The 57,538-nt window shown below is 55.9% G+C and carries 48 protein-coding genes, 1 tRNA gene, 1 pseudogene and 1 riboswitch; of the genes and pseudogenes, 35 read left to right on the forward strand and 15 right to left on the reverse strand.

Annotation, left to right across the window (positions count from 1 at the left end):
* A pseudogene (locus tag ABIE61_RS12285) lies at positions 1–128 on the reverse strand (IS256 family transposase); the annotation flags it as partial.
* A 143-nt stretch (positions 129–271) separates the two neighbouring features.
* On the opposite strand from ABIE61_RS12285, the gene sfsA reads away from it, so the two are divergent.
* Both sfsA and ABIE61_RS12295 read left to right on the forward strand, forming a co-directional pair.
* Positions 272–994: a DNA/RNA nuclease SfsA gene (gene sfsA, locus ABIE61_RS12290; RefSeq protein ID WP_354409858.1), complete on the forward strand. Its 723-nt coding sequence runs from the start codon at positions 272–274 to the stop codon at positions 992–994.
* Between the two features lie 48 nt (positions 995–1,042).
* On the forward strand, positions 1,043–1,999 hold the full coding sequence (locus ABIE61_RS12295; protein WP_354409861.1) for a sensor domain-containing diguanylate cyclase: 957 nt from the start codon (positions 1,043–1,045) through the stop codon (positions 1,997–1,999).
* Between the two features lie 3 nt (positions 2,000–2,002).
* Here the strand turns inward: ABIE61_RS12295 and ABIE61_RS12300 are convergent, their stop codons facing one another.
* Positions 2,003–3,121 carry a GNAT family N-acetyltransferase/peptidase C39 family protein gene (locus ABIE61_RS12300; RefSeq protein WP_354409864.1) on the reverse strand — a complete coding sequence of 373 codons (1,119 nt, stop codon included), beginning with the start codon at positions 3,119–3,121 and terminating at the stop codon, positions 2,003–2,005.
* Between the two features lie 146 nt (positions 3,122–3,267).
* Here ABIE61_RS12300 and ABIE61_RS12305 point away from each other — a divergent pair, with 146 nt between their 5' ends.
* The 9 genes from ABIE61_RS12305 (at position 3,268) to ABIE61_RS12345 (ending at position 11,250) form a co-directional block, all read left to right on the forward strand.
* The gene (locus tag ABIE61_RS12305; protein ID WP_354409865.1) at positions 3,268–4,767 is read left to right on the forward strand and encodes a RimK family ATP-grasp domain-containing protein; all 1,500 of its coding nucleotides are present in this window, start codon (positions 3,268–3,270) and stop codon (positions 4,765–4,767) included.
* A gap of 15 nt (positions 4,768–4,782) precedes the next feature.
* Positions 4,783–5,196 carry a hemerythrin domain-containing protein gene (locus ABIE61_RS12310; RefSeq protein ID WP_206834997.1) on the forward strand — a complete coding sequence of 138 codons (414 nt, stop codon included), beginning with the start codon at positions 4,783–4,785 and terminating at the stop codon, positions 5,194–5,196.
* A gap of 58 nt (positions 5,197–5,254) precedes the next feature.
* Complete coding sequence (locus ABIE61_RS12315) at positions 5,255–5,887, forward strand: DUF2238 domain-containing protein (RefSeq protein ID WP_354409867.1); 633 nt, start codon at positions 5,255–5,257, stop codon at positions 5,885–5,887.
* Between the two features lie 93 nt (positions 5,888–5,980).
* Positions 5,981–6,997: an amino acid ABC transporter substrate-binding protein gene (locus tag ABIE61_RS12320; RefSeq protein WP_354409870.1), complete on the forward strand. Its 1,017-nt coding sequence runs from the start codon at positions 5,981–5,983 to the stop codon at positions 6,995–6,997.
* 86 nt (positions 6,998–7,083) lie between these two features.
* Complete coding sequence (locus tag ABIE61_RS12325) at positions 7,084–8,673, forward strand: GGDEF domain-containing protein (RefSeq protein WP_354409872.1); 1,590 nt, start codon at positions 7,084–7,086, stop codon at positions 8,671–8,673.
* Between the two features lie 114 nt (positions 8,674–8,787).
* Positions 8,788–9,375, forward strand: a complete 588-nt coding sequence (locus ABIE61_RS12330) for a Crp/Fnr family transcriptional regulator (RefSeq protein WP_354409875.1) — start codon at positions 8,788–8,790, stop codon at positions 9,373–9,375.
* A gap of 98 nt (positions 9,376–9,473) precedes the next feature.
* Positions 9,474–10,103 carry an NAD(P)H-dependent oxidoreductase gene (locus ABIE61_RS12335; RefSeq protein ID WP_354409876.1) on the forward strand — a complete coding sequence of 210 codons (630 nt, stop codon included), beginning with the start codon at positions 9,474–9,476 and terminating at the stop codon, positions 10,101–10,103.
* Complete coding sequence (locus ABIE61_RS12340; protein ID WP_354409879.1) at positions 10,100–10,549, forward strand: DMT family transporter; 450 nt, start codon at positions 10,100–10,102, stop codon at positions 10,547–10,549. The genes ABIE61_RS12335 and ABIE61_RS12340 overlap by 4 nt, the downstream gene beginning before the upstream one ends.
* A complete protein-coding gene (locus ABIE61_RS12345; RefSeq protein ID WP_354409881.1) occupies positions 10,549–11,250 on the forward strand; it encodes a GNAT family N-acetyltransferase in 702 nt (233 codons plus the stop codon). Before ABIE61_RS12340 ends, ABIE61_RS12345 begins: the two co-directional genes overlap by 1 nt.
* Here the strand turns inward: ABIE61_RS12345 and ABIE61_RS12350 are convergent, their stop codons facing one another.
* Complete coding sequence (locus ABIE61_RS12350; RefSeq protein ID WP_354409884.1) at positions 11,251–12,741, reverse strand: aldehyde dehydrogenase family protein; 1,491 nt, start codon at positions 12,739–12,741, stop codon at positions 11,251–11,253.
* A gap of 424 nt (positions 12,742–13,165) precedes the next feature.
* On the opposite strand from ABIE61_RS12350, the gene peaA reads away from it, so the two are divergent.
* From peaA to ABIE61_RS12375, 5 genes are all read left to right on the forward strand, one after another.
* Positions 13,166–14,755: a quinohemoprotein amine dehydrogenase subunit alpha gene (gene peaA, locus ABIE61_RS12355; RefSeq protein WP_354409887.1), complete on the forward strand. Its 1,590-nt coding sequence runs from the start codon at positions 13,166–13,168 to the stop codon at positions 14,753–14,755.
* Between the two features lie 72 nt (positions 14,756–14,827).
* Positions 14,828–16,258: a quinohemoprotein amine dehydrogenase maturation protein gene (gene peaB, locus ABIE61_RS12360; protein WP_206834968.1), complete on the forward strand. Its 1,431-nt coding sequence runs from the start codon at positions 14,828–14,830 to the stop codon at positions 16,256–16,258.
* Between the two features lies 1 nt (position 16,259).
* Entirely contained in the window at positions 16,260–16,586 is a 327-nt protein-coding gene (gene qhpC, locus ABIE61_RS12365) for a quinohemoprotein amine dehydrogenase subunit gamma (RefSeq protein ID WP_206834966.1), read from the forward strand.
* 18 nt (positions 16,587–16,604) lie between these two features.
* On the forward strand, positions 16,605–17,729 hold the full coding sequence (peaD, locus tag ABIE61_RS12370) for a quinohemoprotein amine dehydrogenase subunit beta (protein ID WP_354409890.1): 1,125 nt from the start codon (positions 16,605–16,607) through the stop codon (positions 17,727–17,729).
* Between the two features lie 106 nt (positions 17,730–17,835).
* A complete protein-coding gene (locus tag ABIE61_RS12375) occupies positions 17,836–19,170 on the forward strand; it encodes an alginate export family protein (protein WP_354409892.1) in 1,335 nt (444 codons plus the stop codon).
* Between the two features lie 56 nt (positions 19,171–19,226).
* Here the strand turns inward: ABIE61_RS12375 and ABIE61_RS12380 are convergent, their stop codons facing one another.
* Complete coding sequence (locus tag ABIE61_RS12380) at positions 19,227–19,739, reverse strand: Slp family lipoprotein (RefSeq protein WP_354409894.1); 513 nt, start codon at positions 19,737–19,739, stop codon at positions 19,227–19,229.
* Between the two features lie 149 nt (positions 19,740–19,888).
* Here ABIE61_RS12380 and ABIE61_RS12385 point away from each other — a divergent pair, with 149 nt between their 5' ends.
* From ABIE61_RS12385 to ABIE61_RS12400, 4 genes are all read left to right on the forward strand, one after another.
* Positions 19,889–20,344 (forward strand): sigma-54-dependent transcriptional regulator family protein, encoded by a 456-nt coding sequence (locus ABIE61_RS12385; protein WP_354409896.1) that lies wholly within the window; start codon positions 19,889–19,891, stop codon positions 20,342–20,344.
* Complete coding sequence (locus ABIE61_RS12390) at positions 20,344–21,804, forward strand: sigma-54-dependent Fis family transcriptional regulator (RefSeq protein ID WP_354410007.1); 1,461 nt, start codon at positions 20,344–20,346, stop codon at positions 21,802–21,804. Before ABIE61_RS12385 ends, ABIE61_RS12390 begins: the two co-directional genes overlap by 1 nt.
* 157 nt (positions 21,805–21,961) lie before the next feature.
* Positions 21,962–23,275, forward strand: a complete 1,314-nt coding sequence (locus ABIE61_RS12395; RefSeq protein ID WP_354409898.1) for an alginate export family protein — start codon at positions 21,962–21,964, stop codon at positions 23,273–23,275.
* 74 nt (positions 23,276–23,349) lie between these two features.
* Complete coding sequence (locus ABIE61_RS12400; RefSeq protein ID WP_354409900.1) at positions 23,350–24,765, forward strand: aldehyde dehydrogenase family protein; 1,416 nt, start codon at positions 23,350–23,352, stop codon at positions 24,763–24,765.
* Between the two features lie 100 nt (positions 24,766–24,865).
* Here ABIE61_RS12400 and ABIE61_RS12405 read toward each other — a convergent pair whose 3' ends face one another.
* From ABIE61_RS12405 to ABIE61_RS12420, 4 genes are all read right to left on the reverse strand, one after another.
* Entirely contained in the window at positions 24,866–26,257 is a 1,392-nt protein-coding gene (locus tag ABIE61_RS12405; RefSeq protein ID WP_354409902.1) for an MFS transporter, read from the reverse strand.
* Positions 26,258–26,407: 150 nt separating this feature from the next.
* Entirely contained in the window at positions 26,408–27,793 is a 1,386-nt protein-coding gene (locus ABIE61_RS12410) for a sodium-dependent transporter (protein ID WP_206834948.1), read from the reverse strand.
* Between the two features lie 95 nt (positions 27,794–27,888).
* Positions 27,889–29,082 (reverse strand): amino acid aminotransferase, encoded by a 1,194-nt coding sequence (locus ABIE61_RS12415; protein WP_354409904.1) that lies wholly within the window; start codon positions 29,080–29,082, stop codon positions 27,889–27,891.
* The gene (locus ABIE61_RS12420) at positions 29,075–32,593 is read right to left on the reverse strand and encodes an indolepyruvate ferredoxin oxidoreductase family protein (RefSeq protein ID WP_354409906.1); all 3,519 of its coding nucleotides are present in this window, start codon (positions 32,591–32,593) and stop codon (positions 29,075–29,077) included. Before ABIE61_RS12420 ends, ABIE61_RS12415 begins: the two co-directional genes overlap by 8 nt.
* Positions 32,594–32,804: 211 nt before the next feature.
* Here ABIE61_RS12420 and ABIE61_RS12425 point away from each other — a divergent pair, with 211 nt between their 5' ends.
* Both ABIE61_RS12425 and ABIE61_RS12430 read left to right on the forward strand, forming a co-directional pair.
* A complete protein-coding gene (locus ABIE61_RS12425; protein WP_354409908.1) occupies positions 32,805–33,272 on the forward strand; it encodes an Lrp/AsnC family transcriptional regulator in 468 nt (155 codons plus the stop codon).
* A 129-nt stretch (positions 33,273–33,401) separates the two neighbouring features.
* Positions 33,402–36,257 (forward strand): bifunctional diguanylate cyclase/phosphodiesterase, encoded by a 2,856-nt coding sequence (locus tag ABIE61_RS12430; RefSeq protein ID WP_354409911.1) that lies wholly within the window; start codon positions 33,402–33,404, stop codon positions 36,255–36,257.
* Positions 36,258–36,281: 24 nt separating this feature from the next.
* On the opposite strand, the gene corA is transcribed toward ABIE61_RS12430, so the two are convergent.
* Together corA and ABIE61_RS12440 are read right to left on the reverse strand one after the other, a co-directional pair.
* Positions 36,282–37,226 (reverse strand): magnesium/cobalt transporter CorA, encoded by a 945-nt coding sequence (corA, locus tag ABIE61_RS12435; RefSeq protein WP_354409912.1) that lies wholly within the window; start codon positions 37,224–37,226, stop codon positions 36,282–36,284.
* A 13-nt stretch (positions 37,227–37,239) separates the two neighbouring features.
* Entirely contained in the window at positions 37,240–38,220 is a 981-nt protein-coding gene (locus ABIE61_RS12440; RefSeq protein ID WP_354409914.1) for a calcium/sodium antiporter, read from the reverse strand.
* 207 nt (positions 38,221–38,427) lie between these two features.
* Here ABIE61_RS12440 and ABIE61_RS12445 point away from each other — a divergent pair.
* Positions 38,428–38,515 (forward strand) — tRNA-Ser (locus tag ABIE61_RS12445).
* Between the two features lie 206 nt (positions 38,516–38,721).
* On the opposite strand, the gene bfr (ABIE61_RS12450) is transcribed toward ABIE61_RS12445, so the two are convergent.
* Positions 38,722–39,189, reverse strand: coding sequence for a bacterioferritin (gene bfr, locus ABIE61_RS12450; RefSeq protein WP_091826643.1), 468 nt, complete (start codon positions 39,187–39,189; stop codon positions 38,722–38,724).
* Positions 39,190–39,191: 2 nt separating this feature from the next.
* Positions 39,192–39,665, reverse strand: a complete 474-nt coding sequence (bfr, locus tag ABIE61_RS12455; RefSeq protein WP_354409917.1) for a bacterioferritin — start codon at positions 39,663–39,665, stop codon at positions 39,192–39,194.
* A gap of 213 nt (positions 39,666–39,878) precedes the next feature.
* Between bfr (ABIE61_RS12455) and ABIE61_RS12460 the strand changes: the two genes are divergently transcribed.
* Positions 39,879–40,052 carry a hypothetical protein gene (locus ABIE61_RS12460; protein WP_175527641.1) on the forward strand — a complete coding sequence of 58 codons (174 nt, stop codon included), beginning with the start codon at positions 39,879–39,881 and terminating at the stop codon, positions 40,050–40,052.
* Positions 40,053–40,342: 290 nt separating this feature from the next.
* Here the strand turns inward: ABIE61_RS12460 and ABIE61_RS12465 are convergent, their stop codons facing one another.
* Together ABIE61_RS12465 and ABIE61_RS12470 are read right to left on the reverse strand one after the other, a co-directional pair.
* Positions 40,343–40,957 carry a response regulator transcription factor gene (locus tag ABIE61_RS12465; RefSeq protein WP_354409919.1) on the reverse strand — a complete coding sequence of 205 codons (615 nt, stop codon included), beginning with the start codon at positions 40,955–40,957 and terminating at the stop codon, positions 40,343–40,345.
* 11 nt (positions 40,958–40,968) lie between these two features.
* Positions 40,969–43,890, reverse strand: coding sequence for an ATP-binding protein (locus tag ABIE61_RS12470; protein WP_354409921.1), 2,922 nt, complete (start codon positions 43,888–43,890; stop codon positions 40,969–40,971).
* A 270-nt stretch (positions 43,891–44,160) separates the two neighbouring features.
* Here ABIE61_RS12470 and ABIE61_RS12475 point away from each other — a divergent pair, with 270 nt between their 5' ends.
* From ABIE61_RS12475 to ABIE61_RS12520, 10 genes are all read left to right on the forward strand, one after another.
* Complete coding sequence (locus tag ABIE61_RS12475; protein ID WP_354409924.1) at positions 44,161–45,525, forward strand: OmpP1/FadL family transporter; 1,365 nt, start codon at positions 44,161–44,163, stop codon at positions 45,523–45,525.
* Between the two features lie 26 nt (positions 45,526–45,551).
* Positions 45,552–47,054 (forward strand): toluene-4-monooxygenase system hydroxylase subunit alpha TmoA, encoded by a 1,503-nt coding sequence (gene tmoA / locus ABIE61_RS12480; protein WP_354409926.1) that lies wholly within the window; start codon positions 45,552–45,554, stop codon positions 47,052–47,054.
* Positions 47,055–47,074: 20 nt separating this feature from the next.
* Entirely contained in the window at positions 47,075–47,329 is a 255-nt protein-coding gene (gene tmoB, locus ABIE61_RS12485; RefSeq protein ID WP_354409927.1) for a toluene-4-monooxygenase system hydroxylase subunit gamma TmoB, read from the forward strand.
* Between the two features lie 5 nt (positions 47,330–47,334).
* The gene (tmoC, locus tag ABIE61_RS12490; protein ID WP_354409929.1) at positions 47,335–47,673 is read left to right on the forward strand and encodes a toluene-4-monooxygenase system ferredoxin TmoC; all 339 of its coding nucleotides are present in this window, start codon (positions 47,335–47,337) and stop codon (positions 47,671–47,673) included.
* Positions 47,674–47,734: 61 nt separating this feature from the next.
* Entirely contained in the window at positions 47,735–48,046 is a 312-nt protein-coding gene (tmoD, locus tag ABIE61_RS12495) for a toluene-4-monooxygenase system effector TmoD (RefSeq protein ID WP_354410008.1), read from the forward strand.
* A 10-nt stretch (positions 48,047–48,056) separates the two neighbouring features.
* Positions 48,057–49,040: a toluene-4-monooxygenase system hydroxylase subunit beta TmoE gene (tmoE, locus tag ABIE61_RS12500; protein ID WP_354409931.1), complete on the forward strand. Its 984-nt coding sequence runs from the start codon at positions 48,057–48,059 to the stop codon at positions 49,038–49,040.
* Between the two features lie 75 nt (positions 49,041–49,115).
* Positions 49,116–50,096: a 2Fe-2S iron-sulfur cluster-binding protein gene (locus ABIE61_RS12505; protein WP_354409933.1), complete on the forward strand. Its 981-nt coding sequence runs from the start codon at positions 49,116–49,118 to the stop codon at positions 50,094–50,096.
* A gap of 304 nt (positions 50,097–50,400) precedes the next feature.
* Positions 50,401–50,826: a YccF domain-containing protein gene (locus ABIE61_RS12510; RefSeq protein WP_354409935.1), complete on the forward strand. Its 426-nt coding sequence runs from the start codon at positions 50,401–50,403 to the stop codon at positions 50,824–50,826.
* 96 nt (positions 50,827–50,922) lie between these two features.
* Positions 50,923–51,966: an efflux RND transporter periplasmic adaptor subunit gene (locus ABIE61_RS12515; protein WP_354409938.1), complete on the forward strand. Its 1,044-nt coding sequence runs from the start codon at positions 50,923–50,925 to the stop codon at positions 51,964–51,966.
* The gene (locus tag ABIE61_RS12520; protein WP_354409939.1) at positions 51,963–54,998 is read left to right on the forward strand and encodes an efflux RND transporter permease subunit; all 3,036 of its coding nucleotides are present in this window, start codon (positions 51,963–51,965) and stop codon (positions 54,996–54,998) included. The genes ABIE61_RS12515 and ABIE61_RS12520 overlap by 4 nt, the downstream gene beginning before the upstream one ends.
* 41 nt (positions 54,999–55,039) lie before the next feature.
* A riboswitch (guanidine-I (ykkC/yxkD leader) is annotated at positions 55,040–55,142 on the forward strand.
* Positions 55,143–55,174: 32 nt separating this feature from the next.
* On the opposite strand, the gene ABIE61_RS12525 is transcribed toward ABIE61_RS12520, so the two are convergent.
* A complete protein-coding gene (locus ABIE61_RS12525; RefSeq protein ID WP_354409942.1) occupies positions 55,175–56,050 on the reverse strand; it encodes an IPTL-CTERM sorting domain-containing protein in 876 nt (291 codons plus the stop codon).
* Between the two features lie 420 nt (positions 56,051–56,470).
* Here ABIE61_RS12525 and qhpR point away from each other — a divergent pair, with 420 nt between their 5' ends.
* Positions 56,471–57,508 carry an AraC-like transcriptional regulator QhpR gene (qhpR, locus tag ABIE61_RS12530; protein ID WP_354409944.1) on the forward strand — a complete coding sequence of 346 codons (1,038 nt, stop codon included), beginning with the start codon at positions 56,471–56,473 and terminating at the stop codon, positions 57,506–57,508.
* Positions 57,509–57,538: the final 30 nt, after the last annotated feature.

Consider the following 57,538-nt stretch of genomic DNA (forward strand, 5'->3'; position numbering starts at 1 on the left):
TCACCTTGCATGGCGGCTTCGGTGAGTTGCTTGATCAACGGGGTCAGGATACCGTCTTTGCCGGTGAGGTCTTTGCCCTCACGCAGGGCTTGAAGGGCGGCATCCATATCGAATGTAGGTTTAGTCATGAGTCATCCCTTTTCGGTTCAGTCTAAAGAAATGACACAGAATTCTGAACACTACCTATTGATCTGATTTCTCCTTCGTAGCTGGGAACTTCGGCCCGTTTTCGTGCCTGCATACATTGAATCTCTGCAAGGACAAAACATTGATGCGATTTGATCCCCCGCTTGAAGCCGTGACTCTGCTGCGCCGTTACAAGCGTTTTCTGGCGGATGTGCGCCGTGCCGATGGCAGTGAAATGACGGTGCATTGCCCCAATACCGGCTCAATGAAAAACTGCGTGTTGCCGGGTGTCGAGCAGCTTGCACTGATTTCCGACAGCGGCAACCTCAAGCGCAAGTATCGCCACACGCTGGAGGCGCTGCAGGTCGCGCACGGTCACTGGGCAGGTGTGAATACCAGCCGCACCAATGCATTGGTGGAAGAGGCGGTGCGTGCAGGTCGGATTCCCGAGTTGTCGCCGCTGACCGGTGTTGAGCGAGAAGTGACCTTCGGTGACAGCCGCTTCGATCTGGCGCTGGGAGAGCGCAAGCAACCACATACCTTTATTGAGGTGAAAAACGTGACGCTGGGGCCGGGGCCTGATGATCCCGATGATGGCATCATCGCTTTTCCCGACTCAGTCACCGAGCGTGGCCAGAAACACCTGCTAACGCTGATGCAAGTCGTGGCGCAGGGCCATAGAGCCGTGCTGTTTTTCTGCGTGCAGCACACAGGGGCTATAGCGGCCCGGCCGGCGGACGAGATCGATGGTCGCTATGGCGAACTGTTGCGCATGGCGATGTCGCGGGGGGTTGAAGTGCTGGCTTGGCGCGTCAGTCTGTCAGCCGAGTCCTTTATACTGGAACACTCCCTACCGTTGCAGGTATAAGGTAGAGTCGATTATCGTGATGAAACCTGAATTCTGTTGGAGATTGCCATGTCAGTAGCGGATGACTCAGCTGGCCAGGCGCTGGAAACGGACGCCAGTATCTACAAGACTCTACTGGAATCAACTCGGGCAATCCCCTGGAAAATCGACTGGAAAACCCTGCAGTTTGCCTATATCGGCCCTCAAATAGAGCCTCTGCTGGGCTGGAGTCAGGAAAGCTGGGTCAGCGTTGACGACTGGGCAACACGGATGCATCCGGATGATCGCGAATGGGTGGTCAACTTCTGTGTATCACAGTCACAAAGTGGTGTAGACCATGAGGCGGACTACCGGGCCCTGACAGCCTCGGGTGATTATGTCTGGATTCGTGATGTGGTGCATGTGGTGCGCGACGAAGCCGGAGAGGTCGAAGCCCTTGTCGGCTTCATGTTCGACATCAGTGAGCGCAAGCGCACGGAACAGGAGCTGCTGCGGCTGCAGAAGGAACTGGAAGAGCTCTCACTGCGCGACGGTCTGACTGGCGTGGCCAATCGTCGCCATCTGGATCAGATTCTGGAACAGGAATGGGAACGGGCTCAGCGCCACAACCAGCCGCTGTCATTGGCAATTTTCGATATCGATTACTTCAAGCAATACAATGACTGCTATGGTCATCTTCAGGGAGATGAATGCCTCAAGCAGGTGGCACAGCTGTTACAGGCTGCCATTCGCAGTGGTGATTTTCTGGCTCGTTTCGGAGGCGAGGAATTTGTCCTGGTTCTGCCGCAGACTGACCGTGTGGCAGCGCAGAGAGTGATACAGCGCTGTTATGAGCAGCTGGCCAAGGCAGGTATTGCGCACATCGACTCCCCGATTTCCGAGCAGCTGACCTTCAGTTGTGGTTTGGGCAGTTGCCTGCCCGGTGCGATTGAAACTCTTGAAGCCTTTGTTGAACGAGTCGATCGCTCCCTCTATGAGGCCAAGCACCGCAATCGTAACGCGCTGGTGATCGCCGATACGGACTGAGTCTCAACCCGAGGCCTGTTTTGAAATGATCACCGCTGTTCGCAGCCCTTCCTTGCCAAAGCGCGCCATGCGCCAGAAATGATTGCGGGGCACCGGCACGTTCTGGATATCCAGCCGCGTTTTGTCATCCTCTTCATCCACTTCCGGATCATGCAGATACACGTAGTGGTTGTCGATGCCGGTCAGCACCACCCAGTGCGGGCTCTTTTGCCGACTGAAACGCCAGCTGCTGATCAGCATCAGGACAAAACGACCGGCTGACAGTGCCTGCTCGATGGCCTCCAGGCTGACCTCTTCTGCATGCTCGATGATGCCAGCCGTTTCGGTTTGCTGTTTGAAGTCCTGATGCACCAGCTCAAGGACTTCCTTTTTCAGTTCGGTTCGGACCCCGTGAATGAACAGGGGACCTTCGCGGTTGATATACAGTTCCGCCCCGAAGCCACGTCGCCAGGCCGCCAGTGCCAGCCCTCGAGGGCCGCAGCCGCCGTGACCGGTTGTCATGAAAATGGACGTGGCTTCGCGCCAAATTTGAAGCTCCTGACGTCGGTCCATTACGATGGCCGGGTCGAGAGCCTTCATCGCCATCAACAACGAGGCCGGGCCGCAGGTAAAGGGCAGGGTCTGGCCATACCAGGGCACCATCCCCGGTGAGCGGGTAGTCAGGGCCAGCAGGCGCTTCTGGAGCCGGAGCGCAGGGGCGTGATCCTCGTAATAATCTTCATACAGTCCAAACTGGCGGTAGCCCAGCTTTTCATACAACTGGATGGCACTGGCATTGTCGGTACGCACCTCCAACCGCAAGGCAAGACAGTCATGCTCCAGTGCGGCCTGCTCCGCCGCCTGCATCAGCTGACGGGCGATACCCTGTCCACGCATGCGATCGTCTACAGCCAGCGAATAAATACGTCCGAGCGAGGTGCCGCGGTGAAACAGGACCAGCACATATCCCACAAGGCCAATCGTTTCAGTACTGGCGGTAATCAGAGCACAGTGACCGCGCTTGAGCATCCAGCGAAACTGACGTCGGCTGATGCGATCTTCGCTGAAGGTCTGGTTTTCCAGCGCAACCAGTGCCGGCAGATCCTGCAGGCTGGCTGGGCTTAACTGAACACTGTCTGACATGGCTCTTACCACTCAAGGGAATGCCTCTAGCCTACTGCCGGAGCTGCCTGTAGAGCCAGTGGCAAGCAGAAATATTATTTGTCCCTGATTGCGCAACCGGACAATGCATTCCATAGTGACACTCAGGTTCACGTGCAGGGAATACCATGACCAAACTGAAAATTGTTGTAGACAAAAAAGAGGACTGGCAGGCGTTCTATCCCGCCGAGCAGTTGATGAGTGCCCATGAGTACCTGGCGCAAGGCAGTCGAAAGGACCGCACACCGGTTCAGATCATCAACCTGTGCCGCAACTATCGCTATCTGAGTTACGGCTACTACACCTCGCTGCTGGCTGAAGCGCGCGGCCACAAAGTGATTCCATCGATTCAGACCATTAATGATCTGGGGCGCAAGTCTGTCTACGGCCTGAACATGAAGAATCTGAACGAGCTGCTGGGCAAGCTGGTCAGTAAGGATGCGGTGCTGCGTCAGCAACTGGAAGCTGATCGACAGCTGGAAGTGACCATCTGCTTCGGGCAGACCCTGTTTGCCCCCTTGCAGGATCTGGCGCGGCAGATTTTCGAGCATTTTCCTTGCCCCATCCTGCATCTGACCTTCCGCAAGGGGGAAAGCTGGCAGATCGAAACATTGAAGGCGGGTAGTCTGAAACAGCTTAACAGTGCTGAAGAGGATCTGTTTGCCACTGCCATCGATACGTTCAGTCGCAAGCTGTGGCGCAAGCCCACTGCACGTCGCAAATACCGGTATGATCTGGCGATTCTGGTGGATCGTGAAGAGATACTGCCACCTTCCGATCCCATGGCAATCAAACGTTTCATCCGTGCCGGGCGTCAGTTGGGCATCGATGTCAGCCTGATCGGCAAGAAAGATTTCAGCCATTTGGCTGAATATGATGGCCTGTTCATCCGTGAAACCACTTCAATCAGCAACCACACCTATCGCTTTGCCAAAAAGGCCGAACATGAAGGGCTGGTGGTATTTGATGACCCCACTTCGATTCTGCGCTGCTGCAACAAGGTGTATCTGTCAGACTTGCTGGCCACCAATGGCGTTGCGATGCCGGAGACCCACTTCCTGTTCAAGGACAGTAAAAAGGAGCTGCAGGAACTGGCTGAGTCTCTGACTTATCCGCGCGTGCTGAAGATCCCTGATGGGGCTTTTTCAAAGGGAGTGGTCAAGGTCAGTTCGCCGGAGGAGCTGCTGCGTCAGGCTGATGAGTATTTCAAGCAGTCGGCCATTGTGCTGGTGCAGGAGTACATGTACACGGAATACGATTGGCGTATCGGCATTCTCAACAACAGGCCACTCTATGCCTGCAAGTACCTGATGACCCGTGGTCACTGGCAGATCTATAACCACAGCAGCGGCCAGGCCGAATCGGGTGGCTTCGAGACCCTGCCGGTGCATGAGGCGCCGGCGAAGGTGGTCAGAGCTGCGCTGAAGGCAACCAAATTGATAGGTGATGGCCTGTATGGGGTGGACCTGAAACAGTCCGGTGATAAGGTGGTGGTGATCGAAGTGAACGATAATCCCAGTATCGATTCCGGGGTAGAGGACCTCTATCTCAAGGACAGCCTCTATCGCATGATCATGGAAGAATTTCTGCGCAGAATGGAACGGCGCCGTCTCGGAATCGGTCATTGATTTGACAGGTGCGTTATGAAACGAGCCGAAGAGCTGAAATCCCTTTCCCGCGATCATCACCACGGGCTGGTGTTGGCAAAACGGGCCATGCAGGCTGCGAAAGAGTACAAGCCTGCAAAAATGGTTTGGGCAGAAGTGACCATGCACTTCAGTGACGTGCTGGAACCGCACTTCAAAATCGAGGAAGAAACACTGGTTGAGCCACTAAGAGAAGCCGGTGAAACCTCTCTGGTAGACCGGCTGGAAAGAGAGCACGCGCAGCTGCGTGACTTCTTTCAGCCGGGACAGACGCGTGGCTATGAAGAGTTGAAGGCCTTTGGTGAATTGCTCCAGGCACATATTCACTTCGAGGAACGCGAGCTGTTTGAAGTCGCGCAGAAGACACTCAGCCAGGAGCAGTTGGCCCAGGTGGATGCGGCCTGCCATTGACGCCATCGGCGGCACTGACTGGATGAACAGGTTGTATCTGGCTGACAAGGAGAGTGGGATGTCGCATGTTCACCAATCATCAGGCAGGCGGGGGCCCGCGCTCTGGGCGCTGGTGTTCTTGCCGGTCTTGTTCTGGTCGGCGTGGGAGCCGGCTGATCGCATGACCTGGACGCTGGAGGTCCTGCCGGCCGTTGTTGGCGCCCTCATTTTGCTGTGTACGCGTCGTCGATTCCCCCTTACGCCGCTGTTGTACAGTCTGATTTTGTTCCACTGCATCATTTTGATGGTCGGTGGGCACTACACCTATGCCAAGGTGCCGCTCTTCGACCTGCTCAGAGAAATGTTCGACTGGCAACGGAATAACTATGACAAGGTGGGCCATCTGGTACAGGGCCTAGTGCCGGCAATGATTGCACGTGAGCTGTTGATCCGGCTGAAGGTGATCCCGTCAGCGGCATGGCGCAACTTTTTTATCGTGTGCTTTTGTCTGGCGTTCAGTGCGTTCTACGAGTTGATCGAGTGGTGGGTAGCCCTGATCTCGGAGGAGGGTGCCGAGGCGTTTCTCGGTACTCAGGGCTATGTCTGGGATACCCAGTCCGATATGGCTTGGGCGTTGGCTGGCGCAATACTGGCGTTGGTGCTGATGAACCGACTGCATGACAGGCAGTTGCGGTCACTGGAGCCCCTGTAGACGAACGGCGGTGACACTTTTGCTGGTGCTGCTGAACTCTGCAGGTAGAATGACCTGCATCGCTGTTATGCGCCAAACGCCAAGGGTTCATGTATGCCGATTCTTCGCCGGTTTTGTTGTTATCTGATCGTGATGGCCATGAATGTCATGCTTCTGTCATCGGTGCATGCCGATACGTTGGATGAAGTCATGCGTCATGGTGATATTCGCTGTGGTGTTTTTCCGGATGACCCCGGTCGCAGTGCCATCGACACGGACGGAACCTGGAAAGGTTTTTATGTTGATTTTTGCCGCGCCACGGCGGCTGCGCTGTTCGGTGATCCCGAACGGGTGCAGTATGTGGAAGTTGATGCCACGACACGGTTTACCACTCTGCAGCAGCGCCAGACGGATGTGGTGATGTACAGCACGACCTGGACATTGGGTCGAGAAAACCGCTATCAGGTTGTGTTCCCGGCGGTATATCTCTTTGACAGCCAGGGCGTAATGGTACGTGCCAACAGTGGCATTTCAATGCTGTCAGACCTGCAGGGCAAAACGGTCTGCGTGACTGAAAACACATCAACTCACAAGAACCTTGTTAATGCACTCGAACAGCAAGGTATTGACGCGCAAGTTCAGTTTTCCAATGGTGACAGTTTTTTTCGGGGGCATTGCGACGCCTACAGTGCCGACCGAATGAATTTGGCCACCAATCGTGCCAATCGTGCGGATAATCCGGCGCACTATATTATCTTGTCTGAAACACTGTCGCGTGAACCTATAGGCCCAATGGTGCGGAACGATGAAGCCCGCTGGGCGCGTGTTATCCGTTCCGTGGTCAACGCCACCATTCTGGCCGATCAAAAGGGCATAACCCAAAGCAACCTTGATCAGGTCTTGAACAGCACGGAGGATCAAGAGATTCTTAATCTGCTGGGGCGGCAAGATGATCTGGCAAGCCAGTTGGGGTTGCCAAATGACTGGGCGCGCAATGTGATAGCCAGTGTTGGTAACTACAGTGAAATCTACCTGCGTCACTATGGTCCTGATACAGCTATTGGGATGGAGCAGGGTGTGAACAAGCCTTGGTCGCGTGGTGGCTTGTTGTTTGCTCCCCTGTTTCTGTGAGCCCCAGCGCCATTATGCGACAACCGCGCACAAGCATAGGTACTCGACTGACGCTGATCATCGGTACAATTTTCGGATTGTATCTGATGGCAGTATCAGCTGTTGGCTATGTGATGTTCCAGCAATACCAGGGGTTCAGTAACCTGGCAGATCGTGAGTTTGATCGTGCCATGGCGGCAGCTGAACTTACCCGAGATGCAGAAATCATTGCTGCTGAAGTGTTTGAAATGATGGTGGGTAGTCGTCGTTCTATCAGTGCGGGCAGTCAGCGGACAGAGAATCTGGCAGGCCTTTACCGCTCTGCACGTGACCGACTGCAGCAGTTGTCGTCGTCAGCCGATGCCGATAGGGCAGCAAACAGAGAGCTTGATCGTTGGCAGGAGCCGTTTTTCCTGAGCCTGGGGCAGCTGGATCAGCAACTTGAACTGGAAAAACAACTACAAACCGAGCATCTTCAGTTAATCGACACACTATTCATATTACAGCAACGGTTACCGCTGAGTGACTTCGATGCGCAGTCTCCTGACCAGCAGCGTTTTATCAGTCATGCGCTGACCGCACTGGTTGCCGCTTCGTCTGCATTGAGTGCTGAACGTCCGGGGCATGTAGCACAACTGGAACGTGCTTGTGAGCAAGCGTTACAGAAACTGGCATTGTTGCCACTTGAAGATGAAAAACTGCTCGAGTTGCGCCGTCAGCTTACCGAAGTATTGCCTGAAGCGTTCAGGAGCCGAGGGCCGTTATTGAAAGCGTCGCGGGCAAGTTTGGCAACGGCGCGGGAAACCCGGGTACTGGCCCAAAAGCTGACAGGGGCAAGTTTTGGCTACCATCTGCAGCTGAAAGCGTCGGCTCAACAGGCCATTACAGACCACCAGAAGTTGATTCGCAGTTCGTTGTTTGGACTGTTGCTGGCATCATTGACTCTGCTCGCCATAACGTTCGGTGCCATTATGTATATCCGGCGTCATATCGTACTCCGGATTAATCGTCTCAATGCTGCAATGCAGGCACATCTGCAGGGTAAGCAGGTGCCTGTTCCTGAATCAGGCAGTGATGAAATCAGCACGATGGGGGCCAGCTTTGCGGTTTTCGTCGATGCTCGTCGCCAGGCAGAGCAGCAGCTGGAGCAGGCGAACATGCATTTGCAAAAGATGAATGCCGAGCTGGAGCGTTTGAGTACAACCGATGCTCTGACCGGCATACCCAACCGTCGCTCATTCGATCAACAGCTTGAGCATGAGTGGCGACGGGCATTACGCGACGGCACAAGGCTGGCCATCGTGATGGCTGACGTCGATGTCTTCAAGCGCTTTAATGATACTTATGGGCACCAGGCGGGTGATGATTGCCTGCGCCAGGTGGCACAAGTGATGTCAGATCAGCTGAAGCGCAGCGGTGACATGATTGCGCGTTACGGGGGCGAAGAGTTCATCGTTCTTTTGCCGGGGCTGGATCTTTCCCATGCGAAACAGCTCGCCGAGCAATTAAGGGCTGCTGTGGCAGGGTTGAGGATTCCACACGCTCATGGGCCGACAGGACATGTCAGCATCAGTCTTGGCGTGGCCTCAAACAGGCCACACCTCAACATGCGCGTCGAAACCCTTATACACCGCGCAGATAATGCGCTTTACGCAGCCAAATCATCCGGTCGCAACAGGGTTCAGGTTGCCAACTGAAGCCGCCTGCGCGATCGAACCGTGCATCCGGTCTGAACTACCGGTTGTATTTACGGCCCTTCCAATAGCGTCTGGCTTTCAGCGTATACTGCGGCGTCAGCAGGTGGGGGCAAAATGAATAAGAAACAGGCATTTATCCAGTTACGCGAAGTCATGTCCGGCTATTATCCGCTATCGGATGAAACCTGGCAGGCGTTGACGGAGATTTGTCATTACCGGCAGGTTACAAGGCAAACGCAGATATGCCGGGTGGGTGAGGTGCCGCGCTCCTTTGCCTTTGTATGTCAGGGGCTGTTTCGGGTCTTTGTTCTGGATGAGAAAGGCAATGAATTTAACAAGAACTTCTTTCAAGAAGGCCGCTTCCCCGGGTCAATGACCGCTCTGCTGCGCCAGGAGCCCTCATTGCATTCGATAGAGGCGCTGGAAGACTCGGTCATCATCGAAATCAATTTTCAGGCCTTCCGCGATCTTCTGTATCGCAGTGAAGATCTTAAACTGTTCCACATTCACTACCTTGAGAGGCATTGGTTGCTGGACAAGGATACCCGCGAGATACGTCTGGTACAGCAGGATGCAGCCGAGCGATATCAGGCGTTTCAACGGGAGTATCCCGAGCTGCTGACACGCCTGCCGCAGTATCACATCGCATCCCATCTAGGGGTGACACCGACCCAGCTAAGCCGGATTCGAAAAAAATCCTGAGTGATCAACCTATGTAAATGAGGGGCAGGGCCGACGTGCGTAATCTGGACCCAGTCAGCGGGCATCCCGCTATGTGACCCACAAGACTGGAGTCGATTATGTCCCCCTTGAATGCGTTGAACTGGCGTTATGCCGTTAAACAGTTTGCCAATATCACACTGACCACCGAACAGCTGGAACCCTTGCTGGAAGCGACACGCCTGAGCCCAGGCGCCTTTGGTCTGCAGCCCTACCGTATTCTTGTCATCAGCAACCCTGAGCTGCGCACTGATCTGCTGGCCTATTCCATGGGACAGGATAAGGTTGTCCACGCCTCCCATTTGCTGGTCTTTGCCGCCGTGACACGGATAGATGAAGCCTTTGTGGCTGCGCATATCGAACTCATGGCGCGGCAACGGGGAGGCGATATCGAGGCGTATCGGGACTTTCAGGCGCACCTGAGCGACTATTTCAACAATATGACCGATCAGGAGAAATCACACTGGGCCGACCAACAGGTATATCTGGCGCTGGGGACCTGTTTGACCAGTGCCGCACTGCTGGGCATTGATAGCTGTCCCATGACCGGGTTTGATGCTGCCGGCTATGATGCGCTGCTGGGGCTCGCCGATCAGGGGTTGAGGAGTGTGGCGATCTGTCCTCTGGGGGTGCGCCACGCCGAGGATACAGTCGCAGACCTGCCGAAAGTGCGTTTGCCGGCGCAGGTGATGACCCGGGTGCTGGCGTGAGTAGTCTGATGCCTTGGCTGGCGCTTTCTGCCGGAGGTGCCATTGCGATTCAAGCGGGCATCAACGCCCGGCTTGGAGTGGAGTTGGGCAGCACCATGCTGGGGACAGGAGTCGCTTTTGCGGTAGCGTGTCTGGTGTCCCTGCTGGTGGTTGTGTTTCAGCGTGCGGGCATGCCCAGCGTGGACCGCCTGCAGGCGGTGCCTCTGTACCTTTGGGGAGGCGGTATCATCAGCGCTTTTGGTGTGGGCATGTTTTATTTTCTGATCCCGCGTATGGGCGTAGGGCCGATGATGTCGTTTGCCTTGACCGGCCAAATTGTACTCGCCGTGATTGCCAGTCACTTCGGCTGGTTTGATCAGCCGGTGAAACCGATGAATCTGACACGCGTGATGGGCTTACTGGTACTGGTGGCCGGTGTCAGCCTGATTTACTGGGAGAAAACCTGATGGAAACGCAGCTTGAACGTGCCAATGTCGATAATTTAATCAGCCTTTGGCAGTTAATGGGTGCTACACAAACCGCGGGAGGGCTTCATTGTTCGACTCGATGGCCATACCGGTGTTGGCGCAGCCCTGCCCGGCAAGCGGCCGATGGCCTGAGTGCCATAGAGTGTATCCCGGCCCACTACCTGTTTCCTGTTTGGCATGCGGGTGAGTCCAGCCGAATTCTGGAAAGCGCTTTGAGTCAACACGGGCTGGAAGTGGGGCTTGAACAGCTGGCGATGATACTGCCGCTTGAGGCCTATACACCACCACCTGCCGGCGTTCGGCTGGACGTCAGACTGATCGACAGCCGACAACAGGCCAGACAGTGGTCGGACCTGTGTGGACGCGCATTTGGCTACCGGCTGGACGTTGATGTAATCGACCAACTGCGTCGGCAGGCGGACGTGGAAGTTCTCTGGGCATGGGGAGAGGGGAGACCGCTTGCGACAGCAATTCTCTACCGCACTGGACCGATCATGGGGGTGCATCAGGTTGGAGTACCGCCTGAGTTGCAGGGGCAGCGGATTGCATATGCATTGATGTGCGAACTGCTGGCGAGCCGCTGTATCGCAAACTGGGCTTCCAGCCGCAATTCAGCATCCGCAGCTACCGCCGCGCCTGAGGGATGCCGGCAGGGGGTTGGCTACCACCGGCAAGGCTGATTACACCTTCATCAATACCGACTTGATCTCGGTGTAGTGCTCGATGCAGGCCGCGCCCATTTCCCGCCCGAGACCGGATTGCTTGAAACCGCCAAACGGCAGCGATGGGTCCAGTGCGGTGTGACAGTTGACCCACACGCTGCCGGACTTGATACGGGGAATCATGCGATGGACCGCTGACAGATTATTCGACCAGATGCTGGCACCGAGGCCATACTGGCTGTCATTGGCAATTCTGACTGCCTCGTCGATGTCATCAAACGGCATGGCCACCAGTACCGGGCCGAAGATCTCCTCCTGTACCAGCGTTGAACGCTGATCCACATCCACCACCACCGTGGGCTGGATGAAGAAGCCGGGCCCCTGACGATCACCACCAGTGGTGATTCTGGCACCCTCGGCCAGCCCTTTTTCGATAAAACCCTGTACCCGCTGCTGCTGCACGGCGGAAACCAGTGGCCCCATTTCGGTGTTCGGGTCCAGTCCGTTACCCAGACGAATCCTACCTGCGATATCGGTGATATCCGCCACCAGATTGTCGAACAGCTTACGCTGCACATACAGGCGCGAACCGGCACAGCACACCTGCCCCTGATTAAAGAAGATCGCATTGGCGGCCCCTGCGGCGGCCTCCTGCGGATCGGCATCATCCAGCACGATGGTGGGTGACTTGCCGCCCAGCTCAAGGGTAACCCGCGTCATGTGGTCCATGGCGGCCTTGCCGATCAGCTTGCCGACACCGGTCGAGCCGGTGAAAGTGAGCTTGTCGACATCAGGGTGCGAAGACAGGGCTGCACCGGCATCACCACCGAGTCCCGGGACAACGTTCAACACTCCGGGCGGATAGCCTGCTTCCAGTGCCAATTCACCCAGGCGTAACGCGGTCAGAGGGGTATCTTCAGCCGGCTTCAGTACGACCGTGCACCCGGTCGCCAGTGCCGGGCCAAGCTTCCAGCAGGCCAGCAGCAACGGGAAGTTCCAGGCCACAATGGCACCCACGACACCAACCGGCTCACGCCGCGTGTAGCCGTGGAACTGCGCGCCGGGCATGAAGGGAACCGATGGCTGTACACAACTGCCCTCGATTTTGGTTGCCCAGCCGGCCATGTAGCGCAGAAAGTTTACGGCCAGCTGGATATCCACTCCCTTGGCGATGGCGACGCTCTTGCCATTGTCGAGACACTCGATCTCGGCCAGCGAGTCGGCGTTGGCGTCGATCAGGTCGGCAAAACGCCACAGCAGGCGTTCGCGCTCGACCGGTGTCATGCGGCTCCAGCTGGAGTCCTCGAATGACTGGCGTGCCGTTGCGACGGCCTGATCAATATCAGCGGCGGTGCCGCAGGCCACTTTGGTGAAGCACTCACCGGTGGCGGGGTTGATCACATCAATCTCCCTGCCTTCGGAACCGGCAGGGCGCTGATCGCCAATCAGCAGAGGGTGGCGGCGGCTGATGAAGGACTGAGTATCAGAGTGAAGGGCAAACTCCGTCATGGTGAACCTCTTATCGTTGTCGTTGAGTCTGTCTCCCCTGTACCGCAATGGCTGTGCCAGTTTTGATTAAATCCTAACTCAATGAAATTGAAAGGTTTTGTTTGTAAATTCCCATGCGCTGTCCGTTGTGGCCTGTCGCAGAATGAGACAGCTGTCTGAATCTGATTCAGCCTGCTATTCCGGCGTCAGGCCCCGAAAATGGGCGTGTGTCTCAGGATGAAACAGGTGTCGCGATATTAAACAGATTACGCTGCCTGGCTGACGGGTTCGAAAGTCGTAATATTTCACTCAAGTGACTGTTTTGTTTTGAAAAGATGAACTTGGCACAGGCTGTGCTACCTCCTTTGTGACTCAACATTGACCTGGATCTCGACGGGCGTCCCGACAGATGCCCCTTGCAATGACCACAGAAGGAGGTCGGACCTTGAATACAACAACTCTGAAACCGCTGGGCGGGGGGCTGCTGGCATTGGCGCTGGCGGTGAGTGCTCAGACGGCCATGGCCAACGACAGTGCCGAGCAGATTATCAGCAGCAAGTGTCTGGCATGTCACACTCAAGAGGCTGATCAGCAGTGGAGCCGTATCAGCCATCAGCGCAAAACGCCGGAAGGCTGGCTGATGACGATTGCCCGCATGCAGATCATGCATGGCCTGCAGATCAGCGATGAAGACCGGCGCACGCTGGTGAAATATCTGGCAGACCGGCAGGGGCTGGCACCGGAAGAAACCGAAGGGGCTCGCTATGCACTTGAGCGTCGTTTGAATACATCTGAAGCGTTCGATTCGCAGGAATTTACCGAGATGTGTGCCCGCTGTCACTCGGGGGCACGTGTGCTGCTGCAGCGTCGGCCTGCTGAAGAGTGGGAGCATCTGGTGCACTTCCATCTGGGCCAATGGCCTACAACCGAATTTCAGGCGCTGGCGCGTGATCGGGACTGGTTCGAGCTTGCGCTGAATGAGATGGTGCCGCATCTGGCTGAGGCCTTGCCTATGGAATCGGCAGCCTGGGATCAATGGCAGCAGCAGCCGGCGGCGCCGGTCAGCGGTGGCTGGACACTGGTCGGCCATATGCCGGGTCGAGGAGCCTTCCATGCCGAGATGCAGGTCACGCCTGCAGAGGGTAATGATCAGTATCAGGTCAGCCTCAGTGGCCAGTATGACGACGGCGCTCCCATTCAGGGGCAGGGCATGGCGGTGGTGTATACCGGCTATGAGTGGCGTGCGGATCTTGAGATCGATGGGCGCGCCATGCGACAGGTGTTTGCGCTGCGCAATGGGCAGCTGGAAGGTCGCATGTTCCTGCGTGATCACGATGAAGTGGGGGCTGATGTGGTAGCGGCGCGTGCCGATGGCAACAGCCGGGTACTGGCACTGCAGCCGGCTTACATCAGGGCGGGCAACGAAGCTGAGGTCAGCATTATCGGTACAGGTCTTAAGGGCATGCCGGTATTGGGCCAGGGCATTGATGTTATCGAGGTGATCAGTGAAAGCGACAGCCTGATCAAGGTACGTGCCAGAGCATCCGAGGCCGCCTCGGGCATTCATGAGGTGAGTGTGGGCGACGCTCAGGGCGGGCGCTTTGCTGTCTATGATCGCATCGCTCAGGTGAAAGTGGTGCCGGAGTTTGCCGTGGCCCGTGTGGGTGGTAATGGCAGCTCAACACCGAAAGTGGAGGCGCGTTTTGAAGCTGAAGCCTGGGCCGTTGGGCCGGACGGCAAGCCCGGTACCGACGATGACTACCGCATCGGCATGATGCCTGCGCAATGGGCAGTGGCGCCATTTGATGAAGTGGCCGAGGCTGATGGGGATGTTCGCTTTACCGGCCAGATGAACCCGGATACTGGTGTATTCACGCCAGCCGCTGCGGGTCCCAATCCTGAGCGACGCATGATGACCAACAACGCCGGTAACCTGAAAGTACAGGCAACGGTGATGGATGGCGGTGACACACACAATGCCGAAGGGCAGATGATTGTGACGGTGCAGCGCTGGAACAACCCTCCGATCCCCTGACAAATGCCTGATGGCAGAGAAGGGGGGATGCCTGCAGGCATCCGGATGGCAACCTAACAGGGGAGAACAGACATGGGCGCTGTACTCAATCTGGTGGAACACAACCTGCATGAAGTGCAGGTCGGGGATACCCGCATGTTGTTCCACATACCGTCCAGTTCGCTGTTTGCGCTGGACAACCTGACGTCGGACATTCTCGATCGGCTGCGCGGACAGGAACACTCCGCCGAAGCGCTGGTGGCCGAGCTGAGCAACCGTTTCACGGAGCAGGAGATTACCGAAACGGTGCGAGAGCTGCTGGCGCTGGAGCTGGTCAATGATGGCCGGCCGCTGACGGATGAAATCGGTACCCGCCGGGTTGATCAGTTTCCACTCACAACCGTGGTACTGAACGTCAATACTGGCTGCAACCTCAGCTGTACCTACTGCTACAAGGAAGACCTGGATATCCCGTCCGCCGGTCGCAAGATGGAGCTGCAGACTGCAATTGATTCGGTGGAGATGCTGCTGCGCGAATCACCCGACGAAGAACGCTACACGGTGGTGTTCTTTGGCGGTGAGCCGCTGAGCAACCGGCCGCTGATTGAAGCGATGGTGGACTACTGCGAGCGCCGCTTTGCCGAACTGGGCAAACAGCTCGATTTCGTCATGACCACCAATGCCACACTGCTGACCGATGAGATCATCGACTGGCTCAATGCCCATCGTTTCGGTCTGTCGGTCAGCATGGATGGCCCCAAGGCGATTCATGACAAGAACCGTATCACCGTGGGTGGCCAGGGTACTTACGATGTTGTGCGTCGCAAGGCGTTGAGGCTGCTGGAGCGGTACGACTCACGTCCCATCGGAGCGCGTGTCACGCTGACCCGTGGCACCACAGAGGTGGAGCGGATCTGGGATCACCTGTTCAACGAGATGGGCTTTTCCGAGGTGGGCTTTGCACCGGTTACCTCTGGCGACATCAGCAGCTATAACCTCAGTTCAGAAGAGTTGATCGAAGTGTTTGCCGGCATGAAACGCCTTGGTCAGCGCTATCTCGATGCGGCACTGGAGCACCGAAATATCGGTTTCTCCAACATGCATCAGCTAATCACCGACCTGCACGAAGGCCATAAAAAGGCCCTGCCCTGTGGCGCCGGCCTGAAAATGCTGGCGGTGGATCATGAGGGGGAACTCAATCTTTGCCATCGGTTCACTGGGTCCGACATGCCGACGTTTGGCAATGTGAAAACCGGTGTCCAGCAGGTGGAGCTGGGGGACTTTCTCTCCAAGCGGCTGGATCGAACCGATACCGGCTGTGCCAGCTGTCGTATCCGCAACCTGTGTTCAGGCGGCTGCTATCACGAAAGCTATGCCCGCTACGGGGACCCTACACATCCAACCTATCACTATTGCGACCTGATGCGAGACTGGGTCGACTTCGGCATCGAAGTCTACAGCCGCATCATGGCGGCCAACCCCGCCTTCATAGACCAGTACATCTCGCCGCGGAGGGCGCACTGATATGAAACATCTCAAAGCGATCAACAACAAGGCCCAGCTACTCACTCAGGCCGTGGCCGACGACAGTGTGGAAGAGGTCGTGGCCATGAGTTCACTGGCAGGCTGTACCGCCACTACCGACCCGGGCTGGGAGATCGATGCCTTTGGCGGCGTAACCTCGCTGTGCCAGCCGATGGAAGCCGATTTGTATGGCTGTGCAGACCCCTGCTGGTGGCCTGCACAGGTGCCGGACATGATGAATACCTACCCGGATTGGAACAAGGACGCCATGAACTCGAAAGATGACTGGCGCAACCTGGGTACCGTGTTCCCGAAAGACAAGAACTAAGCCGAGGGTGACCTGATAATGGACAACAAGCGATTTACATCTCTGATCCCGGCGGCGGCACTGGTGTTGGGCACCACGCTGTCCGGTGCCGTGCTGGCCAAGGGGCCGGCACTCAAGGAAGGCAACGAATACATGATCGTGGCCAACTACCCCAACAACATGCATGTGGTCGACCTGCAGAGCGACAGCCTCTACAAGAGCTGCGATCTGCCGGATGCATTTGGCCCTGGCGTGACTCAGATGGCCCCGGATGGAAAAACAGCCTATATCCTCAACAACCGCTATGAGGATATCTATGGCATTAATCTGGACAACTGTGACATTACCTTCCATGCCAAAATGTCATTGCAGAAGAACGAACGTACCAAGTCGATCTTCTCGTTTACATTGAGCCCGGATGGTTCGGAGCTGTATGCAGTACAGAACCCCACCATGCTGAACCGCGACCACTATCGCGTTCAGCCGGCTCGCCTGGCGGTATACGACACCAGTGCGGGGCTTGATGCCAAACCGGTTCGTACCTTTCCGTCACCGCGACAGGTGACCGTAATGCAGACCGGTGCCGATGGTACGCTCTACATGGCCGGGGCCGACATCTACAAGGTGGATGTGAACACCGGTGAGGTCGGAGTTGCCATTCCCAGCCGCAATTGGGAGCGTCCGCTCTATGCACCACCGGATGTCCTGAACGCCTGGCCGATACAGGCCCCGTCCAAGGATTTCACCATCCTCTACACCACTGCGAAGTTTCAGGATGAAAGCTACAACCTGGACACGGCTGACTGGATCTATGGTTTCATGAATATCAACCTTGAAACCGGTGAGACCGAGACAACGGATTTTGGTCCGATCACCGAGATCTATTTCAGTGGCGTGCGCTCGCCCAAGGACCCGAACCTGGTGTTTGGCGTACTTAACCGTCTGGCCAAATATGACATCGAGAAAAAGGAGCTGATCGCCGCCGCCGAGCTGGATCATTCCTACTACTGTGTTGCCATCAACCACGAAGGTTCCAAGATCTATTTGGGCGGCACGTTCAATGACGTAGCAATCTACGATGCCGACAGCATGGAAAAGCTGGGCAACATCCAGCTGCCCGGTGGCGATATGGCGATCTCCACTTCACAGGTTTTCATCCGCTGATTTCATCATTCCCCTGTCTGCACTCATGGCCTGACCGGGTTTGCCCGGACGCAAGTCCGGGCCCTTTTCCGGTGCCAAAAGACAGGAGTATCAGGAGTACTGCAGAATGACAAAGACAATCCTCGCGGCCACGGTGGCTGCACTGATGTCGGCGCACGCGTCGGCCTACACGCTTCACAGTGAAAATGGCACTGAGCTGAACCTTGATATTGAAGCGGTGTTCGGTGTCTTCACCAGTGAAGAAAACTATGGGCTGGGTGCCAAAACTGAAGGCGGCGGTTCCGACTGGCAGGAGGGCTACATCAAGTATGGTTTCTCCGGCAGCCATGCCTACCCGTCAGGGGCCAGTGTTTATGGAGGCCTCAATCTGGTGAGTTCAGGCACCTGGGGTGACGGTGATGCCGGCGGCTTTACCACGGGCAATGAAAGCGAAACGGATCTCGAAGATGCCTATGTGGGCTGGCGCTCCGGCAGTCTGATCTCGGCATTGGGTGATGATGGTCTGGAGTTCTCATTCGGCCGCCAGAACTTCTCCATTGGCGATGGTTTCCTGATCAATGGCGATGCCCTGAACCTGGGTGACGCGCTCAATGGGGGTGGCTACGATTTTGACCGTGGTGGCGCGTACTGGCTGGCAGCGCGCAAGGCGTTTGACCGCACCGCTATCGTGCGTATCGGCGGTGCCGAAGGCTTGCGAGCCGACCTGTTTTGGATCGAGTCCGACAACCCGGCACAGGCGATGACCGAGCTGGCGGGTATCAACGCCGAGTATGTGATGCCTGAAGGTACTTTCGGTGTTGCTTACATCGAAGGTCTTGATGTAAATGAAAAATACGCAGACCCGAATGTAATGGCGTTAACCCACCGTGACGGTCAGCAAACTTTGAGTCTGCGCTATCAGGGCAACGCAGGTGTTGAGAACCTGTTTCTGTCCGGCGAGTTCGTGACTCAGGATCAGGGCGACAATACGCGCAAGGATGGTGATGCCTGGTATATGGAAGCGGGCTGGACCTTTGCTGACATGCCCTGGTCACCGAGCGTGAACTACCGTTACGCCACCTTCGACGAAGGCTTTGATCCGCTGTTCTTCGGTTTCAACCGAGGTTACGGCACCTGGTTCCAGGGTGAGGTGGCTGCCAACTATGCAGGCCCCTTCAATTCGGATACCGATGTCCATCATATCGGGATAAAAGCCAGTCCAACCGAGATGCTGAGTATTGGCGCACTGTTTTTTGATTTCAGTGATACCGCTGGGGGCTCCGGAGCCCTGGACGGACAGGAACTGGATCTTTATGCCGAGTGGGTGGTTACGCCCAACCTGATCATAAGCCCGCTGATCGGTTTCTATACGCCTGATAACAGCAGCGCCAATGGCGGCAGCCAGATCGGCACAGACGACACCAATGTCTACGGCCAGGTGATTGCAATCGTACCGTTCTGATCGAGGTTGGGAACGGATGCAGCTGAAGGGCAGGGCGGGAAACCGCCCTGCCTGAGCTACTTTGCAGGCACGACAATAATGGGCCGCATCATGAAGGGGCTGCTGAAAAACGGATCACAGTCACAATGCACCGGCGGATCCTTGATTTCGGGCCAAAGGTGTATCTGTTCTGATTCCAGTGTCGGGAACGCATACTCCTGCTCGCCGACCTTGCCCTGCTTGATGCCGCTAAAGGAGCCCAATGCGGTCACCAGTCGACCGGGTGCATAAATGGCCGGGTCGATAAAGCCGGGTACCAGAATTCTGAAGCGACCACCGCTTTTATCCGTTTTCAGCGGACGACCGCTGGCATTGAGTGAAAACTGAACCACCTCCAGCTGGCTATCCTGCTGCAGGTTGCTGACATGGGCAATCTCGCCACCCCAGCGGGCGGCTTGGCCATGAGTTATTACGGTAGAGGCCTCAGAAAACGGCAATAGAGCCTGATCAGGCCCTGAGCGCAAATCGGATGGGACCGTCGCGCAGCCATTGATGAAAAGGACGATAAAGACAAGCATTAAACGGTTCATGGGGGCTCCTGTGAACACTGGCCTGTATATTGCTTTATGACAGTAAGAGAGCGGCGAGAGGTTTGCGCCTCGACTGTCTTTGGCGTATACAGGAGTGACAATTTATGTCGATAGTATATCCGGAAAATAACAATAAAGAGGCCGGAAACATGGCACCCCGTTTACGTCAGGATCTGATCAGTGATCCCGTTCATGCCGCCCGCGTTGCCCGTGAGCGGCTGCAGCAGGAGGGAGAACTCCCCTGTGGTTATCTGCGTGATGAAATTGAAGCTTCTTGGCGGCGCAGCCTTGATGCAGGGCTGACCAACTCCAGTCAGTCGCAGCAGTTGATCGATGAGGTCAACGACCTGAAGGGTTTTCGTCAGCAACACGAGCTGCTTATTCATGCGGCCATGCCCGAAATAGAGCAGCTGGCGCACCAGTTTGGTGACCAGGGGCTGATCATGCTGGCCAATGCGGATGCCCGCATTCTGGCGCTTGAAGGCAGTGATGACATCATCACACCCTCACGGCAGTTGGCATTGCGTCAGGGTGTTTCCTGGAGTGAAACACACCGGGGTACCAACGCCATCGGTACCGCCGTCATAGAAGTCGTCCCATTCTGATCAACGAGGAAGAGCACTTTCTCGATACCGTATCCCACTTTTCCTGTACCTCTTCCCCCCTGATTGATGCGAGCGGTCAACTGATTGGTGTATTGGATCTGACACGCATCGGCCGCAACAGCCAGCCTCAGGATACACTGGGAGTCGTACAGCTGGCTGCCCGCAGTATCGAGGGGCGTTTGTTCGCGGGTCAGTACCAGAATCAGATCGTACTGGCTTTTCATACCCGCCAGCAGTATTTGCGCTCGGCATGGCAGGGATTGGTGGCACTGGATGAGGAAGGTCGCCTGCTGGCCATCAACGAGCAGGGCTGTCAATTGTTGGGCCGCAGCCGTGAACAGATCGTCAACCGGACGCTGGATGAGCTGGTGGGAGAAAAGATCGGTGTTTTGCTTAACACCTGTATGCGCCAACGTATCGCCTCTTTGCAAACCCGGGCGGGCGAACTGTTCTGTGAGCTGCTGCAGTTTCCTAAGCGTCTTACCGGGGTGGCCCCCAACCTCAAACCCGGCACTGCTCCTGCAGCAGATAGACAGCCCCGTCCGCTGGAGTGCTTTGCGGCCGGTGAACCCAGGCTGCAGCGCTCCATGACCATGGCTGTAAAGGCGCTGGACCAGGATATCCCGGTGCTTCTCAGTGGCGAGACCGGCAGTGGCAAGGAGGTGGCAGCACAAGCCTTGCACCGTACCAGCGCCCGCGCAGGAGAGCCCTTTGTAGCGGTCAATTGTGCCGCTATTCCTGAAGGGCTGATTGAATCCGAGCTGTTTGGCTATCGGGAAGGGGCGTTTACGGGTTCTCGCAAGGGTGGCATGGTTGGACGCTTCCAGCAGGCGAATGGCGGGACTCTGTTTCTGGACGAGATTGGGGATATGCCGCTGTCACTGCAGGCTCGCCTGCTGAGAGTGCTGCAGGACCGCAAGGTGGCTCCGCTGGGTGGCGCCGAGGAAGTAGTACTGGATATTGCGCTGATTGGCGCGACGCACCGTAATTTGAAACAGATGGTGGCAGAAGGCAGTTTCCGTGAGGATCTGTACTACCGTCTGAACGGTGTTTGCGTTCGCTTGCCGGCACTGCGTGAGCGTAACGATTTTAAAGGTCTGTGTGAACGCTTGCTGAGTCAGTTGGGCCGATCCGAAGTTGGCATTGAGCCGCAGCTGCTGCAGCAACTGTCCGAATATCATTGGCCGGGTAACGTGCGTCAACTGGAAATGGTACTGAAGGTGGCACTGGCCTTTATGGAGCCTGAAGAAACCCGCCTGAGTGAAGATCACTTGAGTGATGAATTCCTGGATGAACTGGTGCACGCTCCCGCTCCTTGTGGCACATTGCAGGAAACGCAGGAGGCACTGATTCGTCAGGCATTGGAGCAGCAGCAAGGCAACGTCACGGCGGCCGCCACCGAGCTGGGGATCAGCCGTGCCACGTTGTATCGACGCATGAAATCCCTGGGTCTGGCCTGATATTTACAACTTGTTACAAAAGGGTACAAGTTCACACAATAAACACGAAACTGGTTTACAGCGGCGTTCTACGCTTAGTGTCGTTAACAATAATACACAGCGTAGACACGGTAGCTGGACGTCCGGCTATCGGACATGTTCCCAAGGAATCACGCCCATGAAAAATCAGATCTTCCGTCGCACTTCCGGATACCTCCTGACGGCTGCCGTTGCGGCAGGCCTGTCAGCTTCTGCTTCTGCCTATACCCTTCACAGCGAAAACGGAACCGAACTGAACCTCGATATCGAGGCGGTATTCGGCGTTTTTACCAGCAAAGAGAGCTATGGTTTGGGCGCTAAAACCGACCCGGGTCGTTCCAGCTGGCAGGAAGGTTATATCAAGTATGGCTTGTCCGGCAGCCATGCCTACAGCTCCGGTGCCAGTGTATTTGGTGGTTTGAATCTGGTCAGCTCGGCAACCTGGGGCGATGGTGATGCCGGTGGTTTCACATCAGGTGATGAAAGTGAAACGGATCTTGAAGATGCATACGTGGGCTGGCGCTCAGGCAGCCTGATCCCGGCATTGGGTGAAGATGGTCTGGAGTTTTCTTTCGGTCGTCAGAATTTCTCCATTGGTGACGGCTTCCTGATCAATGGCGATGCGCTGAACTTCGGTGATGCACTTGGACCAGAGCTGGATCGTGGCGGCGCCTACTGGCTGGCCGCACGCAAGGCGTTTGACCGTACTGCCATCGTGCGTGTCGGCGGTGCCGAAGGAATGCGTGCCGACCTGTTCTGGCTGGAGTCTGACAACGTAGCTCAGTCCAAAATGGAACTCGCGGGTATTAATGCCGAGTATGTGATGCCGGAAGGCACCTTTGGTGTGGCCTACATTGAGGGCCTGGACGTCATGAATGGTGGCGCGACACATCGTGACGGACAGCAGACATTGAGCTTGCGCTATCAGGGCAACGCCGGTGTTGAAAACCTGTTCCTTTCCGGTGAAATCGTCACCCAGGATCAGGGCGACAGTTCTCAGGCAGATGGTGATGCCTGGTATGTAGAAGCAGGCTGGACCTTTGCCGACATGCCTTGGTCGCCGAGCGTAAACTACCGCTATTCCAGCTTCGACGAAGGCTTTGATCCGTTGTTCTTCGGCTTCAACCGTGGTTACGGCACCTGGTTCCAGGGTGAAGTGGCGGCCAACTATGCCGGTCCGTTCAACACAGGAACTGATGTTCACCATGTAGGTGTGAAAGCCAACCCCACAGAGATGCTGAGTGTCGGCGCCCTGTACTTCAATTTCAGCGATACCGATGCAGGTTTCATGGACGGTCAGGAACTGGATCTCTATGCCGAATGGGTGGTGACACCAAATCTGATCGTGAGCCCGCTGGTCGGCTTCTACAAGCCTGACAGCAGCGCCGGATCACAATTGGGTGGTAACGACACCAACGTCTACGGTCAGGTGATTGCGATCGTTCCGTTCTGATTTATGCCAGGCATTTGAACAACACACAGCCGGTGCCTGCATCGGCTGTGTCATCTGTAGACAAAGGATTTTTTATGCAGACTACATTTTCACTCTTCATCAACGGTCAGGCGGTACAGGGTGATCGTGATGCCTTCCCGGTGATCAATCCGGCGACCGAAGAGGCCTTTGCGGATTGTCCGGCTGCTTCGCCGGAGCAGGTGGATCAGGCGGTTGCGGCGGCTGCCGAAGCGTTCAAGACTTACCAGCACACGCCCGATGCCGAGCGAAAGGCGATGCTGCACAAGATTGCCGATCTGATCGAGGCCAATGCAGAAGAACTGGCACGGTTGGTGACCCTTGAGCAGGGCAAGCCCCTGGCACTGGCGCAGATGGAAGTCGGCGGCGCCATCGGCTGGACCCGCTATACCGCAGATCTGGATATTCCGGTCAAACTGATCGAAGACAGCCCTGAGCGTCTGGTTGAATTGCACCGCAAGCCACTGGGCGTGGTGGGATCGATCACCCCCTGGAACTGGCCGCTGATGATTGCGGTTTGGCACCTGATGCCGGCGATTCGCACCGGTAACACCTTTGTGTCCAAGCCGTCCTCATTTACGCCGTTCAGCACGCTGAAATTGGTTGAGCTGATCAATCAGGTGGTGCCCGCGGGCGTGGCCAATATTGTTACTGGCGAAGGTGGTATTGGCCGTGCCATGACCTCGCACCCGAACATTCAGAAGATCGTCTTTACCGGCTCCACCCCGACCGGTCAGGACATCATGCGCAAGGCGGCCGATAACCTGAAGCGCCTGACGCTTGAGCTGGGTGGCAACGATGCCGGTATCGTGTTGCCGGATGCAGACCTGGACAAGGTGGCGCCTGCCATCTTCCAGACCGCATTCCTCAACATGGGACAGACCTGCGCCGCGCTCAAGCGTCTGTACGTGCATGAATCTCAGTATGACGATCTATGTCAGCGTCTGGCCAAAATCGCATCCGAGCAGAAAGTTGGCCCAGGGCTGGACGAGGGTGTGACCTTTGGTCCGGTACAGAACAAGGCACAGTTCGACCTGGTGTCTGAGCTGGTCGAAGATGCCAAAGCGCAGGGTGGACAGATTCTGTCTGGTGGTGCTCCACTGGCCGGTGCCGGTTACTTCTACCCGCCAACCATCGTTGCAGGCCTGAGTGATGGCGTGCGTCTGGTGGATGAAGAACAGTTTGGCCCGGTACTGCCGGTGGTTCGCTACAGCGATATCGACGATGCAGTGGCCCGTGCCAACAATAACGTCAACGGTTTGGGTGGCTCTGTTTGGGGCACCGATATCGAGGCGGCACGCAAGGTGGCATCACGGCTTGAGTGTGGTACTGCCTGGATCAACAACCATGCTGAAGTCTTGCCCCACTGCCCCTTCGGTGGCTGCAAGATGTCCGGTTTTGGTCTGGAGTTTGGCGAAGAAGGACTTTTGGAATACACGGCTCCGCAACTGCTCAACATCAGCCGCGGCTGATTTTTTCATCATCTCACTTCAAAGTTCAACGCTACGGAAGTGCTTCCGGGGGCCTCGGCCCCCGGCTTTTTCCCTTCATTGACCTCGCTTCTACCAGCTTCTACCTGACCTTGCCACGTGACCAGGACCGCCATCCGGCCATCAAGGCATAGCCACAGCACAATACAAACGCCAGCTTCAACAGATTCATCAAGGCCGGATACTGCTCCGGTGTAATCCTTTCATTGCCAAGCATAATGTTGAACAGGAATACCACAACGGCCATCCCCAACATGTTGCCCAGCGTGCGGGAGATATTCAGCAGTGAGGAGCCGATGCTGAGCTTTTCAGTGGGTACCGCACTAAGGGCGCTGTTGTTATTGGGCGACGAGAACAGACCAAAGCCGGTACCCATGACCAGCAGCGCAATGATGACGTGCATATTGCCACTGTCCTGATCCAGCATAGCCAGTATAAGAAAGCCAGCTGCAAACATCAGGCAGCCCAGAGTGGCCGGTATTCGAGGTTCAAAATGGTCCGAAAGGCGACCGGCAAAAGGTGCCAGCAGCGCCATCATCATTGCCTGCAGCAGCATCAGCTGACCGGCCTCGGCCGGCGACAGTCCGCGGATATACTGCAGATACAGACTGAGCAGGAACTGCAGCGGATAGTTGGCGGCATACATGAAGAAGCAGGCCTGAATGGAGCGGAAAAAGATCTTGTTCTGCACCATGCGCCGCAGACGAATCAGTGGGTGAGATGAGTGTTCCTGCTGATACACAAACCCGGCCAGCAATAGCAGACCACACAGTGCCAGCAGGCCGCCGTTGATGGTGGGCAGCTCTGCCAGGCCAACAAAAAACAGGCTTGAGGCCGCGATAAACAGCAGGCTGCCGATCCAGTCCAGCCGCTCATCCACCTGCCGCTCGGTTTCACTCACATGACGCCAGACCAGAAGGGCACAGATCACGGCAAGCGGCAGTGGTGCCAGAAACACGGCGTGCCAGTCCCACCATTCTGTCAGCCAGCCGCCGATGGGTGGCCCGCAGGTCAGCCCCAGATAGACCGATGTGGACGTTAACCCCAGGGCCATACCGCGACCGTGATTAGCAAAGACCTGTGACACAATAGCCATACCGGTGCCGAAAATCATGGCACCAGAGATCCCCTGCAGCAGACGCACCAACAGCAACCATCCGATGCTGTCGATGATGATTACCGCCAGTGAGCTGAGAGTAAACAGCAGCAGTCCGCTCAGGAATACCCGCTTGCGTCCGATCATGTCAGCGATACGACCCGCCGGGAGCTGCAGGGCGATGGCACCGAGCAGGTTCATGGTTGGAATCCAGCTGACCAGTACCGCATCAGCGCTCAGATCCGCGGCAATGGCCGGAAGAGCGACGTTGACGGAGGACATGTTCAACGGCATCAGAAACGTTGCGACACAGATGCTGATCAGCGTGAGCCAGCGCACTGAGGCTGACTCATACGCAGAGGGTTGAGACGCGGTCATCGAGAGTTCCTGTTCTTCATGGACAACAGCTTTATTCTAATCTGCCCATGCCTGGTCTGTAACGGTTGTTACATCTTTGCACAAAGAAAAGCCGGCGGGTCAGAAACCGGCCGGCTTGGGTGACGCAAGGTGATCCAGTATCAGATCAGATCAGATCAGATTATACAGGAACACCACCGCAATCCCTGCCGGAGTCAGGAAACGCAGTACGAACATGAATGCGCTGTAAACACCGCCTTTCAAGCCGATCTCCTGATCCAGTCCCTGGCGCTTCATGGCCCAACCGGCAAACAGCGCGATGGCGAGACCGCCCAGTGGCATCATCAGGTTGGAGACTAGGAAGTCGAGCAGGTCAAAAATGGTTTTGCCTTCAAAGAATGGGATGAAGGCCAGTGGATGGAAATCAGCCAAGTTGTTGAATGACAGTACGGTACCGATACCGACCAGCCAGATTGCCAGGCCACCGCCCAAAGCGCTCTTGGCACGGCTGATGCCCTTATGTTCTTCGAGCCATTCAACCACGGGCTCCAGCATGGAGATGGCGGATGTCAGTGCGGCCACCAGCAACAGGGCGAAGAACAGGGTGCCGAAGATTACACCGCCGCTCATCTGGCCAAATGCCAGCGGCAGGGTGACAAAGATCAGACCGGGGCCTGCGCCAGGTTCCAGCCCGTTGGCAAACACCAGCGGGAAAATGGCCAGGCCTGCCATCAGGGCGACACCTGTATCCAATACCGCAATGGTCATGGCAGTACGCGCAATATTGACCTTCTGTGGCAGGTAGGAGCCGTAGGCCATCATAACGCCAATACCGATGCTCAGGGTAAAGGCCGCGTGGCCCAGCGCGGTGAGCACCCCTTCAGTGGTGAGTTTGCTGAAGTCGGGCGAGAACATGAAGCTGACCGCTTCACCGAACTTGCCGGTGGTCATGGCGTAGCCCACCATGATGAACAGCAGTACGAACAGCAGTGGCATCAGGGTGTTGATCGCTCTTTCCATGCCGGAGCGAATACCGCGACCCACAATGAAAATCACGATCGCCATGAACACGCTGTGCCAAAGCAACAGATCTGTTGCGCTGGCGAGCATGCCGCCAAATGTGCCGCCGATGGCATCGGCATCGGCACCGGTAAACATGCCTGATGCAGCCTTAAAGACGTAGACCAGTGCCCAGCCACCGATGACGGAATAGAAGGACAGGACAAGGAAGGAGGCCACAATGCCGTTCCAGCCGATCAACCGCCAGCCTTTCCGAGTGCCCTCGGTGGTGGTCAGCTCGCGCATGCTCGCCACCGGACTTTGACCGCCGCGACGGCCGATCATCACTTCCGCGATCAGGACGGGAATGCCAACGATGGCGATGCAGGCAAGGTACACCAGAACAAAGGCGCCGCCGCCGTTTTCGCCGGTGATGTAGGGGAATTTCCAGATGTTGCCAAGGCCAACGGCCGAGCCGACGGCGGCCAGAATAAAGGCCATGCGGGACGACCAGAGGCTGCCCGCCTGCTGGTGTGCTTTGGATGTTGCTTGACTCATGGTGTGAGTTCTCCGGTTTCGTTATTGTTATCGGTCAGAGGCCGGTGCTGACTGAAAGGCCCCGCTGTTGTTGCAGCGAGGCCCGGTAAAACAAATTAGGCAGTGCGTCCACTTACCTCCCTGATCGCTTCGCTGACGCGGGGCAGGGTGGTGGCGGACAGACCGGCAATATTGATCCGACTGGAATCCAGCATGTAGATGCCAAACTCCTCGCGCAGGATCTGAACCTGTTGCGGCGTAATCCCCAGGAAGGAGAACATGCCACGCTGCCGTTCGATAAAGCTGAAGTCACCTGCCGGGGCCAGTGCCTTGCTGAAGGCGGCGCGCAGATCCAGGATGCGATCACACATCGCGCCCAGTTCTGTTTGCCACTGGTGTGCCAGCTCGGGTGAGTCGAGGATCAGCTCGACCACCGCTGCGCCATGCGAAGGCGGCATGGAGTAGTGCGACCGGATCGCACTCAGCAGCTGACTGGCCGCCGCCTTACCCTGTGCGGGCGTGGCGGCAATCAGCATCAGGGCACCGGTACGTTCCCGGTACAGGCCAAAGTTCTTGGAGCAGGACGAGGCAACAATCACCTCAGGCAGCCGCTCTGCCATCAGGCGAACGCCTTGTGCGTCCTGTTCCAGCCCTTCACCCAGGCCCTGATAGGCCATATCGATAAACGGCAGCAGTCCCTTGCGCTCGATCAGGTCCGTGATAGCGGCCCACTGATCGGCGTCCAGATCTGCGCCGGACGGATTATGACAGCAGCCGTGCAGGAGCACCACATCGCCGCTATCGGCCTGCTCCAGGCACGAGATCATGGCATCGAAATCGACACTTAAGGTGGTGCGGTCCAGATAGGGATATTCGCGAATAGTCAGGCCAGCCCCGCCTAGCAGCGGTATATGGTTGGCCCAGGTTGGGGTGCTGACCCAGACAGTGGTGTCCGGTCGGCACAATTTGAGAAACTCGGCCGCCATCCGCAGGGCGCCACAGCCACCGGGCGTCTGTACCACGGTGGCGCGGCCATCACGCAGAGCGCTATGGCCAGCCCCCAGCATCAGCTGACCGATCAGCTGATTGAAGCCTTCGGAACCTGCCGGGCCGATGTAGGCCTTGGTGGTTTCCGTTCCGAGCAAACGCCGTTCGGCAGCCTGTACAGCAGTCATGATCGGTGTTTGACCGGCCTCGTCCCGGTACACGCCCACTCCAAGGTCTACCTTGTCGGTTCTCGGGTCTTCACGAAAGGCCTTCATTAGCCCCAGAATCGGGTCCTGTGGCAGGGTTTTCAGCTGTTCAAACATGGGCTTCCTCCTCGGTTTTGGCCAGCTTGATCAGCGTAGCCTGTCCGGTCTCGAATGCTTTCATCAGCAGCGTGCGCTTCTGGGCGACACCCTCGGCTGCCTGCTCGCGCACGGGGCCGTAGCCGCGGATTTCGGACGGCAGTTCTGCCAGCTCAAGGGCAAAACTGTAGTTGGATGCGTTCAGCTCCTTGGCAAAACGGCCAAGCAGCTCTCTGTATTCCGCCAGCAGGGCACGATCCAGCTTGCGATCGGCGGAAAAACGGAAGGGGTCGAACGCTGTGTTACGAAGCCCCTTCAAAGGTGCGAGAACGTTCATGGCTCTCAGCATCCACGGACCGAACTGGCGTTTTGCTGGACGACCACGAGCATCCTTCTTCCGGCTCAGCAGTGGGGGTGCCAGGTGGAAGTGGATACGGTAGTCGCCATCAAAGGTCTGCTCGATCTCTCGCAGGAAATCGGTTTGGGTGAACAGTCGTGCAACTTCATACTCGTCCTTGTACGACATCAGCCGGAACAGCTGCTGGGCCACGCTGCGGGTAAGGGGCAGATCTGTCTGTCCCAGCGCCGTTTCGGCCAGGCGGACCTGTTCAACCTGTACACGATACTGTTCGGCCCAGTCGGCGTTCTGGTACGCCGTCAGGTGTTTCATGCGACGCTCGATCAATTGCTCCAGCGTCTCTTTTTCAGGCGTGATCGTCTTTTCGCGGGCTTCTTCACTGAGCAGCGACATTACGTAGTCACGATCAGTTACCGCCAGACGTCCCCAGCCAAATGCCTGTTTGTTGCGCTCGATCGCCACGCCATTGAGTTCGATGGCCCGCATCAGGGCGTCCAGTGATACAGGCACCAAGCCTTTCTGCCAGGCGAAGCCAAGCATCATCACGTTAGAGAACACGGTATCGCCCAGCAGTTTTTCGGCGATCAGGTTGGCATTCAGCTGATCGAAAGCGTCCTGGCCCACGGCATCCTGCAGCAGCTTCAGTCGCTTGTCGGCCTGCATGTCGGCATCGCGGTAGAGCACGTAGTCGGCAGTGGCCAACTCGGCTTCGTTGGCGACGATGCGGGTGTGGTTGGGGCGCAGCACGTTCAGCGCTTTCTGCGAGGTGGCCACGACCATGTCGCAGGCGACCATGGCATCGGCCTGACCGTTCTCGATTCGCACCTGATGCAGGCTGTCCGGTGATGGTGCAAGGCGCACATAGCTCAGCACGGTGCCGCCTTTCTGGGCAAAGCCCATGAAGTCGAGTACCGAAGCGCCCTTGGATTCCAGATGGGCCGCCATGGTGATCAGCTGGCCCACAGTGACCACACCGGTGCCGCCGACGCCGCCGACCAGCAGGTCATAGCTGCCTTGCAGTGCGGGAACAGTGGGCTGAGAGATGTTATGCAGGCGCTGCTCCAGCTCGGCGCCCAGATCCAGTCCCTTCGACTTGCGCAGCTGGCCGCCTTCGATGGTGACGAAGCTCGGGCAAAAACCGGTGACGCAGGAGAAGTCCTTGTTGCAGGAGGACTGGTCGATCTTGCGCTTGCGTCCCAGTTCGGTCTCGCGCGGAATCACGGACAGGCAGTTGGACTGAGTGGAACAGTCGCCACAGCCTTCACAGACGTGATGGTTGATGAAGGCACGCTTGGCCGGGTCCGGGAACTGGCCACGCTTGCGGCGACGGCGTTTCTCGGCGGCACAGGTTTGATCGTAGATCAGCACGGTACAGCCCGGAATCTCGCGCAGCTCGCGCTGTACGGCATCCAGCTCGGAACGGTCGTGGAAGGTCACGCCCTGCGGGAACAGGGACTCATGGCCCTTGTATTTTTCCGGCTCGTCGCTCAGGACGACCACGCGTTTGGCACCTTCGGCCGATACCTGCTTAGCGATGGCGTCCACAGTGATCTGGCCGTCTACCGGCTGACCGCCGGTCATGGCGACGGCGTCGTTGAACAGGATCTTGTAGGTGATGTTGATCCCGGCCGCAATCGCCTGACGGATCGCCATGGAACCGGAGTGGAAGTAGGTGCCTTCGCCCAGGTTCTGGAACACGTGCGGGTTGCCGGTGTAACGGCTCTTGCCGATCCAGTTGACGCCTTCACCGCCCATCTGAATCAGGGATTCGGTGTCGCGTCCCATCCAGGAGGCCATGAAGTGACAGCCGATACCGGCCAGCGCCTTGCTGCCCTCGGGGACCTTGGTAGAGGAGTTGTGCGGGCAGCCGGAGCAGAAGTACGGCATGCGACGCACGCCACCCGGGTCGGTAATGCCCAGCGAGCAGTTGATCTGTTCAAGTCCGTTGCTGAATGTGGCGCCGAAAAAGCGATCCAGACGGGCGGCCAGATAACCGGCCAGCAGTTTCGGACTCAGTTCGCCCACGTAGGGAATCAGTGGCTCACCGTTCTGATCCTGCTTGCCGGTGATCAGCACCTCTCCCGGGCGGTCAGGCTCGGACATGTACTCCTTGATCTGGCTTTCGATGATGCCACGCTTCTCTTCGATCACCAGCACCTCTTCCTTGCCGTGAACGAAATCGAGAATGCCCTTGCGCTCCAGCGGCCAGACCATACCGACCTTATAAATATCGAGACCGAGCGTTTTGGCACGTGCTGCATCGATACCCAGCAGCTGCAGCGCTTCCATCAGGTCCAGATAGGCTTTGCCGGTGGTCACGATACCGAAGCGCGCATTGTCGGTGTTGAAGATGCGGCGGTCGATGGGGTTGGCGCGGGCAAAGGCCTGAACCGCTGCCATCTTGTGCTCGATGCGGGTTTCCAGCTGAGGCCCGGGCAGGTCCGGCCAACGGTAGTGCAAGCCATCCGCCGGCGGGGTGAAATCGGTCGGGGTGACAAAGGTCGGCAGCGGCTTGAGCTCGACAGAGGCCGCGCTTTCGACGGTTTCGGAGATCGCCTTGAAGCCGACCCAGCAGCCGCTGAAGCGCGACAGGGCGTAGCCCCAGAGACCGAATTCCAGATATTCGGAGAGGCTGGCCGGATTGATGGTCGGCATGAACCAGGCCATGAACGCCACGTCGGACTGGTGCGGCATGGAGGAGGATACACAGCCGTGGTCATCACCGGCGACGACCAATACACCACCATGGGGCGAGCTGCCGTAGGTTGTGCCGTGCTTGAGCGCATCCCCGGCGCGATCGACGCCCGGGCCCTTGCCATACCAAAGGCCGAATACACCGTCGACCTGCTTGTCGGCATCGGTCTCGACCTGCTGGCTGCCCAGAATAATGGTGGCCGCCAGATCTTCGTTGATGGCGGGTACGAAATCGATGCGATGCTCGTCCAATAGTTTTTTGGTCTGCCAGAGTGCCTGGTCGTAGGCGCCCAGAGGTGAGCCCCGGTAACCACTGATCAGGCCAGCGGTGTTGAGGTCGTTTTGCCTGTCGAGGCGAGCCTGCATCAGCGGAATGCGGACCAGCGCCTGAGTGCCGGTGAGAAACACGCGACCGGTGTCGCGCAGATAGCGATCCTCGAGACGATAGTCGTCGAGCTTGGGGGCATCATTGACAGACATACCCGGTACCTCTCTGTGTTGGATCTTGTTGTTATCGGTGGTTAACGCCGGATGGCAGAGCGGATAACCCCGTTTTCATGAAGTGAAATTGTAGGGAGAAGGCGGGTAAAGGTGCTTGCTATTTGAACAACGGTTTCACTGGATTTTGAAAAATTATTTCTTTATTTGGCTATATGAGAAATAATCTTTGAAAAAAATAGAGTGTTACCAAATGAAACAGGTTGAATTGGACAGTTTTGATCGCCGGATACTCGATCATCTGCAACAGGATGGGCGCATCAGTAACCAGCAACTGGCTGAACAGGTGGGTCTGTCACCGGCGGCCTGCTGGCGCCGGGTGAGAGCTCTGGAAGAAAAGGGCGCCATAGAAGGCTATGCCGCTCGCCTTAATCCGCAGGTATTGGGGCAGGCGCTGAGCGTATTTGCACTGGTGTCGCTGCAGCGGCACAACATCGACAGCACCGCCGAATTCGAGCAGCAGGTGATGACCTACCCCGAGGTGCTGCAATGCTTTGCCGTGACCGGCAATGCCGATTTTGTGCTGAGGGTTGTGGTACCGGACATGCCGTCCTACGACCGCTTTTTGAACGAAAAGATCTTTACACTTCAAGGCATTGCCCAAGTACACTCCAATTTTGCCTTGCGTGAGATCAAGAACACTCAGAATCTTCCGCTTTAGCCATGTTGCGGGTTTGCTACTGTGCGGACTCAATGTTATAAAACATGAAATTTCAATAACTTCTCAGCAGGCGGCAGGGAGCTGAATCTGTACTGAGTTTGCCCAGATGTAGATGGGCCAGATGAAACCATGCCCCTGACGATTGATTCAAAAACGCTTCCGCGCTATCAGACCCGTGCCTTCATCGGTACCGTGCTTGTACTCATGCTGCTGGTGTCGGCCTTCTTTGTGGTGACGGCTTGGCAGAATGGCCATGAACGGCTGCGCCAGCAACGCCTTTCGCTGCAGCAAAGCAGTCAGGAAAAGCTGCGCCAGGAAGTGGATGCCACTCTCGATTACATCAATTTTACTCGCCAGCAAACCGAAGCTGTTCTGCGTGACAATATCCAGGCTCAGGTGCGTCAGGCGATGCAGCTGGCCCAGTCGATCTATGACATGGAAATTCTACTGCATGGCGATGGTGCCAATGCGCAGGTCGGTCAACTGATTCGGGAAGCCCTGCGTGACCTGCGTTTCTTCGATGGGCGTGGCTATATTTTCATCGACACGCTTGAAGGGGAGTGCATACTGCTGCCGATCAGTCCTGACATTGAAGGTAAATCCCTGCTCGAGAACCAGGATGATACCGGTCACTACATAATGCGTGGGCTGATTGAGGCAGTGCAAAACCCGAATCAGGCCGGTTTTTCGCGCTACCGCTGGTATGCACCGGATTACCCGGATGAAATGCGGGAAAAAATCGCTTATGTGGAACTGTTTGAGCCGCTTAATTGGATTATCGGTACCGGCGATTACCTTTACCAGGTCGAGAATGATCTCAAACAGCAGGCACTGAATCGACTTGAAGCGCTGACGTTTGGAGATGAGGGCTACATCGCGGTATTGCATAAAAGTGGACAGGTGCTGCTTTCGCCAACGCGCCCCGGCTCATCCGGAAAGCTGGTGAGTCAACTCGACTCTGAACACCGCAAGATGGTCAACTGGCTGCTTGAACAGGCAACGCCCGAGGGGCGCTTTGTTGAGTATGACTGGTACAAACCGGGTGCTGAAGGAATTCACCATAAACTGTCGCTGGTGCAGGAAGTCCCCGAATGGGACTGGGTGCTCATTGCCGGGATTTATCAGGAAAGCATGGACGAAGTGCTGGCAATGCAAAAAACCAAGCTGGAGCAGGAACTGCAGAATGACCTGCAGTGGCTGATTCTGGTGTTGCTGTTTGCCATGGCGGCCGCCATTCTGGTGGCCTGGATTATTTCACGCTGGCTGCGCACATTGATGCGCCGTTACCAGCAGGAGATCGACCAGCGCCAGGTTGAACTTGAGCGTACGGCTGATGAATTGAAACTGTCGGCACAGGTGTTTGAGTCAGCCAGTGAGGGCGCAATGATCAGTGATGCCGACAACCGCATCATGGCGGTCAATCCTGCGTTCACCCGTATCACAGGCTACCCGGAAGCAGAGGTACTGGGTAAAACGCCGGCGTTATTGGCCTCGGGACGTCACAGTCCGGCTTTCTTCGAGCGGATGTGGCAGACCTTGCAGGAACAGGGTACCTGGCAAGGTGAAGTATGGAACCGGCGACGCAGTGGCGAGATATACCCACAGTGGCTGTCGATCAGCCTGGTTCGGGGTGAGGCGGGTGTGGTGCGCAATCACGTCGCCATGCTGACCGACATGACCGAGCGCAAAGAGGCTGAAGACCAACTGCGTTACCTCTCTGACTTCGACCCGCTCACGGACCTGCCCAACCGTCGCCTGTTGCGTGATCGAACCATTCAGGCTATTGCTCGTGCACGCAGACGCCATGAGCAGGCAGCACTGTTGATTATTGATCTGGATCGGTTCAAGAATATCAATGATTCGCTGGGTCACGGCAGTGGTGACGCGGTATTGAAAATCGTTGCAGCTCGGCTTTCCGAGCAGGCGCGTGACAGCGACACGATCAGTCGTCTGGGTGGGGATGAATTCGTAATCCTGCTGCCGGATCTGGATGAACAGGCGGACCTGTCAGGCCTGGCTTCACGCTACCTGCAGCTGATCGCGGAGCCTTTACAGGTTGAAGATCATACGATGGTTACCACAGCCAGTATCGGTTTGGCACTTTATCCCGGTGATGGTGAAGACTTTGATACGTTGCTCAAGAATGCTGATACGGCGCTGTATCACGCCAAAGGGCAGGGGCGTAACAACTTCCAGTTCTTCACTGAGGCGATGAACCAGCAGGTCTCCGAACGTCTGTTGATGGAAACGCGATTACGAGATGCGCTGGGCCGTGATGAGCTTGAGCTCTACTATCAGCCGCAATATGACTTTTCCAGTAACCGACTCACTGGCTGTGAAGCCCTGCTGCGGTGGAACAGTAGCCAGGGTCTGGTGATGCCGGATCGTTTTATTCCACTGGCGGAAGAGACTGGTCTGATCATTCCAATTGGTGCTTGGGTACTGCAACAAGCCTGTAACCAGGCAGTTGAATGGGATCGTATCCATGGCAAGCCGCTGACCATGGCGGTAAATGTGTCAGCGGTACAGTTCCGACCTGAGCTGGTTGATGAAGTGAAGGCTGCGCTGTCAGAAAGCGGCTTCCCGGCCGATCAATTGGTGCTCGAGGTCACTGAAAGTGTGCTGATGAGTGATGTAGAAGGCTCAATCAGCCTGCTGCATCAGCTGCGTGAGCTGGGTGTTCGTATCGCGCTGGATGATTTTGGTACCGGTTATGCGAGCCTGGCCTATCTGAAGCGTTTTGCGCTGGACAAGCTCAAGATTGACCGCACCTTCATCATGGGGATTCCAGAAGACGAGGACGACGTGGCGATCACCTCATCCATCATCGATATAGCGCGCCACCTGCGGTTGAAAACAGTGGCGGAAGGAGTGGAAACCGAAGCGCACTGTGAATTTCTGCGCCGTGCCGGGTGTCATATTGCTCAGGGCTACTTCTATGCTCGCCCCTTGCCTGCGAGTGAGTTTGAACTGAAGCTGAAATGAAGGGCAGGGCCTGAAGTCGTCGCTTCAGAGCCAGCCCTTGTGCTTGAAAAACAGGTAGGGCGAGATGGCTGAAATGACCATCAGCCCCAACGCCATAGGGTAGCCGAACACCCATTCCAGCTCCGGCATCATCTCAAAGTTCATGCCGTAAACTGTGCCTACCAGTGTGGGTGGCAGAAACACCACCGCTGCAATGGAAAAGATCTTGATGATCTGGTTCTGGCGGATATTGATAAAACCCTGGGCGGCATTCATCAGGAAGTTGATCTTCTCGAACACAAACGTGGCGTGTGCCATCAGCGTGTCCAGATCGCGCAGGATTTCGCGGAACGTTTTGACCTCATGTTTCTGATCGCGAATATGCCGCAGCAGAAACGAGGTGGAGCGCTGAGTGTCCATCAGGCAGAGACGAATCTGACCATTGCTGTCTTCCAACTTGGCCAGCCGATCGAGCTGGTCACCAAGCTCCGCCTCACGGTTCTCCAGTATTTCGACACTGAGCTGTTCCAGATCACGGTGCAGGTCTTCAAGCTGGTCAGCCAGGTTGTCCACCTTCTGTTCAAACAGTGCCGTCAGGATCTGCAGTGGGGACGTGGCTTCAACCCAGCCGCGACGTGCCCGCAGGCGGGTCAGACGAAAGTCCGGCAGCTCCACGTCACGGGTACTGATCAACCGTTCCGGTTGCAGGGTGAAGGCCACGGTTGCCGTTCTGAAACGTCCTTCACTTTGATACAAAAACAGTGAATGGACGTGCAGGTCATTGCCTTCGACAAAGTAGCGTGCGCTGGACTCGATCTCTTCGACTTCATCCGCATCCGGCAAGCTTTCCGGGAACAGCTGCTCCACATTGGCGCGTTCAAACTCATCCGCATCCTGCAGGTCGATCCAGCTTGCTGTGGTCAGGCTTATCGCTGCCATCTGTTCCTGTTCGCGGAGCTTGCCGCGTTCAAGCGTAAATGTTCGGATCATGTGCGCCTCCCTGTCAGACCTGTGTGGCGATCACACCGTAAATCAGCCATGCGGTATAGCTCACAAATACTGCCACCAGCACGCCACCTTCTATGCGATTGATTCGGCCCTTGCCCCTTAAACCATAGCCCAGAATAAACAGCGACAGTGTCAGGCCTGCCATCACGACCCAGTCCCGCGTCAGAACTTCAGGACTGAAAGACATCGGGTGAATGGCACCGGCAATGCCGACTACCGCCAGGGTGTTGAACATGTTCGAACCGATCACATTGCCCAGCGCCAGATCATGCTCATTCTTGCGTACAGCGATGATGGAGGATGCCAACTCCGGCAGGGAGGTACCGACCGCCACCACAGTCAAGCCGATAACCAGGTCGCTGACGCCAAGCGCGCTTGCAATATCCACTGCACCCCACACAAGAACCCTGGAACTGACGATCAGCAATACCAGCCCCAGCAGCAGCCAGAAGATGGCCTTGCCCAGTGTCATGGCCGGTTCGCTTTCCAGCTCATGCTCCATATCACTGCCCAGGGTGTCGCCTCGCTGGCGTATACCCTGCATGACTGACCAGCCCATCATGGCAAAGAACACAATCAACAGCACTACGGCCTCGATACGCGTGATCTGCCCATCCAGCAACTGGTAACCCGCGAGAAAAGTGAACACGGTCAGTAGCGGCAGCTCTTTGCGCAAAATCTGGGAATGAACCGCAATAGGGCTGAGCAGGGCGGTCAGACCCAGAATAAGTGCGATATTGGCAATATTGGAGCCATAGCCGTTCCCCAGTGCCAGGTTAGGGTTGCCCTGGACCGAAGCAAAAGCCGAAACGACCATTTCGGGAGCAGAGGTACCAAAACCTATGATTACCATGCCGATGAGTAAAGGCGGCATCCCGGCAAAACGCGCGGTTGCTGCCGCTCCGTCAATAAAACGGTCAGCACTCCACACCAGTAGAGCCAGACCTCCAACCACGGCCAAAATTGGCATTAACATCTGTAACAGAACTCCCTGAATAGTCGAACGGTTTGTGCAATAGCGGCATGATACCCCGCCAAATGGCCCACGTCTTGGTCTGGATACAGGCACCGACAAAAAAAGTAGGGCCAGATGTTGTGCTTTGAAATCAGTCTGCTAGAATGCGCACCTCAATTGATGAGGCGGTCGCCATGACAGCCAAAAACAGCATCAATTGCACAATGCGGTCAGGTGTCCGAGTGGCTGAAGGAGCACGCCTGGAAAGTGTGTATACGGCAACGTATCGAGGGTTCGAATCCCTCCCTGACCGCCATTTCCCATGTTTAAACTCAAGCAGATCAGCATCGTTGAATCAATACAGGGTCTCTTGTTGATTGGCAGCGCCTGTTGGACGGTTCTGAAGAGCCTCGGTGGATTCACCGAGACTTATAATGCTAGCTCCCTCTTCGATCACACACTGTGGGTCGGATGTTAAAACAGAGGGGATGACCGACCGCGCTTGGAGGTCGGTCCCCAAAATTACATCTGTGACTGCAGGTAGTTCTGCAGGCCAACACGGTTTATTAGCCCCAGCTGCTTTTCGAGCCAGTAGGCATGGTCTTCCTCGGTATCGGCCAGTTGCTGACGCAGCATTTCTCGGGTCTGGTAATCCTGTTCCTGTTCACACAGTGCAATGACCTGTTTAAGGTTATGCACGACCTGATATTCGGTGTTCAGGTCATTCTGCAGCATTTCCGGGACGGTTTTGCCGACATGAATGGGCTCGCGTGTTACCAGGTCCGGTGTGCCACCCAGGAACAATATGCGCTCAATCATCAATTTGGCGTGACCCTTTTCATCATCAAACTCGTGCGCGATGCGCTCATAGAGCTTGTTGAACCCCCAGTCGGCATACATTTCCGAATGGATAAAATACTGATCCATGGCGGCCAGTTCGCCGGCCAGTAGCTTGTTCAGTGCGTCAATGACATTTTGCTTGCCTTGCATAATCAATCCTCCTCAATGGCCGATTGCAGGTAGTTCTGAATACCTACTTCGCGGATCAGATGCTGCTGGGTTTCAATCCAGTCCAGATGTTCCTCTTCCTCTTCCAGAATCTCGACCAGCAGCTTGCGGCTGACATAATCAGCAGCGGCTTCACACTGGGCGATCACATCACGCAGCAGCGCAATCTGGTCAGTCTCAAGGCTCAGGTCCCCCTGCAGCATCTCTTCGGTATCTTCACCGATGCGCAGGCGCTCCAGGTGCTGCAGGTTGGGTAGCCCTTCCAGAAACAGAATGCGCTCAATCAACCGGTCGGCCTGCTTCATGTCAAGAATCGATTTCTTGTAGGCCTTGTGGTTCAGCCGTTCCAGTCCCCAGTTCCTGAAGATGCGAGCATGCAGGAAATACTGGTTGATGGATGTAAGCTCAAGTGTCAGTACCCTGTTCAGTTGCTGCACAAGCGTATCGTCGTGCTTCATTATTGTTCCCCTTAGATCGGATGTTTCGGCCGACCTTGATGATTTGAATGCGGTTGCACGTTTAAGCTGGTCACCAGTTTAGCAAAGATGTGAATAGGTCTGCCTCTTGTTATGGCGGTTTGACCCTGTCGCTGTTAGCTGCTATGGTTTGCTTTGTATATACATATGATTGTCAGTCGATAGTCGGCTGCAGGCAGCTTTGGGAGGCTTTTAATGAGCGGTAAAAAGAAAAGCAGGCCCAAAAACAGCCAGCTGGTTATCCGGATCAATAATGAAGATCGCGATCAGTTTGTCGCGCTTTGTGATGAACTGGATACCAGTGCAGCACGTGAAATTCGACGTTTTATTCGCAGCTTCGTAGCCGAACATGCTTCGCTACAGAAATAATCTGCTCATTAGATGGAGAGAACGACCATGGCGAACAAAGTAAAGACCAAAGCTGTTAAGAAAGAGATCAAGGCACGCAAGGCCAAAATTGCCAAGCACGAAGGCAAGCTGAAAGGTCTGAAAAAACTGCTCAAGAAAGCCAAGTAATCTCTGGCTTACCAGTAAAAAGCCGGGCTCCGTGAGGGGCTCGGCTTTTTTGTATGTATGAAGGGGCAGGAATATCCCTGTGTTGCTTATGGCTCTATTTGCATTACAAGTTGAGTTTCCCGGTGGTAACTCCTCTCCTTACGTTAGAGGCTCTTGAGCTTTTCTATAAAGCGAACCAGCTCTTGGACAGAGTCAGCCTTCATTTTCTTCATAAGGTTGTGGCGGTGGACTTTGACGGTCGCTTCGGAGATTCCAAGTTCGTGTGCGGTCTGTTTGTTGAGGCTGCCCTGAAGCACGAATTTTAGAACTTGCTGCTCGCGTTTGCTCAGGCCTTCGTAACGGGTTTTCAGTTCGCTGATCAGGACTGTATTGGCTTTCTGGCGAGGGGCTAGCTGCAGGGCGATACGGATGGCGCTGAGCAGATCCTCTTCTCGGAACGGTTTGGTAAGGAAGTCTACGGCGCCGGCTTTTATCGCTTTGACTGCCATCGGTATGTCGCCGTGGCCGCTGATGAAGATAATGGGGATCTGCTCGCCAAGTTCGGCCAGTCTGTGCTGCACATCCAATCCGCTCATCTCTGGCATGCGGACATCTAGAATCAGGCAGCCATGACTTATCTGATCCATGCTGTTCAAAAATTCGGTAGCGGATGAGAAGCAGGCGACCTCCAGGCCGATGGAGCGTACCAGGCTGCTCATTGCTTCCAGTACAGCGTTGTCATCGTCAACGACATAGATAATTGATGATTGATCGTTCATCTGCAGTGGTCCTAACTGGCGGGAAGGGTAACGACGAAGCTGGCGCCGCCAACCGATGTGCGCTCCACCCGGATTTTACCGTTGTGTGCCTCCGTAATGGTAAAGCAGATTGCCAGGCCCATGCCGAGCCCCTCTTTTTTTGTTGTGTAGAACGCATTGAATAGCTGCCCCATCTGACTCGGCGGAATACCCGGGCCTGTGTCGGTGACTCGGATCACCAGTGCATCATGGGTGCGATCTGTCGAGAACGACAGAGTCAGGGCGCGTGTTTTACAGTCGCTCTGACACATCGCTTCGATGGCGTTCATGGCGAGGTTGATGAGCAGTTGTTGTATCTGCACCGCATCCCCCAGAATCCTGGGGAGAGGATCCTCCGCAACTATCTTCAGGCTTATACCGTTGTTTTGCGTGGGCGCCTTTAGTATCAGAGCGGTGTCGTTTATCAGTGCTCTGAAGTTGACCGATTGCTGTACCGGCTCTTGACGCCTTAAGAAGGAACGGACCATGCGGATAATCTCGGCAGCGCGATCGGAATCGCGGACGATGCGGGCCAATACCTCTCTGGTTTCCTTTATATTGGGAGGCTGATTGCCTATCCAGCGTGTGCCCGCGTTGGCGTTGGTCATGATCGCCGAGAGAGGCTGATTCAACTCGTGTGCGATATAAGCCGCCAGTTCGCCCATCGTAGCGGAGCGGGATACATGGACGAGCTCCTGTTGCAACTGATTCAGTGTTTCCTGCGCTTGTTTGCGTTCGGTGATATCGTCGATGATCTGAAGCACAACCTGGGGCTCATCTGCGCGAGGGGGCATCAATGAGACGCTGGCGTTACCCCAGACCGTGGAGCCATCCTTACACAGGTAGGGGCGCTCGACATTGTAATCCGAGACGCCGCTTTCGAGCAGTCGGGAGAGGCGCTGTTTCATCTGTGGACGCGCCTCCGGCGGGGTCAGCTGCTCGATAGAACGTTGCTTCAGCTCCTTTTCCGTATAGCCTGTAATGCGCTGAAATGCGGGATTGGCGTTGAGAATACGGCTGTCGGGGTCGGTCAGTGCAATCCCAGCGGCGGAGTTTTCATAAACCGCTTTCCAGCGCGCTTCCGACGCATGTAGCGCATCGTGACTTTCCTGCAGACGGTGGCGGCTTTTGATCAGGCGGTGGGTGAGCAGGGTGATATCGTTGCTCTGGTCGGATAGCTCCTGCCTCAAGGCGTCTCCGGCTACCTTCATCGATATCAGGTTGCTGACCCGTGCTCGTAGTTCCTGAGCGGAGAAGGGTTTTAACAGATAGTCCTGCACCGATTCAGAGAGCAGTTTTACCCGCAGTCGTTCGTCTGATTTGGCGGATAACACCATGATCGGGATGTGTGCAAACCCCTCTTGGTTACGAATTTCATGGACCAGCGTATCGCCGCTCATTACCGGCATCATCAGGTCGGTGATCAGCAGGTCAGGCGGCGCGGTGCGCATCAGCTCCAACGCTTGTGCGCCGTCCGGAGCAAGGTACACCTGATAATCGGTGTTGAGGCAATCCCTGATAAAACAGCGCATATCCGCGTTGTCTTCCACGATCAGGACCTGGGGTCGATCGTACTCCATCTGAACAGGTGTGGAGGTGCTTTCTGCGGAGGGTGTTGGTGTCATGTATTCATCGGGGTTGACCGTTTGCAGCGGTTCGCTACGTGCCAGGGTGTCGCTGGCTACGTAAGCACCCTCCGGCGCTTTCAGTGGTAGCTCCACCTGGAACAGTGCTCCTCCCCCCGGTGCATCGCTGACGGAGATCGTGCCGTGGTGCAGCTCAACGAACTCTTTCACGATGGAGAGTCCCAAACCGGTACCTTGCTGGGCCTGAGGGCTTTCCGGTTGCAGTTGATGGAAGCGTTCGAATATCTCGCTTCGGAGCTGATAGGGGATGCCCGGCCCGCTATCGGAGACGGTGATCAGTGCATGGCCTGGACGGCTCAGGCTGACGGTACAGCGGATAAGGCCACCGTATGGCGTGAACTTGAATGCGTTGGAAAGCAGGTTAAGAATAATGCGTTCGTACTTCTCGGCATCCACCTCGGCGATCATCTGCAGTGGGAACTGAGAGTTTAAGCTGATCGACTGTTGCTGAGCGACGCCTTCAAAGTGTGAGCAAATCGCACGGGTTAGCAGGGTAAGGTCGGTGCGGCGATAGGTGAGCCTCATCTGCTGGGCATCCATCTTCGCCAGATCTAGCAAAGCGTTGACCTGCTTTAACAAGGTGGTGGCGTTGCGTTGTATCACCTCAAACTGGTTCCAGTGAGGCGAGCCGCGCTCTTTTTCCGCCTCCATTATCGCTTCCAGCGGCCCTAGGATTAATGAGAGTGGCGTGCGTAGCTCATGACTAACCTTGGCAAAAAAATCGCTTTTGGCATTATCCAATTTTCTAATTCTTTCAACCAGTTGTTCAAGTTCGCGATTTTTTAACGCCAGCTGTGCTTCGGCTTTTTTCTTATCCGTTATATTGCGCCCTTCGGCAAGAAGGAAAACGATATTGTTTTGTTCATCTCGGATAGGGAGTAATGAGAAATCGACGGCAATAATCTCTTGTCCACCCGCTTTTCCTAACACTTCAATATCACAACGGACAAACTCTCCCGCGGAAGCAGCTTCTACCAGCCGTTTCTGGGCAGCGACCGACTCTTGCGAAATTTGCCACCAGCGAGCTTGCCAGAACGGCTTGCCCTGAATCTCCTCCAGTGTGATGCCGGCACCGTTCAGGGCCGCCCGGTTTACCTCAAGCACGTTACCCTGCGCATCGAGCAGGCCAACGAACTCGTAGAGGCCGTCGAAGATGATACGGGCAAGTTTCTCTCGCTGAAGCTGCCCGGATCCGTTTGTTTCGAGGTAGGTGCTGTGAACGGTAAGTGCGGAGCCAGGTTGAAACTGCTTTTTATCCACCGAACTCATATTCAAGACTCTGACAATTGATTTTTGTTGTTATGGGTAATGAGTATAGCCTTTTTTTGATGCTCTTTTGTTAGCCCAGATGAATTAATTTTTAGCCAAAGTTAACCCATCGTTTAGTTTTGATAAACCTTGGTTTAGATAATTACATTTTTAAAATAAACCCATAATCCAAAAAATAATTTCTTTTTATCCCCGGGCTGCAAGAATTCTAATCACTATCAAACGGCGTTTTGCCTGAGAAAGTATATAAAAATAAAAATGGGTGAACAGATGATAAAAATAAAAAGTGCCAGTGCACTGTTATTGGGTTCATGTGCTTTTAGCGTACATGCAACGCAGGTGTTCGACCTTGAAGGATTTGGTGCAACCTCTCGTGCGATGGGTGGAACCAGCTCCTCTTACTATACCGGAAACGCGGCGTTGATCAGCAACCCCGCTACCTTAGGGCTGGCGCCGGATGGTAGTCAGCTCGAAGTTGGACTGGATATTGTCACCACCGATATCAAAGCGCGAAACAGCAGCGGAGAGGTAGCCAATAGCAGCACAGAATCCAATAACCGTGGACCCTACTTCGCACCGCAATTGAGTTATGTCACCGAACTGGACAGATGGCACCTGGGTGTAGGGCTGTTCGCTAACGGTGGCCTGGGCACCGAGTTCGGTAACGACAGTTTCCTGTCACGGACCGAAAACGGGACCCAAACCAGCTTCGAAAACTCCAGCCGTCTGCTGGTGCTGCGTGCACCCGTCGGCTTCAGCTATGAGGTGACACCGGACCTGACCGTCGGCGGCAGCCTCGATCTGGTCTGGACTGCACTTAATCTCGAACTTCTTCTTCCTGCCTCCCAAGTTGGTGCACTCGCTGCCGGAGGTAATCTCTCAGGTGGCCTGGTGGCCCCGCTGGCCGGATTCGTCGGTCCTGGAGGTGCCGCTCACTTCAGCTTAACCCGTAACACTCCGACTGGCGGCGGTGTAGACGCGATCGGTTTGGGTGGGCGTTTGGGCCTGACCTATAAGCTGGGCGACAGCACCGTACTGGGCGCGATGTACAACTTCGAGACCTCGGTGGGGGACCTGGAGGGGAGGGCAACGCTTACAGGTGTCGCTAGTGACGGTTCTGTGTTGCCGCTACGTGGTGATATCCGCATTAAAGACTTCGAGATGCCCGCCAGTCTGACTTTGGGGATTGCGCATCAGATCAACGACCGTTGGCTGGTGACCGGCGATATCAAGCGCACCTACTGGAGTGATGTGATGGAGAACATCAATGTGGGTTTCAGCTCCCCGGCTGGTGGAATCGATATCGTACTCCCGCATCAGTATCAGGATATTACGGTGGCCTCTATCGGCACCGCTTACCGCTACAACGACAAGCTGACACTTCGCGCAGGCTACAGCTATGCGCAGCAGGCACAGGACAACAACCTGATACTGCCTGTGATCCCAGCTTATCTGAAAGAACATATCTCTCTTGGTGGTGAGTACCGCTTCGACAGCGGGTCGAGGCTGGGTATGGCGCTTTCGTTCGGCTTGAAAGAGAGCCTGGATACGCCGTCTTACCTTGCAGGCACCGAGACGTTGAACCAAAGCCACAGCCAGATCAACGCCGTGGTCTCCTATAGCAAGAACTTTTAAACCCAACCCGCACGGAGAATAACAAGATGGCGATGCATCCCCGTAAAGACTGGTATGAACTGACCAGGGCGACTAACTGGACCCCCAGTTTTGTCACCGAAGAGCAGTTGTTCCCTGAGCAGATGTCCGGCCATATGGGCATCCCGCTGGAAAAATGGGAAAGCTACGATGAGCCTTATAAAACCTCTTACCCGGAATATGTCAGTATTCAGCGTGAAAAAGATGCCGGTGCTTATTCCGTAAAGGCCGCACTTGAGCGTGCACAGATCTATGAAAATTCCGATCCGGGTTGGATCAGCATCCTGAAAGCGCATTACGGTGCCATAGCCGTTGGCGAGTATGCAGCTGTAACGGGTGAAGGGCGCATGGCGAGATTCTCAAAGGCTCCTGGTAACCGCAACATGGCCGCGTTCGGCATGATGGACGAGCTGCGTCACGGCCAGATCCAACTGTTTTTCCCGCATGAGTACTGCAAGAAGGACCGTCAGTTTGACTGGGCCTGGCGCGCTTACCAGAGTAATGAATGGGCCGCGATCGCTGCCAAGCACTTCTTCGACGACATCATCACCGGACGCGATGCGATCAGCGTCGCGATCATGCTGACTTTCTCGTTCGAAACCGGTTTCACCAACATGCAGTTCCTCGGTCTGGCGGCCGATGCGGCCGATGCCGGTGACTACACCTTTGCCAACCTGATCTCCAGCATACAGACCGATGAGTCCCGCCACGCGCAGCAGGGTGGTCCGGCTCTGCAGGTGCTGATCGAGAACGGCAAGAAGGAGGAAGCGCAGAAGAAGGTCGACATGGCGATCTGGCGTGCCTGGCGTCTGTTCGCGGTGCTGACCGGTCCGATCATGGATTACTACACGCCGCTGGAGCACCGCCACCAGTCGTTCAAGGAGTTCATGTACGAGTGGATCATTGGTCAGTTCGAACGTGCACTGCTTGATCTTGGTCTGGATAAGCCCTGGTACTGGGATCTGTTCCTCAAGGATATCGATGAGCTGCCCCACAGCTATCACATGGGTGTCTGGTACTGGCGTACAACCGCCTGGTGGAACCCGGCGGCAGGGGTGACACCGGAGGAGCGTGACTGGCTGGAGGAGAAGTATCCGGGCTGGAACAAGCGCTGGGGCCGTTGCTGGGATGTGATCACCGACAACGTGATTAACGATCGCATGGAACTGGTTTCCCCGGAAACCCTGCCTACCGTGTGCAACATGAGCCAGATTCCGTTGGTCGGTATTCCCGGCGATGACTGGGACGTAAAGGTGTTCAGCCTTGAGCACAACGGTCGCCTGTACCACTTCGGTTCGGAAGTGGATCGCTGGATCTTCCAGCAAGATCCGGAGCAGTACCAGAACCACCTGAGCATTGTCGACCGCTTCCTGGCCGGGCAGATCCAGCCGATGACTCTGGAGGGTGCGCTGCAGTACATGGGGTTCCAGTGTGTTGAGGAGATGGGTAAAGACGCCCATGACTTCGCCTGGGCCGAGAAGTGTAAACCCGAAATGAAAAAGTCGGCTTGAACCGGTTTAAGGAGTAGATGATGTCAGCATTTCCAATTCATGCCGCGTTTGAACGTGACTTCTTGGTGCAACTGATCGTCGTGGATCTGAATGATTCCATGGACCAGGTGGCGGAGAAGGTCGCTTACCACTGTGTTAACCGCCGCGTTGCGCCTCGTGCCGGGGTGATGCGTGTTCGCAAACATCAATCAAGCGAACTGTTCCCGCGGGAGATGACGGTCGCCGAGAGCGGCCTGAAACCGACCGAAGTGATCGACGTGGTATTTGAGGACTAGCCGTAATGAGCTTTGAAAAAGTCTGTTCCCTTGACGACATCTGGGCAGGCGAGATGGAGACCTTCGAGACCTCGGACGGTACCGAAATCCTGATCGTCAACAGCGAGGAGCATGGGGTGAAAGCCTACCAGGCGATGTGTCCCCATCAAGAGATTCTGTTGTCTGAGGGGAGTTACGAGGGTGGTGTGATCACCTGTCGTGCCCACCTGTGGACCTTTAATGATGAAAGCGGACAGGGCATCAACCCGGAAGATTGCTGCCTTGCTGAGTACCCAGTAGAGGTGAAGGGCGATGATATTTACGTCAATACAGAAGGCGTTTCGCCGAATATGGCACACACCTGAAGCAGCGCCAGTTGTTGCACCAATCATTAGCGAAACAGCTGAGCAAAAGAGGGATTACATGATGAGTACGATGGGTGATCAGGCCTTAAACAACAATAACGTTGGACCGATTATCCGCGCTGGTGAACTTGTGGAGCCAGTGATCGAAACGGCGGAGATCGATAATCCGGGCAAGGAGATCCGGGTGGAAGACAAGCGGGCATATGTGCGTATCGAGACCGATGGAGAACTGATCCTGACCCGCAAAACGCTGGAGGAGCAGTTAGGCCGTCCGTTCAACATGCAGGAGTTGGAGATCAATCTGGCTTCCTTCGCTGGACAGATTCGGGCTGACCAAGACCAGATACGTTTTTACTTTGATAAATCTCTTTGAGGAGGTACCCATGAGCTTTGAATCCAAAAAACCTATGCGCACATGGAGCCACCTGGCAGAGATGAGAAAAAAGCCAAGTGAATACGACATCGTGTCGCGCAAACTGCACTACAGCACCAATAATCCGGATGCGCCTTGGGAGCTGAGTCCGGACAGTCCAATGAACCTCTGGTACAAGCAGTACCGCAACGCATCACCGCTTAAACATGATGATTGGGATGCGTTCACCGATCCCGACCAGTTGGTCTACCGCACCTACAACATGATGCAGGATGGCCAGGAGGCGTATGTGCAGGGCCTGTTCGACCAGTTCAACGAACGTGAACACGACAGGATGATCCAGGATGGCTGGCAGCATACGCTGGCTCGCTGTTTCGCTCCGCTGCGCTACTTATTCCACTGCCTGCAGATGTCATCAGCCTATGTTCAGCAGATGGCCCCGGCTAGCACGATCTCCAATTGCTGTATTCTGCAAACTGCGGATTCTCTACGTTGGCTGACCCATACTGCGTATCGCACGCATGAACTCGGCCTTACCTATGGCGATGTCGGTTTTGGCGAGCGTGAGCGGGAGCTGTGGGAGAATGAGCCGGGCTGGCAGGGATTGCGTGAGCTGATGGAGAAGCAACTGATCGCGTTTGACTGGGCCGAGGCTTTTCTCAGCCTCAATCTGGTGATCAAGCCGATGCTTGTTGAAAGTGTGTTCAAGCCACTGCAGCAGCAAGCATGGGAGAACAACGATACCTTACTGCCGCTGCTAATTGATAGCCAGTTGAAAGATGCTGAGCGCCATAACCGCTGGGCGAAGGCGCTGGTCAAGCACGCGTTGGAAAACCCGGACAATCAGGCAGTTATTGATGGTTGGATCGAGAAGTGGCAACCGCTGGCAGATAGGGCTGCCGAGGCATATCTAAAAATGCTCTCCGAGGACTTGGTCCCGGAGCAATATATCGAACGCAGTGCCTCGTTGAGGAGTTCGATGCTGGCGGTCTGATGATGTTCCCCTTCTAAACTATCAGCATGCTTCCCCTTCGGCGTCGTCGAAGGGGCTTTTTCAGAGACCTTGTCTATGTTCGAAATTCAATCAGATGATCAGATGATCAAATTCCAGTCAGCAAGTGACGACACGATACTCAGTGCTGCTTTGCGAGCTGAACTGGCATTTCCTTACGAGTGCAACTCCGGTGGGTGCGGTGCCTGCAAGATTGAACTACTCGAGGGTGAGGTGAATAACCTTTGGCCTGATGCGCCGGGGTTGTCTGACCGCGAGCGCCGAAAAGGGCGGCTGTTGGCGTGCCAATGCAGTGCTAAATCCGACCTCAAGATTAAGGTGGTCAATCGTGCTGAGGGGCGTGCACTTTATCCGCCTAGCCGTTTCTCGGCCCACGTGGTGAGTAAACGTTTTCTTTCTGAGGAGATGTTTAAGCTGCAGCTGGAGGCTGAGCGGGAGGTGATATTTTCTCCCGGCCAATACTTTATGCTTGAGTTGCCGGAGCTAGGTGCCCGTGCTTACTCAGCAGCTAATACGGTTGATGGTAACAAGCTGACCCTAATTATCAAGGCGGTGCCGGGTGGGAAGGTATCCCGCGCACTGGCAAAGGGCTCGATTGAAACGCTACAGCTGGACGGGCCCTACGGGGTATCAGTACTGAGCACGACAGATGAGCAACGGTCGGTGTTTATCGCAGGGGGATCTGGTATTGCGCCGATGGTATCGATGGTAAATACACTGATTACCCAAGGCTACGAGAAGCCAATAACAGTTTTTTACGGTTCACGGCTAGAGGCAGAACTGAACGCCGCTCAAACGCTGTTTAGCTCTGCCGAAAACTTCAAGCTGGTGAATGTACTGTCTAACCAAACTGATGACTCTGGGTGGAGTGGGGCAACCGGCTTTGTCCATGAGGTCATTCCCACGTATCTGGAGAGTTTTCAGGGAGCTGAGTTTTATCTGTGCGGTCCGCCGCCCATGATTAGCGCCGTACAAAAGCTGCTGATGCTAGAAAATAGGGTGCCTTTTGAAGCTATCCATTTTGATCGTTTTTTTTAAGGAAATAGGGGACGTTTTTAAGGTCCTCACACTCACCCTGTAATGCTTGCCTTCAGGTCGGTTATGTAGTTTTTATGCTGCTTCAAGTGTCGAATATCACTCGGCTGCAGAGTAACCATGTTTCAGGATCTACGTGAGCGCTCTAGCTCAGTGGCCACGAGACTGCTCTGGATTCGAAAGTGGTGGACAGGTCAGATCGTCATCAAAGATGACGAGCATTGGGTCTGGGAGGCGCGGTAGTGCCATGGCATGGAAATAGTGAAACAATACCCCGATATTTCTGAGCTGTTGAAGGATCATTCAAATGCTGCGTGTACTGGGTAATATTCTCTGGTTCGTGTTGGGTGGTGTGCTGATGGGGTTGGCCTGGTGGCTGGCCGGCTTGCTGGCGTTAATCACCATTGTGGGTATCCCTTGGGCGCGTTCATGCTTCGTAATCGGCAGTTTTGCCTTTTTCCCGTTCGGCAAGGAACCGGTCAACCGTCGCGACTTGACGGGTCGTGACGATATTGGCACTGGGGTTTTGGGGCTGATTGGCAACATCATCTGGTTCATTTTTGCCGGTATCTGGCTGTCGATCGGTCATTTAATGTCGGCACTGGCCTGCTTTATCACCATCATTGGCATTCCTTTCGGCATTCAGCACCTCAAACTGGCGATGATTGCGCTTGCTCCGGTGGGTCAGACAGTGGTCCGCAGTGATGCTCGTTTCAACACCCGGCTTGAGTAACCAGCCGATATTCAATACGTTACGAAGATATATTTGTTGTCTCTAATGTTTTACGATTGGGTCAACTGAATCGACGCGACCATCGGGTATATTGCCATGCGACTGACACTTCCTCTGATTCTGCTTTCTCTGCTGCTGGTCGGGTGCAGCGGTGACAAATCCGCTTCGCCAGAGACAACACCGGCTCCCTGGGTCAGAACAGTGGCAGTGCAGAGTCATGACAGTGCGTGGGTGAAATTGTCGGGTACGGTCAAGGGACGTCACGAAATCCCTGTCTCGTTTCAGGTCCCCGGTCGCATTCTGGAACGGCATGTCGATGCTGGGCAGCGAGTGGTAGCCGGGCAGCTGCTGTTTCAGCTTGATACACGCGACCTGATGGCAACGGTGCGAGTGGCGGAAGCCGAGGTCAAAACCGCTGAAGCGGCTTTGGCGATTGCCCGCAGCGAGTTAAAGCGTCAACAGCAACTGGTTGAACGTGATTTTGTAAGCCGGCAGACACTGGATCGTTTTGAGTTGGCGTTGCGTGAAGCGGAAAGCCATCGTGATGCCGCACTGGCGGTGCTGGCACAGGCGCACAACGGCCTTGGTTACGCCAAACTTGCAGCTGACAGGTCGGGTGTGCTGACCGAGGTCAGTGCAGAGCCGGGCCAGGTGGTGGCCGTGGGGCAGCCATTGGCGGTGTTGGTTGAAGATGGTCCACTGGAGGTTGAGGTATATCTTGCCGAAGGTGTGCGTCCCCCCGAAGGTGGCAAGCTGCAACTGGAAGACAGGATGCTACCACTGAGCTTACGTGAGGTTGCCGGTGCGGCGGACCCGCAAAGCCGCAGTTGGCGTGCGCGTTACCGCATTGAACAGCCTTCTGACGCCCTGAGCCTGGGTACGGTGGTGCAGGTACTGCTGAACCAGGATCAGCAGGGTGTCACGCTGAGTGTGCCGCTGGGGGCGTTGGATGAGCGCAGCGGCGGCCCGCAGGTGTGGCAGGTGTTGGAGGGCAAGGCACAGCCTGTTCCGGTTGAGGTTCTGTCACTGGAAAGCGAGCAGGCCAGAATTCGCGCTTCACTGGCCGAGGGCAGCCGCATTATTGCCTTGGGCACCCATCTGTTGACGCCGGGAATGGATGTGAGGGAGCAGGCACAATGAGCTTTCCCAACCTCTCGGCGCTTGCGGTACGTGAGCGCTCCGTCACGCTGTTTTTCATCATTCTGTCCGTGTGTGCCGGTGTGTATGCATTCCTTTCACTGGGGCGGGCTGAAGATCCGGCCTTCACCGTTCGCGTGATGGTGGTGTCGGTGGTTTGGCCCGGAGCAACCCCGCAAGAGCTGCAGAATCAGGTCGTTGATCGACTGGAGAAGCGCATCCAGGAAGTGGAATATCTGAACAAGGTTGAAACCACTGTACGTCCGGGGCGTGCGGATCTGCAGGTGGAGTTTGAAGATTTTTCGCCCAGCGAGGTGGTACCCGATCTGTTTTATGAAGTGCGCAAGCGGATGCAGGATGAGGCCGCCAGCCTGCCTGCCGGTGTGATCGGCCCCATTGTGAATGATGATTTTTCGGATGTGTACTTCTCGCTGATCGCCCTGACAGCCCCGGGCATGCCGATGCGCGAACTGACACGTGAAGCCGAGTCGATTCGTGATCGTTTGCAGCGTCTGCCGGGTCTGCAAAAGGCGCTGGTGCTGGGTGAACGCCCTGAGCGTGTATATATCGAATTTGACATGAATCGGCTCAACAATCTTGGCCTGACCCCAGAGCAGATATTTGCTGCCATCGAAGCCAGCAACAGGATGGTGGCCTCGGGGTTTGTGGATCTGGACGGTCCGCGAGCCTATCTACGCATTGAGGCGGACCTGGCCGACCCTGAACAGTTGGCGGCGGTGCCGCTGAGAGTAGGAGGGCAGCTCATCAAGTTGTCTGACCTGGCTGAAGTGCGACGGGGATATGAAGATCCACCGAGCTATCTGGTACGTGCCAATGGTAAGGACGCCATTTTGCTGGGTGTCGTGATGCAATCCGGTCAGAACGGGCTCGAATTTGGTGGGCGTCTTGAAGCCTTCATTGCAGACGAGCAGTCGCGCTTGCCTCTGGGCATGTCGTTGCAGATGCTGACCAACCAGACCGAGGCGATCAGTCAGGCGGTTAACCTGTTTCAGGTCAAGTTTCTGGTCGCGGTTCTGGTGGTGATGGCAGTGAGCATTCTGGCGATCGGTTTTCGTGCCGGCCTTGTGGTCGGGATCGCAATTCCGGTCACCATCGGCCTGACGTTCCTGCTGATGAAAATGGCCGGCATCAATCTTGACCGCATCACATTGGGGGCGTTGATCATCGCACTGGGACTGCTGGTGGATGATGCGATCATCGCGATCGAGATGATGATCGTGAAGATGGAGGAAGGCTGGGACCGCGTGCAGGCGGCCAGCCATGCCTGGAATGTCACGGCGGTACCGATGCTGTTTGGCACCCTGGTTACGGTGGTGGGGTTTGTGCCGATTGGGTTTGCCCAGTCCGGCGTGGGCGAGTATGCGGGCAATATTTTTTGGGTGCTGGCATTCGCGCTGTTGATCTCCTGGCTGGTCGCAGTGACCTTTACGCCCTATCTGGGTGTAAAGCTGCTGCCGGACTATCATCGGCACACCCCCGGTGATCTGTATCAAACGGTACTGTATCGTCGTCTGCGTGCCTTGATTGGCACCTGTGTACGCTTTCGCAAGACGGTGGTGGCCGCAACGATAGGCGTGCTTGTAATGAGTGTGATCGGCATGGCTACACAGGTACAGAAGCAGTTCTTCCCCAGTTCGGACCGCCCGGAGGTACTGGTTTCGGTCTACCTGCCACAGGGCAGTGCCATTGGCGCGACAGATGCAACCGTGCGCAAGCTGGAAGCGATTCTGTCACAGATGGAAGAGGTCAAAAGCCTCTCGGCCTATGTGGGAGCCGGTGCCCCTCGGTTCTTTATTTCGGCCAATCCCGAACAGCCTGACCCTGCCTTCGCCAAAATCATTGCCATTGGAGAGGATGCCGCGGCCCGTGATCGCATTATGGCTGAGCTGGATCGGCATATTGCCGCAGGCGAGTTCTCCGAGGCGCGGGTGCGGGTGACACGACTGCTGTTTGGACCGCCCGTGGTCTGGCCTGTCAGCTTTCGCGTTATGGGGCCCGATGCCAATGAGTTGCGACGTATTGCACATCAGATACGTGAACGGATGGAAGCACATCCCAATACCGTGATCCCGCATCTGGAGTGGGACGAGCGGGCACCGAGTTACCATCTGAATATGGACGCTGAACGCCTGCGCCTGATGGGGCTGACGCCGAACGAGGTAGCGAGACAGCTTCAGTTGCAGCTGAATGGACTTGCTGTCACCGAGGTACGGCAGGATATCCGCAGTGTGCAGGTGGTGGCGCGCAGTGCGCGTGACGGTGTTTTGCTGCCGGAAGTGCTCGAAATCAAAACTGCAGAAGGCCGAAAGTTGTCGCTGCAGCAGCTGGGTGAGCTTGAAATCCGCTATGAAGATCCGGTGATCAAGCGCTACAACCGAGAGCCTTTCCTGGCGGTGCAGGCAGACGTGCAGGGGGCACAGGCACCGGATGTGACTCAGGCCATCTGGCAGCAGATGGCACAATTGCGGGCCGAGCTGCCATCGGGCTATCACATCGACATCGGCGGTTCTGTTGAGCAGTCCGGCAAGGCGGATGCCTCCATTCAGAAGTTGCAGCCGGTGATGCTGGCGCTGATGCTGATCTTCATCATGCTGCAGATGCGCTCCTTCTCGGGCACTTTCATGGTGGTGGCTACGGCTCCGCTTGGGCTGGTGGGAGCCGTGGCAGCACTGCTCCTGTTCCAGCAGCCATTTGGCTTTACGGCGCTGCTGGGTCTGATCGGCCTTGGGGGGATTCTGATGCGCAACACCATGATTCTGACCCAGCAGGTGCAGGACAATTTCGACACCGGCATGGCGGTGCGTGACGCCGTCATTGAAGCAGCGGTGCAGCGGGCACGCCCGGTGATTCTGACAGCACTGGCTGCGATGCTGGCCTTCATTCCGCTGACGCTGGATCTGTTCTGGGGGCCTCTGGCCTATGTACTGATCGGTGGCGTGGCGGTGGGTACGCTGATTACCCTGCTGTTTGTACCTGCGTTGTACGCGCTCTGGTTCAAGGTCAGCAAGACCTGATACGGCTGCATGCTGCCGACATTACGCGACAGACAATTTGACCAATAGTGCGCCAGGGTTCTGGCTGCACAGTTGCTGTGACTGGTCCGAGAGCACTCGATCTTTCAGTGAGGGGTTGCACGATAGGACAAAAGCCCGGCAGATGTGCTGCAGGGCTTCATGGTTGCACTGGTCTGTTACGCTTTGGTCTTGCGCATTCCAAACATGCCAAACAGGCCAAGCAGGCCACTCAGAGCGAGTATGCCGAAAAGGGGCAGGGTCGGAACAGGTGTTACCTGTGCTGGTGCTGGCGGTGGCGCGGCCACATCGTTATCAAGGGCCACGCCATTGATATCACTCAAATTCTGTCCGGAGTAATTGATGTCCAAGCTGACAGCCGGGTCTACCACCACGGTAAATGGCTGATCACCGTCTATGTTCGTATCATCAACTGCTGTTACATTGAACGTTGCCTCGAAGCCATTACCGGCGGCAAGGATTACCGTTGCGGGCGTCACCGTTGCTTCGGCCCCGGCGATACTTACATCAATAGAGATATTATTTGTGGGCGCTCCAGTCACCGATACGGTTACAGTCTGCGATGTTCCCTCGGTTAGATAAAATGCGCCGCCACTGGCAGGGTCCATGACAATGGTATTGATGCCTTCGATGTTTCGATTGGTGGCGCTAACAACGCTCGAAGAGGGTGCGCCGTTGAATGAAGCGGTACCTCCTGCCGCGGTCGTAGTATGCCCAATCGTATACATGACGTCACCATCATTGCCGTCGCCTGATGCACCGGGCGTAACGGTGATCGTTTGTGGCACGTCCCAGTTGGCATCTGTGAACAAGACTGCGCCACTGACCGTCCCCTCAGTCACGTCGCCGCTCGATGGTGTTACCGTGACAGTCTCGCCAGCGCTGGGCGCTTGATCCAAAACCACAAAGTAGGTGACCGCTGAGCCGTCTTCGTTGGTCAGCAGGGTAGTAGGTTCTATGTTGACCTGTATTGCGGCAGTTGCCTGGGTGGCAAGCAGCAAGGCAGCCCCAAATACTGGAAGGCGGTTATACATGGTTATTATCTCCAAAAAGGGGCTTGATTTGGCATAGTCATCGACGGGCGTGGTTCGGCTTGCTAAACAACACCGCAGCCGTAACCTGATTTTGAGCTTAATAGATGGAGGTGATCATCGCAACATGCAATCTTTAAGCTTGGCCGGTGCTGAAGAGATCACCGAGTATGGCAGTTGGAGACGCTGGTTGGCGATTCGTCAGGCATAATCGGTTTGTCCTTTTTATTGGTGCTGCGCCAGCCCTTCGTTGGCGCGCCCTGATTTGTGGCAGGGTGTTCAGGCGTGCCCCACCTGGGAGCGGAAACGGACGGTTTTATGTTGTCATGGGATCAGGTGCGGTGCCTGCTACCGGATTATGCTCTGTAGTGGCCTGCTTGTTGCATCCGTTCTGTGTACGAATCACAGATCAGGGTCTGCATCATGTTGTTGAATACCAAACGAGGCCCTGCCAGCAACCATGTACCCTCTAGTGTGCTGGCATCCGTCACGCTGGGATTGGAAGAGTTCATTGAGGCACAGGGCGGACACAGTGCAGAAGTTCTGGCACGCTCTGGCTTGAAATCCGGCCTCTATGAGAAGCCTAATCACCACATTCCACTGAAACATTATTGTAACTCCATGCATGAGGCTGCGCGCTCTACCCATAACGAGCACTTTGGGCTCTGGTTCGGTGAGCAGTTCGACCCTGAAGGGCTGGGGCTGTTCGGTTTTCATGCGATCACCTCGCCAGACTTGCGGGCGGCGATCCACAGTATGCAGGAGTACTTTCCGGTATTTCAGCGTAACAGTCTGCTTCAAATGACAGTCAGCAATGGCATCTGCCAGCTTGAATATCGTCTGTTGGATGGCGATATCATGGACCGGCGCCAAGACGCCGAATTGACAGTAGGCATGCTCAATAATGTACTGCGCCGTGCCATGGGTGATCAGTGGTCACCGCTCGAAGTACACTTTCAACATCCGGCGCTGGTTGATGCGGGGCAGCATCGTGAAGCGTTTCAGTGTGATATTCGGTTTCGGCAAGAGAGCAATTTGATCCTGTTCCGTGAGTCCTGTCTGAATCAGCCGATGCCTGATGCCAATGCAATGCTGAACAATGTTACCCGTGGCTCCATTCTGGAGTTGGCTGGTGTGGTGCAACAGAATCTGAGTACGGTGCAGCGCACCAAGAGTGAAATTATCGAGCTGTTGCCCAGTGGAGAGGTCAGCCTGGATCGGGTCGCCAGCCGGCTCAACCTGTCATCGCGCACGCTGCAACGTCTGCTGTCAGCGGAACAACAGTCGTTCAAGGGGGTTATCGATGAAGTGCGTGAGGAGCTGGCCATTTGTTACCTTGGCTATGAGCGCCTCAGCATTTCCGAAGTGGCCTACCGTCTGGGTTACTCTGAGGTCAGCGCGTTCACTCGTGCCTTCATCCGCTGGAAAAACATGAGTCCCAGTGACTGGCGGGTGCGGTAATTTCCCTCTTTGATATCCGGTGCCAACGAA

Source organism: Marinobacterium sp. MBR-111, from assembly GCF_040547585.1.
In the GTDB taxonomy this organism is placed as follows: Bacteria; Pseudomonadota; Gammaproteobacteria; order Pseudomonadales; family Balneatricaceae; genus Marinobacterium; species Marinobacterium iners.

Excerpts from the sequence above, each read along its gene's own strand:
- ABIE61_RS12405 (WP_354409902.1), bottom strand. The coding sequence starts at position 26,257 with ATGACCGCGTCTCAACCCTCTGCGTATGAGTCAGCCTCAGTGCGCTGG.
- ABIE61_RS12320 (WP_354409870.1), top strand. The coding sequence starts at position 5,981 with ATGCCGATTCTTCGCCGGTTTTGTTGTTATCTGATCGTGATGGCCATG.
- ABIE61_RS12330 (WP_354409875.1), top strand. The coding sequence starts at position 8,788 with ATGAATAAGAAACAGGCATTTATCCAGTTACGCGAAGTCATGTCCGGC.
- ABIE61_RS12350 (WP_354409884.1), bottom strand. The coding sequence starts at position 12,741 with ATGACGGAGTTTGCCCTTCACTCTGATACTCAGTCCTTCATCAGCCGC.
- ABIE61_RS12420 (WP_354409906.1), bottom strand. The coding sequence starts at position 32,593 with ATGTCTGTCAATGATGCCCCCAAGCTCGACGACTATCGTCTCGAGGAT.
- ABIE61_RS12335 (WP_354409876.1), top strand. The coding sequence starts at position 9,474 with ATGTCCCCCTTGAATGCGTTGAACTGGCGTTATGCCGTTAAACAGTTT.
- ABIE61_RS12295 (WP_354409861.1), top strand. The coding sequence starts at position 1,043 with ATGTCAGTAGCGGATGACTCAGCTGGCCAGGCGCTGGAAACGGACGCC.
- ABIE61_RS12475 (WP_354409924.1), top strand. The coding sequence starts at position 44,161 with ATGATAAAAATAAAAAGTGCCAGTGCACTGTTATTGGGTTCATGTGCT.
- ABIE61_RS12525 (WP_354409942.1), bottom strand. The coding sequence starts at position 56,050 with ATGTATAACCGCCTTCCAGTATTTGGGGCTGCCTTGCTGCTTGCCACC.
- ABIE61_RS12375 (WP_354409892.1), top strand. The coding sequence starts at position 17,836 with ATGACAAAGACAATCCTCGCGGCCACGGTGGCTGCACTGATGTCGGCG.
- sfsA (WP_354409858.1), top strand. The coding sequence starts at position 272 with ATGCGATTTGATCCCCCGCTTGAAGCCGTGACTCTGCTGCGCCGTTAC.
- ABIE61_RS12380 (WP_354409894.1), bottom strand. The coding sequence starts at position 19,739 with ATGAACCGTTTAATGCTTGTCTTTATCGTCCTTTTCATCAATGGCTGC.
- bfr (WP_091826643.1), bottom strand. The coding sequence starts at position 39,189 with ATGCAAGGCAAGCAAAATGTCATTGACGCACTGAACAAGCTACTGGCC.
- ABIE61_RS12345 (WP_354409881.1), top strand. The coding sequence starts at position 10,549 with ATGGAAACGCAGCTTGAACGTGCCAATGTCGATAATTTAATCAGCCTT.
- qhpC (WP_206834966.1), top strand. The coding sequence starts at position 16,260 with ATGAAACATCTCAAAGCGATCAACAACAAGGCCCAGCTACTCACTCAG.
- ABIE61_RS12325 (WP_354409872.1), top strand. The coding sequence starts at position 7,084 with ATGGCAGTATCAGCTGTTGGCTATGTGATGTTCCAGCAATACCAGGGG.
- tmoD (WP_354410008.1), top strand. The coding sequence starts at position 47,735 with ATGAGTACGATGGGTGATCAGGCCTTAAACAACAATAACGTTGGACCG.
- ABIE61_RS12395 (WP_354409898.1), top strand. The coding sequence starts at position 21,962 with ATGAAAAATCAGATCTTCCGTCGCACTTCCGGATACCTCCTGACGGCT.
- ABIE61_RS12440 (WP_354409914.1), bottom strand. The coding sequence starts at position 38,220 with ATGTTAATGCCAATTTTGGCCGTGGTTGGAGGTCTGGCTCTACTGGTG.
- ABIE61_RS12415 (WP_354409904.1), bottom strand. The coding sequence starts at position 29,082 with ATGTTTGAACAGCTGAAAACCCTGCCACAGGACCCGATTCTGGGGCTA.
- ABIE61_RS12430 (WP_354409911.1), top strand. The coding sequence starts at position 33,402 with ATGCCCCTGACGATTGATTCAAAAACGCTTCCGCGCTATCAGACCCGT.
- ABIE61_RS12400 (WP_354409900.1), top strand. The coding sequence starts at position 23,350 with ATGCAGACTACATTTTCACTCTTCATCAACGGTCAGGCGGTACAGGGT.
- bfr (WP_354409917.1), bottom strand. The coding sequence starts at position 39,665 with ATGAAGCACGACGATACGCTTGTGCAGCAACTGAACAGGGTACTGACA.
- corA (WP_354409912.1), bottom strand. The coding sequence starts at position 37,226 with ATGATCCGAACATTTACGCTTGAACGCGGCAAGCTCCGCGAACAGGAA.
- qhpR (WP_354409944.1), top strand. The coding sequence starts at position 56,471 with ATGTTGTTGAATACCAAACGAGGCCCTGCCAGCAACCATGTACCCTCT.
- tmoB (WP_354409927.1), top strand. The coding sequence starts at position 47,075 with ATGTCAGCATTTCCAATTCATGCCGCGTTTGAACGTGACTTCTTGGTG.
- ABIE61_RS12410 (WP_206834948.1), bottom strand. The coding sequence starts at position 27,793 with ATGAGTCAAGCAACATCCAAAGCACACCAGCAGGCGGGCAGCCTCTGG.
- ABIE61_RS12520 (WP_354409939.1), top strand. The coding sequence starts at position 51,963 with ATGAGCTTTCCCAACCTCTCGGCGCTTGCGGTACGTGAGCGCTCCGTC.
- tmoA (WP_354409926.1), top strand. The coding sequence starts at position 45,552 with ATGGCGATGCATCCCCGTAAAGACTGGTATGAACTGACCAGGGCGACT.
- peaB (WP_206834968.1), top strand. The coding sequence starts at position 14,828 with ATGGGCGCTGTACTCAATCTGGTGGAACACAACCTGCATGAAGTGCAG.
- ABIE61_RS12305 (WP_354409865.1), top strand. The coding sequence starts at position 3,268 with ATGACCAAACTGAAAATTGTTGTAGACAAAAAAGAGGACTGGCAGGCG.
- peaD (WP_354409890.1), top strand. The coding sequence starts at position 16,605 with ATGGACAACAAGCGATTTACATCTCTGATCCCGGCGGCGGCACTGGTG.
- ABIE61_RS12505 (WP_354409933.1), top strand. The coding sequence starts at position 49,116 with ATGTTCGAAATTCAATCAGATGATCAGATGATCAAATTCCAGTCAGCA.
- ABIE61_RS12465 (WP_354409919.1), bottom strand. The coding sequence starts at position 40,957 with ATGAACGATCAATCATCAATTATCTATGTCGTTGACGATGACAACGCT.
- ABIE61_RS12460 (WP_175527641.1), top strand. The coding sequence starts at position 39,879 with ATGAGCGGTAAAAAGAAAAGCAGGCCCAAAAACAGCCAGCTGGTTATC.
- ABIE61_RS12310 (WP_206834997.1), top strand. The coding sequence starts at position 4,783 with ATGAAACGAGCCGAAGAGCTGAAATCCCTTTCCCGCGATCATCACCAC.
- ABIE61_RS12515 (WP_354409938.1), top strand. The coding sequence starts at position 50,923 with ATGCGACTGACACTTCCTCTGATTCTGCTTTCTCTGCTGCTGGTCGGG.
- ABIE61_RS12385 (WP_354409896.1), top strand. The coding sequence starts at position 19,889 with ATGGCACCCCGTTTACGTCAGGATCTGATCAGTGATCCCGTTCATGCC.
- tmoC (WP_354409929.1), top strand. The coding sequence starts at position 47,335 with ATGAGCTTTGAAAAAGTCTGTTCCCTTGACGACATCTGGGCAGGCGAG.
- ABIE61_RS12425 (WP_354409908.1), top strand. The coding sequence starts at position 32,805 with ATGAAACAGGTTGAATTGGACAGTTTTGATCGCCGGATACTCGATCAT.
- ABIE61_RS12470 (WP_354409921.1), bottom strand. The coding sequence starts at position 43,890 with ATGAGTTCGGTGGATAAAAAGCAGTTTCAACCTGGCTCCGCACTTACC.
- ABIE61_RS12315 (WP_354409867.1), top strand. The coding sequence starts at position 5,255 with ATGTCGCATGTTCACCAATCATCAGGCAGGCGGGGGCCCGCGCTCTGG.
- ABIE61_RS12510 (WP_354409935.1), top strand. The coding sequence starts at position 50,401 with ATGCTGCGTGTACTGGGTAATATTCTCTGGTTCGTGTTGGGTGGTGTG.
- ABIE61_RS12300 (WP_354409864.1), bottom strand. The coding sequence starts at position 3,121 with ATGTCAGACAGTGTTCAGTTAAGCCCAGCCAGCCTGCAGGATCTGCCG.
- tmoE (WP_354409931.1), top strand. The coding sequence starts at position 48,057 with ATGAGCTTTGAATCCAAAAAACCTATGCGCACATGGAGCCACCTGGCA.